Origin of the sequence: Aminobacter carboxidus, assembly GCF_014863355.1 — a bacterium.
GTDB lineage: Bacteria > Pseudomonadota > Alphaproteobacteria > Rhizobiales > Rhizobiaceae > Aminobacter > Aminobacter carboxidus.
In genome coordinates this window covers 57,672-112,357 of record NZ_JACZEP010000010.1, presented here as the reverse complement: position 1 = coordinate 112,357, position 54,686 = coordinate 57,672, and the positions used below count along the sequence as shown (strand labels likewise).

60 protein-coding genes, 2 pseudogenes and 1 riboswitch (2 of these 63 cut by a window edge) are annotated in these 54,686 nt (G+C 61.4%); of the genes and pseudogenes, 29 read left to right on the top strand and 33 right to left on the bottom strand.

All coding sequences use genetic code 11. The features are described 5' to 3' along the window. A protein-coding gene (locus IHE39_RS24295; protein ID WP_192568262.1) for a gamma-glutamylcyclotransferase crosses the window boundary here: on the bottom strand, positions 1-272 show its 5' portion. The gene continues 253 nt to the left of window position 1, outside the view; 272 of the gene's 525 nt are visible here — the first part of the coding sequence; its start codon is at positions 270-272; the stop codon falls past the left edge of the window. Between the two features lie 56 nt (positions 273-328). Here IHE39_RS24295 and IHE39_RS24290 point away from each other — a divergent pair, with 56 nt between their 5' ends. Both IHE39_RS24290 and IHE39_RS24285 read left to right on the top strand, forming a co-directional pair. Beyond that, on the top strand, positions 329-1,327 hold the full coding sequence (locus IHE39_RS24290; RefSeq protein ID WP_192568261.1) for a DUF2125 domain-containing protein: 999 nt from the start codon (positions 329-331) through the stop codon (positions 1,325-1,327). A 380-nt stretch (positions 1,328-1,707) separates the two neighbouring features. Continuing rightward, positions 1,708-2,019: an EthD family reductase gene (locus IHE39_RS24285; protein ID WP_184773962.1), complete on the top strand. Its 312-nt coding sequence runs from the start codon at positions 1,708-1,710 to the stop codon at positions 2,017-2,019. 102 nt (positions 2,020-2,121) lie between these two features. On the opposite strand, the gene IHE39_RS24280 is transcribed toward IHE39_RS24285, so the two are convergent. Further along, entirely contained in the window at positions 2,122-3,057 is a 936-nt protein-coding gene (locus IHE39_RS24280) for a prephenate/arogenate dehydrogenase family protein (protein ID WP_192568260.1), read from the bottom strand. Positions 3,058-3,060: 3 nt separating this feature from the next. Then, complete coding sequence (gene hisC, locus IHE39_RS24275) at positions 3,061-4,173, bottom strand: histidinol-phosphate transaminase (protein WP_192568259.1); 1,113 nt, start codon at positions 4,171-4,173, stop codon at positions 3,061-3,063. 153 nt (positions 4,174-4,326) lie between these two features. Next, positions 4,327-4,404, top strand: a riboswitch (SAM riboswitch). A 51-nt stretch (positions 4,405-4,455) separates the two neighbouring features. Here hisC and metA point away from each other — a divergent pair. After that, positions 4,456-5,379, top strand: coding sequence for a homoserine O-acetyltransferase MetA (metA, locus tag IHE39_RS24270; RefSeq protein ID WP_192568258.1), 924 nt, complete (start codon positions 4,456-4,458; stop codon positions 5,377-5,379). 326 nt (positions 5,380-5,705) lie between these two features. After that, a complete protein-coding gene (locus tag IHE39_RS24265; RefSeq protein WP_192568257.1) occupies positions 5,706-6,005 on the top strand; it encodes a hypothetical protein in 300 nt (99 codons plus the stop codon). 378 nt (positions 6,006-6,383) lie between these two features. Here the strand turns inward: IHE39_RS24265 and IHE39_RS24260 are convergent, their stop codons facing one another. From IHE39_RS24260 to fahA, 4 genes are all read right to left on the bottom strand, one after another. Further along, positions 6,384-7,238, bottom strand: a complete 855-nt coding sequence (locus IHE39_RS24260) for an ABC transporter permease (protein ID WP_246485613.1) — start codon at positions 7,236-7,238, stop codon at positions 6,384-6,386. Further along, positions 7,231-8,052: an ABC transporter ATP-binding protein gene (locus tag IHE39_RS24255; RefSeq protein ID WP_192568256.1), complete on the bottom strand. Its 822-nt coding sequence runs from the start codon at positions 8,050-8,052 to the stop codon at positions 7,231-7,233. The genes IHE39_RS24260 and IHE39_RS24255 overlap by 8 nt, the downstream gene beginning before the upstream one ends. Further along, complete coding sequence (locus IHE39_RS24250) at positions 8,052-9,089, bottom strand: ABC transporter substrate-binding protein (protein WP_192568255.1); 1,038 nt, start codon at positions 9,087-9,089, stop codon at positions 8,052-8,054. Before IHE39_RS24250 ends, IHE39_RS24255 begins: the two co-directional genes overlap by 1 nt. Positions 9,090-9,151: 62 nt before the next feature. Then, complete coding sequence (gene fahA / locus IHE39_RS24245; RefSeq protein ID WP_192568254.1) at positions 9,152-10,459, bottom strand: fumarylacetoacetase; 1,308 nt, start codon at positions 10,457-10,459, stop codon at positions 9,152-9,154. On the opposite strand from fahA, the gene IHE39_RS30770 reads away from it, so the two are divergent. Further along, positions 10,436-11,428 carry an FCD domain-containing protein gene (locus tag IHE39_RS30770; RefSeq protein ID WP_192568253.1) on the top strand — a complete coding sequence of 331 codons (993 nt, stop codon included), beginning with the start codon at positions 10,436-10,438 and terminating at the stop codon, positions 11,426-11,428. The two genes, fahA and IHE39_RS30770, sit on opposite strands and share 24 nt — an antisense overlap. A gap of 293 nt (positions 11,429-11,721) precedes the next feature. Here IHE39_RS30770 and IHE39_RS24235 read toward each other — a convergent pair. Together IHE39_RS24235 and IHE39_RS30765 are read right to left on the bottom strand one after the other, a co-directional pair. Further along, positions 11,722-12,141 (bottom strand): annotated as a pseudogene (locus IHE39_RS24235) (LysR substrate-binding domain-containing protein); the annotation flags it as partial. A gap of 287 nt (positions 12,142-12,428) precedes the next feature. Further along, the gene (locus tag IHE39_RS30765; RefSeq protein ID WP_246485612.1) at positions 12,429-12,725 is read right to left on the bottom strand and encodes a sunset domain-containing protein; all 297 of its coding nucleotides are present in this window, start codon (positions 12,723-12,725) and stop codon (positions 12,429-12,431) included. Between the two features lie 499 nt (positions 12,726-13,224). On the opposite strand from IHE39_RS30765, the gene IHE39_RS24230 reads away from it, so the two are divergent. Together IHE39_RS24230 and IHE39_RS24225 are read left to right on the top strand one after the other, a co-directional pair. Continuing rightward, a complete protein-coding gene (locus tag IHE39_RS24230) occupies positions 13,225-14,007 on the top strand; it encodes a hypothetical protein (protein WP_192568251.1) in 783 nt (260 codons plus the stop codon). Between the two features lie 159 nt (positions 14,008-14,166). Beyond that, a pseudogene (locus IHE39_RS24225) lies at positions 14,167-14,376 on the top strand (homoserine O-acetyltransferase/O-succinyltransferase family protein); the annotation flags it as partial. 183 nt (positions 14,377-14,559) lie between these two features. Here the strand turns inward: IHE39_RS24225 and IHE39_RS24220 are convergent. Then, a complete protein-coding gene (locus IHE39_RS24220) occupies positions 14,560-15,507 on the bottom strand; it encodes an AraC-like ligand-binding domain-containing protein (RefSeq protein WP_246471456.1) in 948 nt (315 codons plus the stop codon). A gap of 183 nt (positions 15,508-15,690) precedes the next feature. Here IHE39_RS24220 and IHE39_RS24215 point away from each other — a divergent pair, with 183 nt between their 5' ends. From IHE39_RS24215 to IHE39_RS24190, 6 genes are all read left to right on the top strand, one after another. Next, positions 15,691-16,818, top strand: a complete 1,128-nt coding sequence (locus IHE39_RS24215; protein WP_192568250.1) for a sugar ABC transporter substrate-binding protein — start codon at positions 15,691-15,693, stop codon at positions 16,816-16,818. A gap of 83 nt (positions 16,819-16,901) precedes the next feature. Next, the gene (locus IHE39_RS24210) at positions 16,902-18,416 is read left to right on the top strand and encodes a sugar ABC transporter ATP-binding protein (RefSeq protein ID WP_192568249.1); all 1,515 of its coding nucleotides are present in this window, start codon (positions 16,902-16,904) and stop codon (positions 18,414-18,416) included. Then, positions 18,413-19,411 (top strand): ABC transporter permease, encoded by a 999-nt coding sequence (locus IHE39_RS24205; RefSeq protein ID WP_192568248.1) that lies wholly within the window; start codon positions 18,413-18,415, stop codon positions 19,409-19,411. Before IHE39_RS24210 ends, IHE39_RS24205 begins: the two co-directional genes overlap by 4 nt. Before the next feature lie 65 nt (positions 19,412-19,476). Beyond that, on the top strand, positions 19,477-20,241 hold the full coding sequence (locus IHE39_RS24200) for an alpha/beta fold hydrolase (protein ID WP_192568247.1): 765 nt from the start codon (positions 19,477-19,479) through the stop codon (positions 20,239-20,241). 40 nt (positions 20,242-20,281) lie between these two features. Then, the gene (locus IHE39_RS24195; protein WP_192568246.1) at positions 20,282-21,433 is read left to right on the top strand and encodes an amidohydrolase family protein; all 1,152 of its coding nucleotides are present in this window, start codon (positions 20,282-20,284) and stop codon (positions 21,431-21,433) included. Continuing rightward, on the top strand, positions 21,430-21,780 hold the full coding sequence (locus IHE39_RS24190; RefSeq protein WP_184773926.1) for a metal-sulfur cluster assembly factor: 351 nt from the start codon (positions 21,430-21,432) through the stop codon (positions 21,778-21,780). The genes IHE39_RS24195 and IHE39_RS24190 overlap by 4 nt, the downstream gene beginning before the upstream one ends. A gap of 104 nt (positions 21,781-21,884) precedes the next feature. Here the strand turns inward: IHE39_RS24190 and IHE39_RS24185 are convergent, their stop codons facing one another. The 7 genes from IHE39_RS24185 to IHE39_RS24155 form a co-directional block, all read right to left on the bottom strand. Next, the gene (locus IHE39_RS24185) at positions 21,885-23,018 is read right to left on the bottom strand and encodes an aminomethyl transferase family protein (protein ID WP_192568245.1); all 1,134 of its coding nucleotides are present in this window, start codon (positions 23,016-23,018) and stop codon (positions 21,885-21,887) included. 204 nt (positions 23,019-23,222) lie between these two features. Next, positions 23,223-23,840: a HupE/UreJ family protein gene (locus IHE39_RS24180; RefSeq protein WP_192568244.1), complete on the bottom strand. Its 618-nt coding sequence runs from the start codon at positions 23,838-23,840 to the stop codon at positions 23,223-23,225. Between the two features lie 50 nt (positions 23,841-23,890). Next, positions 23,891-24,937 carry an arginase family protein gene (locus IHE39_RS24175; protein ID WP_192568243.1) on the bottom strand — a complete coding sequence of 349 codons (1,047 nt, stop codon included), beginning with the start codon at positions 24,935-24,937 and terminating at the stop codon, positions 23,891-23,893. Between the two features lie 25 nt (positions 24,938-24,962). After that, entirely contained in the window at positions 24,963-26,036 is a 1,074-nt protein-coding gene (locus tag IHE39_RS24170; RefSeq protein WP_192568242.1) for an agmatinase family protein, read from the bottom strand. 21 nt (positions 26,037-26,057) lie between these two features. After that, entirely contained in the window at positions 26,058-26,447 is a 390-nt protein-coding gene (hypA, locus tag IHE39_RS24165) for a hydrogenase maturation nickel metallochaperone HypA (protein WP_192568241.1), read from the bottom strand. 10 nt (positions 26,448-26,457) lie between these two features. Then, on the bottom strand, positions 26,458-27,426 hold the full coding sequence (gene hypB / locus IHE39_RS24160) for a hydrogenase nickel incorporation protein HypB (protein ID WP_192568240.1): 969 nt from the start codon (positions 27,424-27,426) through the stop codon (positions 26,458-26,460). A gap of 2 nt (positions 27,427-27,428) precedes the next feature. Next, positions 27,429-28,133 (bottom strand): TetR/AcrR family transcriptional regulator, encoded by a 705-nt coding sequence (locus IHE39_RS24155; RefSeq protein WP_192568239.1) that lies wholly within the window; start codon positions 28,131-28,133, stop codon positions 27,429-27,431. A gap of 730 nt (positions 28,134-28,863) precedes the next feature. Here IHE39_RS24155 and IHE39_RS24150 point away from each other — a divergent pair. The 3 genes from IHE39_RS24150 to IHE39_RS24140 all read left to right on the top strand — a co-directional run bounded on the left by IHE39_RS24150 (position 28,864) and on the right by IHE39_RS24140 (position 31,170). Then, on the top strand, positions 28,864-29,055 hold the full coding sequence (locus tag IHE39_RS24150) for a hypothetical protein (protein WP_192568238.1): 192 nt from the start codon (positions 28,864-28,866) through the stop codon (positions 29,053-29,055). Then, complete coding sequence (locus tag IHE39_RS24145; RefSeq protein WP_192568237.1) at positions 29,055-30,467, top strand: purine-cytosine permease family protein; 1,413 nt, start codon at positions 29,055-29,057, stop codon at positions 30,465-30,467. The genes IHE39_RS24150 and IHE39_RS24145 overlap by 1 nt, the downstream gene beginning before the upstream one ends. 88 nt (positions 30,468-30,555) lie before the next feature. Continuing rightward, positions 30,556-31,170 carry a helix-turn-helix domain-containing protein gene (locus IHE39_RS24140; RefSeq protein ID WP_192568236.1) on the top strand — a complete coding sequence of 205 codons (615 nt, stop codon included), beginning with the start codon at positions 30,556-30,558 and terminating at the stop codon, positions 31,168-31,170. A gap of 927 nt (positions 31,171-32,097) precedes the next feature. Here the strand turns inward: IHE39_RS24140 and IHE39_RS31160 are convergent. After that, complete coding sequence (locus IHE39_RS31160) at positions 32,098-32,262, bottom strand: type II toxin-antitoxin system ParD family antitoxin (protein WP_192568235.1); 165 nt, start codon at positions 32,260-32,262, stop codon at positions 32,098-32,100. After that, entirely contained in the window at positions 32,210-33,079 is an 870-nt protein-coding gene (locus tag IHE39_RS24130; RefSeq protein ID WP_192568234.1) for a LysR family transcriptional regulator, read from the bottom strand. Before IHE39_RS24130 ends, IHE39_RS31160 begins: the two co-directional genes overlap by 53 nt. A gap of 132 nt (positions 33,080-33,211) precedes the next feature. On the opposite strand from IHE39_RS24130, the gene IHE39_RS24125 reads away from it, so the two are divergent. Next, positions 33,212-34,765: an MFS transporter gene (locus IHE39_RS24125; RefSeq protein WP_192568233.1), complete on the top strand. Its 1,554-nt coding sequence runs from the start codon at positions 33,212-33,214 to the stop codon at positions 34,763-34,765. Positions 34,766-34,988: 223 nt separating this feature from the next. On the opposite strand, the gene IHE39_RS24120 is transcribed toward IHE39_RS24125, so the two are convergent. The 3 genes from IHE39_RS24120 to IHE39_RS24110 all read right to left on the bottom strand — a co-directional run bounded on the left by IHE39_RS24120 (position 34,989) and on the right by IHE39_RS24110 (position 37,707). Continuing rightward, positions 34,989-35,876 carry a lipid kinase gene (locus tag IHE39_RS24120; protein WP_192568232.1) on the bottom strand — a complete coding sequence of 296 codons (888 nt, stop codon included), beginning with the start codon at positions 35,874-35,876 and terminating at the stop codon, positions 34,989-34,991. 129 nt (positions 35,877-36,005) lie between these two features. Beyond that, entirely contained in the window at positions 36,006-36,809 is an 804-nt protein-coding gene (locus tag IHE39_RS24115; protein ID WP_192568296.1) for a DUF1194 domain-containing protein, read from the bottom strand. A gap of 127 nt (positions 36,810-36,936) precedes the next feature. Then, entirely contained in the window at positions 36,937-37,707 is a 771-nt protein-coding gene (locus tag IHE39_RS24110; protein WP_192568295.1) for a class I SAM-dependent methyltransferase, read from the bottom strand. Between the two features lie 106 nt (positions 37,708-37,813). Here IHE39_RS24110 and gloB point away from each other — a divergent pair, with 106 nt between their 5' ends. Further along, positions 37,814-38,581 carry a hydroxyacylglutathione hydrolase gene (gene gloB, locus IHE39_RS24105; protein ID WP_192568231.1) on the top strand — a complete coding sequence of 256 codons (768 nt, stop codon included), beginning with the start codon at positions 37,814-37,816 and terminating at the stop codon, positions 38,579-38,581. A 2-nt stretch (positions 38,582-38,583) separates the two neighbouring features. Continuing rightward, a complete protein-coding gene (locus IHE39_RS24100; RefSeq protein ID WP_192568230.1) occupies positions 38,584-39,015 on the top strand; it encodes a cupin domain-containing protein in 432 nt (143 codons plus the stop codon). Here IHE39_RS24100 and yddG read toward each other — a convergent pair. Together yddG and IHE39_RS24090 are read right to left on the bottom strand one after the other, a co-directional pair. Next, complete coding sequence (gene yddG, locus IHE39_RS24095) at positions 39,012-39,908, bottom strand: aromatic amino acid exporter YddG (RefSeq protein ID WP_192568229.1); 897 nt, start codon at positions 39,906-39,908, stop codon at positions 39,012-39,014. The two genes, IHE39_RS24100 and yddG, sit on opposite strands and share 4 nt — an antisense overlap. A gap of 14 nt (positions 39,909-39,922) precedes the next feature. Next, positions 39,923-40,705, bottom strand: coding sequence for a DUF3108 domain-containing protein (locus tag IHE39_RS24090; protein ID WP_192568228.1), 783 nt, complete (start codon positions 40,703-40,705; stop codon positions 39,923-39,925). Positions 40,706-40,953: 248 nt separating this feature from the next. Between IHE39_RS24090 and rpmB the strand changes: the two genes are divergently transcribed. The 5 genes from rpmB to IHE39_RS24065 all read left to right on the top strand — a co-directional run bounded on the left by rpmB (position 40,954) and on the right by IHE39_RS24065 (position 44,177). Next, positions 40,954-41,250, top strand: a complete 297-nt coding sequence (rpmB, locus tag IHE39_RS24085; RefSeq protein WP_115730660.1) for a 50S ribosomal protein L28 — start codon at positions 40,954-40,956, stop codon at positions 41,248-41,250. Between the two features lie 120 nt (positions 41,251-41,370). Further along, positions 41,371-42,048 (top strand): queuosine precursor transporter, encoded by a 678-nt coding sequence (locus IHE39_RS24080; RefSeq protein WP_192568227.1) that lies wholly within the window; start codon positions 41,371-41,373, stop codon positions 42,046-42,048. A 127-nt stretch (positions 42,049-42,175) separates the two neighbouring features. Beyond that, positions 42,176-43,066 (top strand): LysR family transcriptional regulator, encoded by an 891-nt coding sequence (locus IHE39_RS24075; protein ID WP_192568226.1) that lies wholly within the window; start codon positions 42,176-42,178, stop codon positions 43,064-43,066. Positions 43,067-43,167: 101 nt separating this feature from the next. After that, positions 43,168-43,530 (top strand): antibiotic biosynthesis monooxygenase family protein, encoded by a 363-nt coding sequence (locus IHE39_RS24070; protein ID WP_192568225.1) that lies wholly within the window; start codon positions 43,168-43,170, stop codon positions 43,528-43,530. A gap of 14 nt (positions 43,531-43,544) precedes the next feature. Beyond that, complete coding sequence (locus IHE39_RS24065) at positions 43,545-44,177, top strand: DsbA family oxidoreductase (RefSeq protein WP_192568224.1); 633 nt, start codon at positions 43,545-43,547, stop codon at positions 44,175-44,177. A 2-nt stretch (positions 44,178-44,179) separates the two neighbouring features. Here the strand turns inward: IHE39_RS24065 and IHE39_RS24060 are convergent, their stop codons facing one another. After that, positions 44,180-44,608: an Lrp/AsnC family transcriptional regulator gene (locus IHE39_RS24060; protein ID WP_192568223.1), complete on the bottom strand. Its 429-nt coding sequence runs from the start codon at positions 44,606-44,608 to the stop codon at positions 44,180-44,182. A gap of 123 nt (positions 44,609-44,731) precedes the next feature. On the opposite strand from IHE39_RS24060, the gene IHE39_RS24055 reads away from it, so the two are divergent. Then, positions 44,732-45,832 (top strand): saccharopine dehydrogenase family protein, encoded by a 1,101-nt coding sequence (locus IHE39_RS24055; RefSeq protein WP_192568222.1) that lies wholly within the window; start codon positions 44,732-44,734, stop codon positions 45,830-45,832. Between the two features lie 116 nt (positions 45,833-45,948). Here the strand turns inward: IHE39_RS24055 and IHE39_RS24050 are convergent, their stop codons facing one another. The 5 genes from IHE39_RS24050 to IHE39_RS24030 all read right to left on the bottom strand — a co-directional run bounded on the left by IHE39_RS24050 (position 45,949) and on the right by IHE39_RS24030 (position 51,025). Further along, entirely contained in the window at positions 45,949-46,320 is a 372-nt protein-coding gene (locus IHE39_RS24050; RefSeq protein ID WP_184774520.1) for a nuclear transport factor 2 family protein, read from the bottom strand. A gap of 48 nt (positions 46,321-46,368) precedes the next feature. Continuing rightward, positions 46,369-47,388 carry an esterase-like activity of phytase family protein gene (locus tag IHE39_RS24045; protein WP_192568221.1) on the bottom strand — a complete coding sequence of 340 codons (1,020 nt, stop codon included), beginning with the start codon at positions 47,386-47,388 and terminating at the stop codon, positions 46,369-46,371. Beyond that, entirely contained in the window at positions 47,385-49,283 is a 1,899-nt protein-coding gene (gene cobT, locus IHE39_RS24040; RefSeq protein WP_192568220.1) for a cobaltochelatase subunit CobT, read from the bottom strand. The genes IHE39_RS24045 and cobT overlap by 4 nt, the downstream gene beginning before the upstream one ends. Before the next feature lie 12 nt (positions 49,284-49,295). After that, on the bottom strand, positions 49,296-50,282 hold the full coding sequence (gene cobS / locus IHE39_RS24035) for a cobaltochelatase subunit CobS (RefSeq protein WP_067957584.1): 987 nt from the start codon (positions 50,280-50,282) through the stop codon (positions 49,296-49,298). 116 nt (positions 50,283-50,398) lie between these two features. Further along, positions 50,399-51,025 carry a J domain-containing protein gene (locus IHE39_RS24030; RefSeq protein WP_192568219.1) on the bottom strand — a complete coding sequence of 209 codons (627 nt, stop codon included), beginning with the start codon at positions 51,023-51,025 and terminating at the stop codon, positions 50,399-50,401. Positions 51,026-51,166: 141 nt separating this feature from the next. Between IHE39_RS24030 and IHE39_RS24025 the strand changes: the two genes are divergently transcribed. The 4 genes from IHE39_RS24025 to IHE39_RS24010 all read left to right on the top strand — a co-directional run bounded on the left by IHE39_RS24025 (position 51,167) and on the right by IHE39_RS24010 (position 53,184). Continuing rightward, positions 51,167-51,469, top strand: coding sequence for a BolA family protein (locus IHE39_RS24025; RefSeq protein ID WP_184774511.1), 303 nt, complete (start codon positions 51,167-51,169; stop codon positions 51,467-51,469). 98 nt (positions 51,470-51,567) lie between these two features. Further along, entirely contained in the window at positions 51,568-51,912 is a 345-nt protein-coding gene (locus IHE39_RS24020) for an ArsR/SmtB family transcription factor (protein ID WP_192568218.1), read from the top strand. 4 nt (positions 51,913-51,916) lie between these two features. Further along, positions 51,917-52,495: an arsenate reductase ArsC gene (locus IHE39_RS24015; RefSeq protein WP_192568217.1), complete on the top strand. Its 579-nt coding sequence runs from the start codon at positions 51,917-51,919 to the stop codon at positions 52,493-52,495. A 2-nt stretch (positions 52,496-52,497) separates the two neighbouring features. After that, positions 52,498-53,184, top strand: coding sequence for an aquaporin (locus IHE39_RS24010; RefSeq protein WP_192568294.1), 687 nt, complete (start codon positions 52,498-52,500; stop codon positions 53,182-53,184). Here IHE39_RS24010 and IHE39_RS24005 read toward each other — a convergent pair whose 3' ends face one another. From IHE39_RS24005 to IHE39_RS23995, 3 genes are all read right to left on the bottom strand, one after another. After that, positions 53,185-53,580 (bottom strand): type II toxin-antitoxin system VapC family toxin, encoded by a 396-nt coding sequence (locus IHE39_RS24005; protein WP_192568216.1) that lies wholly within the window; start codon positions 53,578-53,580, stop codon positions 53,185-53,187. Then, positions 53,577-53,810, bottom strand: a complete 234-nt coding sequence (locus IHE39_RS24000; RefSeq protein WP_192568215.1) for a type II toxin-antitoxin system Phd/YefM family antitoxin — start codon at positions 53,808-53,810, stop codon at positions 53,577-53,579. Before IHE39_RS24000 ends, IHE39_RS24005 begins: the two co-directional genes overlap by 4 nt. Positions 53,811-53,871: 61 nt before the next feature. Continuing rightward, positions 53,872-54,686: the 3' portion of an HlyC/CorC family transporter gene (locus tag IHE39_RS23995; protein ID WP_192568214.1), read on the bottom strand. 94 nt of this gene lie beyond the right edge of the window; only the last 815 of its 909 coding nucleotides appear in the window; the start codon falls outside the window, past its right edge; the stop codon is at positions 53,872-53,874.

The window sequence follows — 54,686 nt, the reverse complement described above, 5'->3', positions numbered from 1 at the left end:
AGATAGACGCTGGTGACAAGTTCGCGCGCGCGCAGATAGGCCAGCACCTCGTTCCGAAGATCACCGGGCACGCAAAAGGCGAGGCCGACGCAGGAGCCGCCACGGTCGAGGCCGAGCACCAGCCCGGGGCGCTTTTCGGTGCCGCGATGCACCCAGGAGCGGATGCACAAGGAACGGCGAAAACCCATCAGCCGGGCGCGGCGCGTCTCGATATGCGCGAAACCTGGCCGCCACATCAGCGAACCGTAGCCAAAAACCCAAAAATCGCCCATATCGCCAGCCTGTTGGTGATCGCGGTGAACATCACCGCGTTAGCGAGAGCCCGAGCATGCCGTCAAGTCAGCAACCGAAACCGAATTCCAGCCGCCGCTTCTTGTGGCTCGGGCTTTTCATCGTGCTTTTGTTCGGCGGCTACAGCGCCGGCTGGTTCTGGTTCGCCGGCAGGGCCGAGAGCGAGGTGCGCAAGGCGATTGCCGGCGTCAACCGCGACGGCGTGTCGCTCGAATGCGCCAACCCTCAAATCAAGGGTTTTCCGTTCCGCATCGGCCTGTTCTGCGACCGCCTCGACTATGAGGATTCGGGGCGCAGGCTTTCGGCCAGCGCCGGCAATTTCCGCACCGCCGCCCAGATCTACCAGCCGATGCACTCGGTGCTCGAGATCGACGGCCCGCTCAGGCTCAGCGCACCCGACCTGCCGCAATTGCAGTTCGACTGGGAGCTTTTGCGTGCCAGCGCCCGCATCGCCCGGCCCCTGCCCGAGCGGATCTCGGTCGAAACCAGGATGCTTTCCGGCAAGGCAGCGTTCATCGACGGCGTCGCCAAGCCCTTGTTCAGCGCTGACGAAACCCAGACCCATCTGCGCCCCAACGGCACCAATATCGATCTTGCCGGCACCTTCACCGGCCTCCAGATCGATCCGCAGGCGATCGGCGGCCGTACGCTGCCCAGGCTCGACGGCAGCGCCGACACCACGCTGAACAATGGCGTTGCCCTCATCGAAAGCAGGCAGCCGGCATTGCGCGGCCAGTCGGGCACCATACGCTCGCTGACGCTGACCTCGGGCGGCACATCAGGCGTGGCGCTGAGCGGCCCATGGTCGGTCGCAGCCGACGGACTGGTCGATGCCGACCTCAAGGTGACGATCCAAAACCCGCGCGAACTGTCGCGCATCCTGTCTGAGGTCATTCCCGAGCAGAAGAAGCAGTTCGAGACCGCATTCACCGGCCTCGCTCTGCTCGGCGACGCACCGACCCTGCCGCTGAAGATCGTCAAGGGCAAAGCGACACTCGGCTTCATTCCGCTCGGCATGGTGCCGGCGGTGGATTAGAGAATTTCCGCTTTTCTTCGAATCGCGGAATCTCTCTATCTTCTTGTTTTTGCACAATTCCTAGGGAAAACCGCTACGCACTTTTCCTGGAATTGCTCTAGGATACGCACTCATGAACTGCCGGCCGTAGTTGCAAGGTTCTGATTCAGGCTTCTTGACGGGAGCTGATGATGGGCCAAGCTCGCTACGAGTTGACGGATTTCGAGCGGTAGCAAACTCAAGCACCTTGGTGCCGCCGCCGCCCGCTTCGAAAGCACAGCGAAAGCTACCTTGCTCTCGTCAAACGCGCTTCAGCCAAAATCTGGATGCGCTTTACCAGCCGGTGAACTAGAAAGGCTCCTCGCACGCCCGGAAGAGGCGTTTCAGGCAGGAGTTCGACCATGATCAAGATGAGCGTCTACTATCGGGCCGATGGCGGCACCAAGTTCGATCACGACTACTACCGCACCCGCCATATGCCACTGCTCCAGCAACGGCTCGGCGATGCCTGCCTGCGCTACGAGATCGATAAGGGCCTTGCGGGTCGCGAAGCTGGAAGCGCGCCGGAGTTCGTCGCGGCGTGCCACGTCTACTCGCCTGACCTGGCGACATTCCAGGAGGCGTTGGGTCCCCACCGCGCGGAGATCGCCGCGGATGTCGCCAACTATACCGACATCGCCCCCATCGTGCAGATCAGCGAAGTCGTGGACTAAGGCAGTAGGGGATTAAGGGAGTAGGGCAGTATGTGAACAAGCACACATTGCTGCCTTACTGCCCTATGCCTTACTACCTTACTACCTTACTGCCCTAATCCCCTACCCCTTCACCGGATGCTCGATCGCCTCGCGGCCGAAGTTCGGCACGTCGACTTCCTGGCCGGCGTCGATGATCGAGCGGCGGATGGCGCGGGTGCGGGTGAACATCTCGAACAGCTTGTCGCCGTCGCCCCAGCGGATCGCGCGTTGCAGCGACGCCAGATCCTCGGAAAAGCGCGCCAGCATTTCCAGGATCGCATCCTTGTTGTGCAGGCACACGTCGCGCCACATCGTCGGATCGGAAGCGGCAAGTCGGGTGAAGTCACGGAAACCCGAGGCCGAATATTTGATCACTTCCGACTTGGTCACCGACTCCAGGTCGTCGGCGGTGCCGACGATGTTGTAGGCGATGATGTGCGGCAGATGCGAAACGATGGCGAGCGTCATGTCGTGATGCTCGGGGTCCATCGTGTCGATGTTGGAGCCGCAGCGGCGCCAGAACTCCGACAGTTTTTCAAGCGCTGCCGCATCGGTATCGGGCAGCGGCGTGAAGATGCACCAGCGGTTTTCGAACAGTTCGGCAAAGCCGGCGTCGGGGCCCGACTTTTCGGTACCGGCCAGCGGGTGGCCGGGGATGAAATGCACGCCTTCAGGGATGAAGGGCGCCATCTGGGCAATCACCGAAGCCTTGGTCGAGCCGACATCGGTGAGGATGGCGCCCGGCTTCAGTGCTGCGGCAATGTCGGCGGCAACGACACCCGACGAGCCGACCGGCACCGAAACGATGATCAGGTCGGCATCTTTCACCGCAAGCTTGGCGTCGGTCGCATAGCTGTCGCCGAGGCCAAGGTCTTCGGCACGCGCCAGCGTCGCAGCACTGCGTGTCGAAATGGCGATGTGGCGGGCCAGGCCCTCGCGCCGGATGACCCGGGCGAGCGAGGAGCCGATCAGGCCGATGCCGATCAGGGCGATCTTTTCAAACAGGGGTTCAGACATGGGTCAACTTTTCAGGAAATCGGTGAGTGCGGTTATCACGCCGCGATTGGCCTCTTCGGTGCCGATGGTCATGCGCAGCGCATTGGGAAAACCGTAGCCGGTGACCCTGCGCAGGATATAGCCGCGTGCCGAGAGATAGTCGTCGGCGGCAGCAGCCGTGTGCCTGGCCTCATCGGGGAAGTGCACCAGCAGGAAGTTGCCGACCGAAGGCGTAACGCGCAGGCCGAGCTTTTCGAACTCACCAACCAGCCACTCCGCCCATTGGGCGTTGTGCGCAACCGTGCGGTCGACATGGCCGCGATCTTCCATCGCCGCGACGCCGGCTTCGATCGCCGCGGCATTGACGTTGAAGGGACCACGCATGCGCTCGAGCACGTCGATAACGTGCGCCGGCGCATAGATCCAGCCGATGCGCATGCCGCCAAGGCCGTGGATCTTGGAGAAGGTCCGCGTCATGACGACGTTTTCATTGGCCGCGACCAGCTCGACACCCGACTCGTAGTCGTTGCGGCGGACATATTCGGCATAGGCCGCATCGAGCACCAGAAGCACGTTCTTCGGCAGGGCGGCATGCAGGCGGCGCACTTCCTCGAACGGCAGATAGGTGCCGGTCGGATTGTTCGGATTGGCGAGGAAGACGATCCTGGTCTTCGGCGTCAGCGCGGCGATGATGCTGTCGACGCTGGCCTTTTCGGCATCTTCCTTGGCAACGACCGGCGTGGCACCGGCGGCCTGGGTGTAGATCTTGTAGACCATGAAGCCGTGCTCGGTGTAGACGGCCTCGTCGCCGGGCGAGAGATAGCTCTGCGACAACAGCCCCAGCACCTCGTCGGAGCCGTTGGTGCACAGGATGTTGGCAGGGTTGAGCCCATGGGTCGTAGCGATCGCCTGCCTCAGGCGTGACGCCGACCCGTCGGGATAATACTCCATCTTATGCGACAGCCTCTGGACGGCTTCGATCGCATGCGGCGAGGCACCCAGCGGATTTTCGTTCGACGACAGCTTATGGACCTTGGCGACGCCTGCCGGAGCTGCACTCTTGCCGGGCACATAGGCTGCGATGTCCATGATGCCGGCGCGGGGTTCGGGGCGAATCTGCTCGGGTGCCTTGGTCATTTCGAAATATCCTGGATTGGCGCCTCCGGCCGGAGGCCGCAGCGGAAATACCGCCCGGTGCGTATAATGTCGAGGAAAACCGGCAGATACAGCTGTTGTGGCCGCACGATTGAGGCGGAGTTGACGCAATAGGCGCCCGGGCGTAAGAGCAGGGCATAGACCCGTGGTGATTTGGCCGGTCGGCTTGCAGCCACGTTAAACAAGTCGCTAAAGGGCCGTTTGCGATCCGTAAACCGGCTTTGCGACAGCAATGCCGGTTTTTTGTTTTTTGGAGTTCGCACAGTGCCGATCAAGATCCCGGATCAACTCCCCGCCCGCGAAGTGCTGGTCAAAGAGGGCGTGTCCGTCATGGACGAGCAGACCGCTCTTCGCCAGGACATCCGTCCGCTGCAGATCGGCCTGCTCAACCTGATGCCCAACAAGGTCAGGACCGAAACGCAGATCGCACGGCTGATCGGCGCAAGTCCGCTGCAGGTCGAGCTGACCCTGGTGCGCATCGGCACCCACAAGGCCAAGAATACGTCAGAGGATCACCTCATCGCCTTCTACCAGACCTGGGAAGAGGTCAGGCATCGCAAGTTCGACGGCTTCATCATCACCGGCGCGCCGATCGAGCTTCTGCCCTTCGAAGAGGTCACCTATTGGGACGAACTCAAGCAGATCATGGACTGGACGACGACCAACGTGCACTCGCCGTTCTTCATCTGCTGGGGCGCGATGGCAGCGGCCTGGCATTTCCACCGCGTGCCCAAGCACACGCTGGAACAAAAGGCGTTCGGCGTCTACCGCCACAACAACAACGCACCGGCCTCGCCTTACCTTGCCGGCTTCTCCGACGATTTCGCCATTCCGGTGTCGCGCTGGACGGAAGTCCGCGCCGCAGACATCCCCAAGGATTCCGGTCTCGAACTTTTGATGGAATCGGAAGACACCGGGCCGAGCCTTTTGTCTGAGGAAACCGGCAACCGGCTCTACATGTTCAACCACATCGAATACGACTCGACCTCGCTCAAGGAAGAGTACGACCGCGACGTCGCGGCAGGGGTGACCATCGCCGTGCCGCACGAATATTACCCCGACGACGACCCGCAGCGTAAGCCGCTCAACCGCTGGCGCTCACACGCCCATCTGTTGTTCGGCAACTGGATCAACCGGGTCTACCAGACCACCGAGTATGATCTGGAAACAATCGGCGAGGGTCGCTAGCCTCCCCGAACAGGACCGCGCTCGACGCCGGGCGCGGTCCTTTGATGCCCTGCTGGTCCTGGAAACCCTTCGTCTGCAGCCGGCGATGGACGCGAACTTGCCGTCATCGATATCGCTATGGCCGTCGAGAACGCGCACAACATCGGCAAGCAAACGGAAGACGCTTGATCCGATCGAGCACGCGCTGGCGGTGAAAGCCTGACGCTTGGTACCCGACGCCTAGGTCCCCGCGAATGTCAGCTTTTCCAGCTCCGGTTCCCTAGACTGAATTCGGCCCCAGAACAGATATCTTCGGTGACGTACCGCCAATCACTGGCGCGCTGCCGATGCTAAGCCCCAAAACCTCACTGAATGTCTGGATCAAGGGGCACCCGTTATGCGGGCGTGATGACGTTGCCGAGTGTCGCTATTATGTCTTGCTTGGCACCATGATAGAAAGCCGCGAGTTCATTTCCAGGATTATTGGCGTGATAGTTGCCGTAGCCACCGTGGTTATAACCATCGGCTGGCTTTTGGGACCTATAGGTTGGTTTCTGGTCGTGTGCTTTGCTTGCACCATCTGGTCGCCATCACGGCGCTGGCAAGAGATCGGCATCGGCAATATCATATTGTACGCGGCCTTCTGAAACGCTCGTTTGACTCATAAGCTTGAGGACGCAGGCTCAAATCTTGCCCCTGCAACCAGATCGAGGCGGACGGACGAGGCAAAGGCCCGTGAGGGCAAGGCTACGTGGCTACAAGTCGCCGTCCTCCCTCCGACACCCAGCGGGCCAGGCTGCCGTTGAGGTGCTGCATCGCGCGGGCTAAGTCTGCAGGCTTCACGCCTATGAGGAGCAGCTTGACCGCGAAGACCCCAATTGGAGAGGACAGCCAGGCCCTCGGCTACCTGGGAAACATCCAGGGCAAGATACATCTCTAGAGGCGGCAGGCATTTCGAACGCTTGTCTGTAAGCGCCCGAAATGCCGCAGCTAAAGAGGGTTCGAAATTCGATTCCTGATTCAACTCAATGGTTATCGCGTTGTTTCCATTTGGTGAAATAGGCTTCGACCAACGACACTAGGCTGAACAGTGACAAGCCGATCATGCTAAGAAGCAGGATTTGGGCAAAGACGCGGCCCACGCGTAGCTGGCTTGCGGCGATGCGCACCAACTCCCCGATGCCCTCGCCACCGCCCATGTATTCACCCACTACAACGCCGATGACACTCCACACCGCCGCCAGCTTTAAGCCTGCAAAGATGTAGGGAAGTGCGAAGGGAAGCTGCAGCTTCAAAAGGGTCTGCCATCGCTTGGCCTCGAGCGATCGGAACAACATGAGAAGGTCGCCACTCGTCGCTCCAAGGCCCGCAGCAGTGTTTATGGTGACTGGGAAGAAGGAAATGAACGCAGCCATCATGATTTTTGATTCAACGCCGAACCCAAACCAGGCGACAAACAGTGGCGCAAAGGCGACCTTTGGCATCGTGTTGACGGCGACCACGTAAGGCATGATTGCTTTTCGCCCGATCTCGGTCGCACCGATGATGGCTCCCAGGGTTAGGCCAATGACGCATGCCAGGGAGAAACCGAAGATAACTTCAACGACGGTGACAATAGTGGCATCAAGAACATAGCCTCCGCTGAAGAGGTTCGTCACTGTGAAGATGAGATCCTGCAAAACCTCATATGGTCCGGGGAGCACGAGTGGAGATACACCCGACAAATCGACCGCTGCCTGCCAGAAAGTGACCAGAATTACACCGAAGGCAAGCACCAGGACCCATTGAGGCGTCCTTTCCACGAAGGATCGATGAGCGTCATCCTCTTCGATCAACATTCCGGCCTGTTCGCTTGATGGGATTACTGAGGTTTCAGCCATGATTGGCCTCGCTGTTCCGCACGAAGAGGCAGTGGTGAATTTCGCGCACGTATTCGTTGAAGGCAGAACTGGTGACCATGTCAGGAGTTCTCGGTCGAGGGAGGTCAATGTCGATCCGCTTGGAAATGCGGCCAGGCCGAGGCGACATCACAAACACGACGTCAGATAAGAAGACGGCCTCTTGAATGGAGTGCGTTACGACAATTGCCGTTGCTTTCCGCGCCGAGCAGATGCGTTGGAATTCGACATTCATTTGTTCGCGCGTGAATTCATCGAGCGCGCCAAAGGGCTCATCCAGGAGCAGAAGGTCGGGCTCGTTGACGAGCATCCGGCAAACGGCAGCACGTTGCGCCATGCCGCCCGACAGTTCGCCAGGCAGCGCTTCTTCAAATCCGGTCAAACCAGCCATGTGAATGAGCGACTTGGCTCGTTCAGCGGCAAGTTTTGCAGCCGCTTTGCCCTGTCTGATCTCAATCGGCAACAAGACGTTGTCGGTCACCGTCCGCCATGGCAACAGGGTAGGCTGCTGGAACATGATGCCGACGCCCTTGTCGGGTCCAGTCAACCTCCTGCCGTCCAGATGAATCTCACCGCTGGAAGGCCGAAGCAAACCAGCGATCATCTTGAGAACCGTGGATTTGCCACAGCCGCTGGCTCCGACGAGAGAGGCCGTTTGGCCCCTCTCTAACTCGAAGGAAACATCCTTTGCGGCGTGAACCGGTTCACGTGCGCCTCGGTAATGCTTGTTGATGCGAGTGAGGGAAAGAAAGGGCTTGGCTGGGGTGTTACCAGCCACATTTGGCTGCTGGTTCATCACTCGCTTTCCAGCTTCTCGACAAATTCGTTTGTGTAGATTGCGGACAAATCCGCAATCGGCTTGTCGAGTTCTTTGGTCGCAAGAAGGCTCTCGTGCCAAGCTTGCCAACCGTCTTCCGGCAGGAAGCCCAACGCGTTCCCCTCAAAAGGCTTGTACTGCTCGATCACGCTGGCGAGAAGTGCCCTGGCATATTCCCGACGTTCGATTTCCTGCGGATTGTACGTCTCGCCATCATCGAGAACGCCTTCAGAGTTTTTCTGCCCCCAAAGGGACGCCTTGTGGATTGCCCGGGTGAAGGCGGCGACCATCTCAGGATTGTCGCGATAGATGCTTCCGCGAACAGCCAGACCATTGCCAAAAAGCTTCAGGCCCGGAGGTGTGAGGTCCACAATGTCGACGCCGCGGTCCTTCAGCACCGCAATTCCGGTGAATGAAGCAGCAAAGGCGTGGATTGTGTCGCGCTGGAACGCCGTAACTGCCATGCCCTCCTGCCCGATCGTGACAAATTTGTAGTCTTCGGGCTTCACGCCAACCGAGGCCAACGCCGAACGCGTAAAGGAGACCTCCGCACCGTCTGACGTGGAGACGCCGATCTGTTTCCCCTTCAGGTCGCCGGCACCCCCGAGATTGTCGCCGCGCTCCCCTGCCAGCACGAAGAGACCGCGGGAGAACAGATTGTAAAAATACTTGATATCTGCGCCACGAGCGTGTGCGTTGAGGGCTGGCCCAGGCCCAGGTGCGCCGAATTCGGCACGTCCTGCTTCCATCGCCTGAATGACGGCACCCGAACCGTCGAGGCTTTGGATTGAGACATTCAAGCCTTCCTCGGCAAAGAAGCCCTGCTGTTTGGCAACAATCATCGGGTACCAGGCAAGCGCCGAGGATCCCGGCAAGACAACCGTTACATCCTTGGTCTGAGCCTGAGCACCGGTCAGCCCCACCGCAAGGACTGTCGCCCCGATAGCTGCACCGAACAAAGTTCGGCGCGTCAAACGACTGCCCAGCAGCTTAATATTCCGAATGCTGAATTCCATGTCTTCCTCCCTTGGTGTGAACGAAAAAAGATGTTCGAGGTGCCTAGCACCGGACGATGCGATCAGATGCGAGCGGGCATGATGACGCCAACGCTTTCCCCAAATCCGATGGAGCGTGCGCCGGGGGCGTGGCACCTCCCTCGCAAGATCACTGTGTCGCCGTCCTGCAGGAATCTTCGCCGCTCACCGCTCAATTGCAGCTCTTGCGCACCCCGCCCAGTGATTTCCAGCAAGCTTCCCTGGGTACCGGGCTCTGATCCCGAAATCGTGCCGCTGCCCAGAAGATCACCCGTCTGCATAGGACAGCCATTCGAGCTGTGATGCGTAATCATCTGCGCAAATGTCCAATACAGCCCCCGCGCGTTGACGCTTGAAACGGGCTGGGCCTCGACACTTGCGGACCGCATGGCAACTGTTTGGATAAACGCTTCCACCTCGATGTTGAGGCCTGCTGACGACAGAGCCGCTCCATCGAGATAGGGCAACAGTTTCGGGTCGTCGGCGGCGCGATGAGCGGCAGGCACGCGGAAGGGAGCCAAGGCCTCCAACGTGACAACCCAACCAGAGATCGAGGTGGCAAAACTCTTCGACAAGAAAGGCCCCAGCGGCCGATATTCCCAAGCCTGGATATCGCGAGCACTCCAGTCATTGAGTAGGCAGATGCCGAAAAGATGGCTATGGGCTTCCTCCAGGCAGATCGTGTCTCCCAAAGCGGTGGGACCGCCCAAGAACGCACCAAGTTCGACCTCGTAATCCAGCATCGAGGTGGGGCCGAATACGATAGTCCCAGCCTCAAGCCGCTGGCCCTTTGGCCTTGTAACCGGAGTGCCGCTGATAACGATCGATGAGGAGCGACCATGATATGCTATTGGCAGGTTCTTGAAATTCGGGAGTAACGGCTCGTCCGGGCGAAAAATCTTGCCGACGTTGGTCGCGTGTTCGATCGAGCAGTAGAAATCCGTGTAATCGGGAATATCCACCGGAACGCTCAGATTGACGGCTGATCGCGAAATCAAGTGGGGTTCAAGCTCTGCTTGGAGAGCTGAACCTTCGCGGAGCGCCAAGCTCAGCCAGTTTCTCAATGTAGACCAGAACTTCGGCCCCTCGTTCATCAATGGGTTCAAGACCCGTGCCTCAAACACGCTCTCTTTGGACCCGTCCAGGGAACGAAGCAGGCCAGCTCGGTAACAAGACCGCAAATCCAGTGCGAAGTTTCCGATCGCCACCGCAATCCGTGGGTCAGGGTCTGATTCACCAATCGAACAAACGACGCCGAATGGCAGATTTTGAATCGGAAAATCCGCATGGTGATCGGCCGATGCCACCCAGCTTCGGAGAAGAGGATCGTGGGTGCTGTTGGCTATTTGCATGAAAGTCCCAATGGGTATGCGATTGTTAGCGTTCGTATTGCATGCAAACTTGCATGCGAATTTACATCCGTCAAGGAGTTCAACGCGGCCAAATTGTGTGCGATGGTTTGTCGAAGCGAACTCCGACGAAAGAAGATATTATTGATGGACGCGCCTGGGATGACGGAAGTCGACAAAGACTGGGTGATCCAAGGGGACGATAGATCTCTCGCCCCCCACAACACGCCTTGCACACGACCAGCCTGGATCGACACTCTTGAACGGGCTTTGATTTCGGGAGCTGACTTTTGGGAGACTATTCCGGCTATTGCCAAGGTTGCCGTCGAAGGTCGATCCAGCCAGGCATTCGCTGATGCTGCCTATCGTTGCCTGCATCTTGGCATTTCGATTGGATCGCTCGGAACTGGCATGCCGTTGATCGAGAATGACATCGCAGACGTCATGGGCGTCAGTCGGACACCGGTGCGCGAAGCGCTTCAAAGGCTTGTATCGGACGGTCTGTTGTCCCGTCGCAAGCGCGGTTGGGAAGTAAGGCGTCTCGACAGGGATCAATTGAGGGAAAGTTATGAGGTTCGGATGGCACTTGAAAGCTTTGCAACCGCGCAGGCTGCCATCCGAGCCACCGATGAAGACATCCGGGCCATTGTCGATGCAAACTCGCTAAGATCGGAAATCCAACACGGAGACGTCCTCGCCCGCCTGACGTCCAATCGCGACTTCCACAATCGGATATTCAAGGCGTCGTACAACGCCCGGCTGGTCTCGATGATACGAAAGCATACGCAGTATTATTTCTCTTACAAGTTCGCTCACCTGATTTCGGTTTCGGAGTCGACGCTGTTTCAGACAGAACATGATTATATCACCGCTGCCATTCAAAGCCGCGCCCCGTTGCTGGCTGAAAAGCACGCCAGAGCGCACATCGCCTCGACTTACGATGTTTACAGCAGGTTCTACTCGCTGCTTTGACAGGCCAGTTCGCATCAACAGCCGGTCTTCCGCATAAGCGTAAGAACCACGGCTTCTCATCTGAACGACGAGCGCATGAAAAGGCGGTTCCAGAATGACCGCTTGTTGGCCAGCTCATCCCGTAACCGGACGGTCAGGAACCGGCCCCGATGCAGCCGGAAATTTGACTGAGACGGTCCGCTCTTAGACTGGCTCTCGAATGAGCGGTCGCTTGAATCCTACGGCAGTTCGACAGCAACGCGATCCAATCGCGGTCTTGGCGGAAAATCCGACCCGCCAAAGTCAGGAATCCGCTACTTCTGCCTCAGAGCATCAACGACAATCCGGAATGCCGGCAGGTTCTGGTGACGGCTTGGGTAATAGAGGAAATAGCCGTCGAAGAAGGGCGACCAGTCATCGAGCAGAAGCACTAGTTCGCCCGATGCTACCAGCTGATCGGCCAGGCTGTTCGGCACGAAGGCGATGCCCAGCCCGTTCAACACCGCATCCATCATTGGCTCCGATTTGTTGAAGGTCAGCTGGCCATTCACGCGCACACGCAGTTCCTGGCCGTCCTTCTCGAACTCCCACGCATAGAGCCCGCCACGCGTCTCGTGGCGCATGTTGATGCAGTTGTGTCCAATCAGCTCCTGCGGGTGCTGCGGCGCGCCGTGCGCGGCGACATAGCCTGGCGCGGCGACGGCCACCATTCGCCAATCCGGCCCAATGCGGACGGTACCTCACGGCGCGCTACGGCAGCATCGGCGAAGGCAAGGCCATGCTTGGCGATCTCAACTTCATCAAGGACGCGTATAAGACGATGCAGGCGCGGCTGTACGCTAGGTAGCCGAACGTCTTCTATCCGCGTTGCTAGCGCAGGAGCCGACAGTCCGGTTTCGGCCCCAGAACAGATATTTTCGGTGACGTACGCCAATCACTGGCGGCCAGCCGATGCCAAGCCCCGGCATCTCCCTAGACTTCTAGTTCGAAGGGCATCCGTTAAGCGGGCGGGGTGATTTGTTCAGGACTTGGACTTTCGCCAACCTGCCGAGCGGGCTTCGCTTTCCGAGCAGAACCATCTCTCACCGAACTCAGGCCGGATGATTGTCTCGTCGTAATATTCTTGGCCGGGCACGTGAAATATACGCTCACCAGTGTCTATGCTTACGTTTCCATTGATATCGCAGTTGCGGGATAACCTAGTTGGCGCCGTCGCGAAGCTCGGAATGGAGATTTCGTCAATGAAGTATCCGACGCCGGCCGAGCCCAGGAGCGCCAAAGTGAACGGTACGCTGATCTGATGTCGTGAGCGTCTCATGGGCGCACCGTAGCGCGGCCTTGCTGACATATCGGCAAATACGGGTCGAGCAATTTTAACGATGGTGTAAGCTAGGGTGGGACGGCATGGTAGCCCGCTGCTCGATCCGTCCCATGCGGCCTTTCGCATATATCCGAAACCGCTGCCCGACAAGGCGGCATTACCCCAAAAGGGTGGGCATCCCGGTTCTCACCAAACGGCGTTTTCGAGCCTCCGTTTACAGTGCCGGAAGAAGCCTGCAATCGACGTGGAAGTGGCCAGCTGCCCATGGCCGAAAGGCTCTTGCCCAAGCTCATGGTGAGCCTGCCTGGCGGGGCTGTCAACGCTGCGATGAGAGTGGGTCAGCGGGCCTGAGCTATACGCGATTTCCGAATCGGCCATGGACGTTTCTGAATAAATTTCAGAATATCTGGATTATATGGAAGAAACTGGAATTTCTATTTTGTCTGACCAGCAGATCAGGTCGCGATCGACGCGACAGTACTCGTCAAGAATCGGCGTGATCAAGGCAATGCGGTTCGGCCTATTCGCGGTAATCAGCCTCGTTGTCCCGAACTTGGGATTTGCTGCTGACAGTGCCGATTGCTCCATTTTCGAGGATGCAGGATCGCCGATAGAAGTAATCATAGAGGATGAGGGTCCAAGGACTTCGCCCCCAGCATCGTCGGATCCCGCCTATAGCGTTCGACTTGTTTACCCCGGCGACTACCGCACCTTCCCAAGATCCGAAGGTGCTGGGAAAGCGGTCTTGTACCAAGATGGTGAGAACTTTTTGATGCGCTTGGATGGTGGGCCGCTGCCACTGTCCATGAGGCACACTTTGTCAGGCAAGCCAATCAAGCCACGTGACCTTCCCCCAACGGTCCGCTTTTTGCTTCATGACAGGTATAGCCTGGAAAAGCTGCTTGCAATCAGGGTGCGCATTGTCACAGGCCAAGTTTGGTCGTTCGAGATGGTCCCCATCACTACACAAGCTACCGCAATAGACGGGCTTGTTGAGATAACGAACAAGAAGATTTCTACATACGATAATAAGTATCTATTCTTTTCGGAATCTAATGGAAAGGTTACCGACATAATTGAGTGTCGAAAGCCAGATCCTGGCATATCTCCCCAATGCGAGCATTCTTTTGACCACAGAAATTTGGACGTAGACGTGTCCTATGACGCCGGTCTTGCGGGACGTTGGCGCGACATAAAAAATATGGTTCTGAAATTTACATCCTGTGCTTACGCGGAAGACATTCTTGAAAAAAAGGAAGGAAGTACAAGGTGGGACTGAGTTCAAATTAGCTGGGCTGACGAATGGCGGCTTACCACGAAATTCGTCTAAAAACCTGACTGTCCGTTGTCGGCCCCGACCAAGCCGGACGGCATCGTGCGCCAAATGGCAGTTTTTAGGAGTTCGCATTCTGGCCGGGAACGGCCGGAACGAGGTCGGGTCAGGCATCGCAAGTTCGACGGCTTCATCATCACCGGCGCGCCGATCGAGCTGCTGCCCTTCGAAGAGGTCACCTATTGGGACGAACTCAAGCAGATCATGGACTGGACGACGACCAACGTGCACTCGCCATTCTTCATCTGCTGGCGCGCGATGGCAGCGGCGTGGCATTTCCACCGCGTGCCCAAGCACACGCTGGTGGTGAAAGCCTGACGCCTGGTAGCCGACGCTTAGGGCAGGTCAGGAGTGGGTAGCGGCTGTCGGCTTTTGGAAGAGTCTCCAGGAAAAGCAGACATTGTGGGTTAGCGAATTAGGGGCCGAAATCGGACCGCGGTTTCTGGAGATTGTATTCAAGAAAGCAGAACAAGCGCGAGTTTCTGGCCGAACAAGCAGCTAAAGCGCCTTCATTCGCACCTGACGCGGACTCTTCCCATATTTGCGGGTAAAGCGATGACTGAAGTAGCCGGGATCGTTGAAACCGTTCGCGAATGCTATGTCCTGTATCGTCTGGCTGCGCTGATTTAGGCGTTGGAGCGCGCGGTAGCAGCGATCGAGACGCTCGTTTTCGATCCATTTATGAAGTGACGTTCCTGTGGCGCTGAAAAGCTTGTGCAGGTAGCGAACAGAAATACCCGCCTTTGCCGCAACCAAAGAAACCGAAAGCTCCGGATCCGAGAGGTTGACCAGCACGATGCTGCGAATGCGGCGGATGAGATGATCGTGGGATTGCGTGAGGTCATTGCCGCGCGATGAACCGTCATTGGGCTCGGAATCGGCTATGAGGTCGAGAATGGCGGCGGCCAGCGAGTATCCGGCCTGCGGGCCGACACCTGCGGGATCGGCAGCGAGCGAGCCAAGTATCTGGGAGGCTAGGCCGCTGGCACCGCTTTGCCCACGGAATACATGTCCGCACAGCCTGTCGGTACTCAGCCCCCGGTGGACGAACTCGTTGCGCGGAAACCGGACGACGATCCGCCGAACTGGACCGTCGAACTCGACAGAATAGGGCAGAGTGGCGTCAACGATGGTGAAGTCCCCGGGCGTCAGCCGGACATCGCGGCCTATGTGGCGGGTTACACCGCTCCCGTCTATCTGCAATGCCAGCAGATAATCCTTGCCATTGTCCCGCCCGATATTGGCAAGGCTTCGTTCGATCACGACGGATTCGCAGTCGACGAACGAACAGTCGAGGAAACCAACCCGGCTCTTTCGAATCTTGGCGTGGTAGGCGTCGGTTTCGGACCGATGCGCCGACAAATCAGCGATCTGGCAGATTGCCTGCTGGAAGCTCGTAAATCGGGCGGTCGGATCGACCGCATCGGTGGATAAGACAGTAATCATCGGCACCAACAACCCTGGATACGTTACCGCAGCGATTGGTCTCTCACAAGCCCGCAACGCTACCCATGGGAGTGCACAAACGCAGCATTTGTCGTGCACGATTGCACCACGACATTTGTCCGCGCCGACGCTTTACTAAGGCCAAGCAGTGGTGATCACAACCACGCATTGGGGAACAACGGGATGAACGGTACTTCACGGAAAATGACAGGAGTCGCGCTGATTGCGTTCGCATTGGCCGCGACCACCGCCTTGCCGGCCTCGGCCGTAGATCAGGGCGCCATCGATTTCGCCAGGAAGGTGGTCGATCAGGCCACCAACACGGTGATGTCGCGCGACCCGCTCGGTGCGGGCTCGTCGCGCTGGACCGGCGCCGAGACTTCACCGAAACCCGTGAAGGACGCGACGATCGCGGTTGTTCCATGTCCTCTCGCACTCTCGGTCTGCCAGACCGCTCTTGCCGACGCCACAGCCGCCGCCGAAGCCATAGGGTGGAAAGTCATACCAATAGATTCGAAAGGCGATCCCGCCGTCGCTCAAAAAGCCGTCGAGGCGGCAATCAACCGCGATGTGAGTTGCGTGCTTACCATCGGCTCACCTTCGCGAGATATCCGCGCCCAGATCCAGCGCGGGAAGGAAAAGGGGATTGCCTTCGTGACGGGCTTCGCCGACGACCCGAGGGAGTTTGGCGGCGACATCGGCTTCGGCATCGATCAGACCGCAGCGGGCAAGCTTCTTGCGGCTTATGTGGTTGCCAATGGTGGCGGCAACGTCGTCATGTTTACCGCCTCCGCCTTTCCGCAACTCGGGCAGCGTCTCCAGGGGTTCAAGGATTATCTCGCAGAACATGGCGGCGACGTCGCCAAGGTCGTGGAAGACGTGGAGTTCAATGTAGGCGCGGGCGCTTCCGACCTGATCACCAAGACACAGGCGCTGCTGACTAAGCATCCAAAGGATAGCATCCAGTGGGTGCTGGGACCGTATGACGAAGCGCTCGTTCCGGTGCTCGCAACCGCGCGGCAACGTGACCGGACCGAGATCAAGGCGTTGGGCTTCGACGGCGAACCTGTCGCGCTGGACTCGATCGTTTCCGGCGGCGGTCAGGTCGCGACGATCAGCTGGGGCCTGGAATGGGTGGCCTGGGCCGGTATCGACGAATGCAATCGCGCCATCAACAAGGCCGAGGTCGGCGTGAACAAGGACTTCCCGCTTCAACTGACCATCCAGTCGAATGCCGCGCCGGGCAAGCGCTACGATCCGGGCTTCGATTTCAAGGCGAAGTTCCGTGAGAGCTGGGCGGCGGCTGAGTAGCCTGCGGAACAGACGCGTCAGGGCCGTCGCGGCGGACATGCAGTCCGCCGCCGGCTTCATTCGCTCGCGGAGCAAGCATCGATATGTCCCTTCTCCAGTTCTCCAATATCTCGAAGACCTTCGGTGAGACCCGTGCACTGAAGGGAGTGGATTTCGATGTGCGCGAGGGCGAAATCCACGCGCTGGTCGGTGAGAATGGCGCGGGGAAATCGACTCTCATCCGCATACTCGCGGGAGATTTCCTACCTGATACGGGTTCCATGATGCTGGCCGGAAGTCCGCTGCGGCTCCTGCATCCCAGCGATGCGCTGGCTGCAGGGATCGGCTTTGTCCATCAGAGGCCGCCCTTCATTGCCGATCTTTCAATTACCGAGAACTTTCTCCTCGGCCTTCCATATCAACATCGTCGGGCCGGCCTGATCGACTGGAAAGCCCAGCATCGCGAGTGTGAGGCAAGCCTGGCGTCGCTGGGACTGTCCGTCGATCCGCGGACGCCTCTCGCCTCGCTGAGCGCGCATCAACGCCAGATGGTGGCATTGGCAAGGGCGTTGCTCCGCAAGCCCAGACTCCTGGTGCTCGACGAGATCACGGCGTCCCTGTCCGAACCGGAGGTCCGCACCCTCCTCGACACCATCCACAAACTGAGGCAGCGGGGCGTCAGCGTCATCTATGTCAGCCATCGCCTTGAAGAGGTCTTCCGGATCGCCGATCGCGTGACCGTGTTGCGCGACGGTCGGCGCATATCGACCACGCGGCTGGACGAGATGACCGAGGCCGGACTGGTGCGCGACATCGTCGGCTCCGACATGCAGGACCTGTTTGCGCGCGAAGACGGACCGGTCGGCCAGAAACGGGAAACGCTGGTTTCAGTTCAGGGGCTCAGCGACAACAGACTTACCGACATAAGCTTCGACATTGCCAAGGGCGAGATCGTCGGGATAGCCGGCCTTGGAGGCTCGGGCCGGTCGCGCATACTGCGGATGATTGCGGGCGCATCGCCGCGAACTGCCGGCGATGTCCTTGTTGAAGGCAGGCCTGCCGCAATCGGCTCGGTGCGGCAGGCGTTGCAGGAGGGCATCGCCCTCGTGACGGAAGAGCGCAGCCATGACGGTTTCGTCGAAACGCTGCCTATCTGGCAGAACGTATCGCTGCCTTGGGGAAGCCGTTTTAAAACAAGGGGCTTTTTGAACCTTCGCGTCGAGCAGCGCAAAACCGAGGAAGCGACGCGACGGTTCTCCGTACGGATGCCCTCGATGAACGCCTCGATGCTGGCGCTATCCGGGGGAAACCAACAAAAGGTGATCTTCTCGCGCTGGGTGCTGGGTCCGGTTCGCCTGCTCCTGCTCGACGAGCCGACGCATGGCGTCGATATCGGCTCGAAGACCCAGATCTATGGCGCCATTCGCGAGCTTGCCCATGAAGGGCGCGGCATTCTGGTGGTGTCTTCCGAACTGGAGGAACTGCAAGCCCTGTGCGATCGAGTCCTTCTGCTGAAGGACGGGACGATCATCGACGAACTCAGGGGCGCCGATATTTCCAAGGATGCGATGCTGCATCGCCTCCTGTCTTCCTCTGACAGCACAAAGGTCGCCGTATGACGATTCCCGAAATCACCGACACACCGCCCAAAACATCGGCGCGCTCGTCATGGATTGGCAGTTTTGACACCGCATCCGCGGCACCCGTAATTTTCCTCGTGCTGCTGATCGTCGGCTTTTCGATCGCCGAACCTGCCTATTTTCCCACGCGCGAAAATTTCGTGACGATCCTCAACGACGGAGCGCTGCTCGCCCTGCTTGCGTGCGGCCTGACGTTGGTCCTGATCGTCGGCGAATTCGATCTTTCCATCGCTGCGACCGCATCCTTGGCGGGCGCGCTTGCAACTGTCCTGATTACGCAGCTCGGATGGCCGGTCCCGACAGCGTTCCTTGTGGTTCTCGCCAGCGCGCTGATCATTGGAGCCTTCAACGGCATCCTCGTAACGGTGCTCGAAATCCCGGCCCTGGTTGCGACAATCGGCACGGCAAGCCTGCTTGACGGCGCGACCCTCTGGGTGACCGGTAATTCGGTTATTTTCATGGGCTTCACCGACGCATTCATATGGTACGGTTCCTGGCGCATCGCCGGGTTGCAGGCGCCCTTCTTCTATCTCCTGGCTTTGGCGATACTGATCGCCATAGCGCTGCGCTATACGGTGACAGGGCGTCATCTATACGCGACAGGCGGCAATCGGGCGGCCAGCCGTATGGCCGGAATTCGGGTCAACCGAAACGTACTTCTCGCCTTCGTTGCCTGCGCCGTCCTGGCGAGCATCACCGGCTTCATGTACACCGCCAGGCAGGGTTCGCTTACCCCTTTGTTCGGCACGTCGATGATGCTCCCGGCCTATGCCGCGGCATTCCTTGGATACGTGACCCTTGCCAACCGGCGCTTCCACATCCTCGGCACGGTAATCGGCGTTTATATCATCGGGACCGGAACGCTCGGCCTGCTTCTGATCGGCGCTCCGGCCTATTCGCAGCAACTGTTCGCGGGAGCCGTGCTTATCGCTGCGACCGGTGGCTCACGCGTCCGCCACCTGCTGCGCAAGTGAAGTCTGTCATGCCTGGTCTCGCTACAATCGAAACGAGTTTCGTCGGGTCATCGCCCCGGATAGCGGTGGAGAGCGTCGGCAAGGGAGAGCTTGTCGTCTTCATGCACGGCATCGGCGGCAACCGGCGGAACTGGCGTGACAATCTGCCGGTTTTCGGAGAGCATTTCCGCGCCGTCGCCTGGGACGCCAGGGGTTATGGCGACAGCGACGACTACGAAGCGGCGTTGCGGTTCAGGGATTTTGCCGACGACCTGGCCAGAGTCCTCGATCATTTTGGCGAGGAGCGCGCGCATATCATCGGGCTGTCGATGGGGGGGCGCATCGCTATGGATTTCGCTCATGCCTACCCTCACAGGCTTAGTACGATTACCTTGTGCGCGACCAACACTGGTTTTTCCCGCTTCACGCCGCAGGCCCGAGCGGAGTTCATCCGGTCCCGCAAAGAACCGCTGATGAGTGGCAAGGAACCAGCTGACATCGCCGAACCCGTAGCGCGATCGCTGATGGGCCCGAAGGCGTCCGAGGCGGCGTTGGCGCAACTCGTAGACAGCATGTCGAGACTGCACAAGCACAGCTACATCAAGAGCATCGAGGCGCTGGTGAATCTCGACACTCATGCGGGCCTCGACCACATGAGCGTGCCCGTCCATGTGATGTGCGGGGCGGACGATCCGCTCACCCCGCTCTCCATGTCCAAGGAGATCGCGCAGCTCATTGCGCATGCGACGCTGACCGTGGTGCCGGATGCCGGCCATCTTCTCAACATCGAGAATCCGGCAGCTTTCAACAATGCCGCGCTGAACTTCCTGCTTCGCCACAAGCAGACATAAAGGTCGGCCAGATCCACGCCAGAGAGCCAGGGGAAAAACGATGCCAGAACAAACAGCGAAATTCGGCGGGAAGACCGGAATCGACCCGAAGATCGCCGCCCGGATATCCGACGGAAAAGCCTGGGAACCGCTTCCCGACGACATCTTCGTCATAGATGGGGTAGCGCATACCTACAATCATGCGCCCGACAACCTGATACCCGGCTCATATGCCCCCATGATGACGCAGATGTTGTGGGGGATCCACGAGTTCTACACGCCGCGCGACACGCCCAAATGGCTTGTCCCGCAACAGCATCGGATCATGCAGGATGCCGATCTGATCGGCCATTCGCTCTTCGGCGAGAGCCAGGTCGATGCCTGCGTCTATCACCACCTGCCGATCTTCAACCTGTTCAAGGATGGCGGCGGTCCGCTCTATGTCGGCAAGGAGATGCGCGAGCGGTGGCCCGGACGCGTCGTCATCTATGGCGGTATCAGCCCCTATCACGACAACGTGCTGGATGAGATCGACCGCTTCCTGGACGAGGACAAAGTGTCGGGCTTCAAGTTCTACCCGCTTGATCTCGTGGGCGGCACGGTGCGCGGCACCAGGATGGACGACGAGAAACTGATGTTTCCGCTTTACGAGCGGATGCTCAAGCGCGGCATCAAGACCGTTGCCATGCACAAGGCAATCCCGTTCGGTAACGTCGGCCACGAGTATTTCATGGTCGACGATGTCAACGATGCCGCGACCAGTTTCCCGGAGATGAACTTCGAAATCTTCCACGGTGGCTTTGCCTTCCTCGAAGATACCGTGCTGAAGGCGACCTACAATTCCAACGTGACGATCAACCTTGAGGGCACAAGCGCCCTGATCTTCTACGCCCCGGAACGGCTGGCCCACATACTGGGGTCTCTGGTTCAGGCGGGCGCTGCGGATCGCATCGTTTGGGGAACCGGCGTGCCGGTCATCCATCCCCAGCCGTTCTTGGAGGCTTTCTGGAATTTCCAGATCCCGCTCAGCATGCAGGAAGGTTATGCCTATCCAGCGCTGACTCCCGAGATCAAGCGCATGATGCTTGGAGGGACACAGGCGCGTATCCTCAACCTCGACGTGGAAAATCTAAAGCGGGTTGCCGCAACCGACGAGTTTGCGAAACGCGACCGGCTCGCCGAACCGTGGACAAGCGGCAGGGGGACGAAATGATGGATATGCGTAGCGCGGTCGAGGACGCCCTGGATCAGATCATCGATCCCTGCAGCGCCGGCATCGGCAAGCCGGTCGGGCTTGTCAGGATGGGGCTGATCAAGGAACTCGATCTTGCGATGGAGGGCGACGCTGTAGCAGTAAGATTGCAGCTGCGCGTGACGTCGCCCTGCTGCATGATGGGCCCCAGCTTCACGGCGCAAGCCAAGGACAGGCTCATGAGCCTGCCCGGCATCTGTTCGGTCGAGGTGACCATCTCCCCGGAGATCGACTGGACCCCGGGCCACATGGCCCCGTCCTATCGCGCGACCCTCAGCGGTCCGCGGATTGGCTACCCGGAGGCATAGCAAGGTGCACTTCGAGGTCGACGTGCCTGTTTCGCTATCAGACCACGCCACGATCAACCCGGTGATCGTGTCAGCGCAGCGATCACAGCATCATGTATGGCGCATCAGCCCTTTGCGGTGCGCTTTTTCTTTTCCGGGTCGTCGAAGGTCAGCGTGTGGGCGATGGCACTGGCCTTGAGCGACTTGCCGCGCACCTCGAGCTTCACGCCTTGCCTGGCGTAGGGCACGTCGAGTCGGGCTATCGCCATCGAACGCTTGGTCAGCTTCGAATAGGACGGGCAGGTGATGACGCCGACCTTCTTTCCATCGGCCCAGACCTCGTCGCCGAGATCGGCCATCTTGTCGCCTTCGATCAGCATGCCGAAGATCTTGAAGCGCTCGTTGTCCTTCTGGCGGTAATGTTCCTCGGCACCGCGGAAGCCGGTCTTGCCAGGCGAAACTGTGAAGTCGAGGCCGAGTTCCCACAGGCTGTCGCCGGCCGGCTGACCGGGAAGCGGGTACATCTGCGAGTTGTCATAGGGGAAAAACAGCAGGTAGCTCTCGACGCGCAGCAGGTCGAGCGTGCTGAAGCAGCACGGAATGATGCCCATCTCCTTGCCCTCGGACAAGATGGTGTCCCAGACAAGGCGTGCATCCTGGCCGCGTACGAAGATTTCGTAGCCGCGTTCGCCAGTGTAGCCGGTCCGCGAAATCGTCACTGGAGCACCAAACAGCGTGGTGTGTATGTGGTTGAAATAGTTGAGGTCGCGAATGCCCGGCACGTGCTTGGCAAGGAAATCGACCGCCACCGGCCCTTGCAGCGAAAGATCGTGCAGATCGTCGTCGAACAGCACGGCGCAGTTGCGGCCTGCCGCCTGCTTGATGATCTCTTCATGCGCGGTGCCGGTGCCGGAGACCAGCATCCATGAGTTGGGGCCGTTGCGATAGATCACGCAATCGTCGATCAGATGGCCGCGCTCGTTGAGCATCGCGGCATAGACCGAACGACCCGGCTGGATCTTTGCGACGCTGCGCGTCGTGACGTATTCAAGAACCGCGATCGCATGCGGGCCAATCAAGTGCATCTTGCGCAAGCCCGACACGTCCATCAGGCCGGCCTTGGTACGGATCGCAACATGTTGGTCGAACGGGTCGGCATCGTAGGTCCACGCGGTGCCCATGCCGCTCCAATCCTCGAGATTGGAACCCAGCGCGCGATGGCGGTCGCCGAGGGCTGTAAAGCGCCAGCTCAAAGTCATTGTATCCTCCGGTAATTTTGCCAAACAGATTTCGTGCCGGCGCGGCAGACATGCGCCAGAACTTTCGTCCGTCGCTCCCCATGAGTATGGCCAGCGACAGAATTTCAGGGTTTTTTGTGGAGGCGATGGGCCTGAGCGCCCTCCAACGCTCAGGCCAGGCGGAGCGCGGCCGCGCCGGCTCCGCCGATCACCTGTTTCGACCGATCAGCCAGCCAAGCCGGCGGCCAGGGCAACGCCCGCTGCGGCGATGCCGCCACCGCCCACCTTGAGCGCGGAGCGCCAGGACAACCGAGCAATGAAGGACGCAAGCGAGAAGCCCATCGCATGCAGAACCACGGTCGAAGCGACAAAGCCCAGCCCATAGAGGAATGCATTGCTTGCGATAGGCAGCTCCTGACCATGGGCAAAGCCATGCAGGCTGCCAAAGACAACAGTTATCGCAAAGGCCGCGGCGAACGGCACTCGGCTGCCCAGTGCAACGATTGCCCCAAGCAGGACGACCGACCCGGCAATGCCCAGCTCGACGAAGGGAAGCGAGAGACCGGTCATGCCAAACACCGCGCCAACAATCATGCCGATGACGAAGCCAAGCGGCAGCCAACGGAATACCGGCTCGTTTTCGGCGTTCTGCCCGGCCCAGATGCCGACCCCGGCCATGGCAAGGATATGGTCGAGCCCGGACAGCGGGTGAGACAGTCCCGCTCCAAGGCCGCCGGCCTCGGGCAGAAAATGCGCGTAGCTCGGCATCGTCGATGCGACATAGGCAACAGCAACCGCTGCAGCGAACCGCGTCATCTTCTTCGTGTTAGTTGTCGTGTTCACCATCAACTCCTGTGGCCGGCCGCAGCCGGCCTTATCCAAGTGGTTGTCTGTTACTCTGCGGCGACAAGATCAGTGCGGCGCAGGTTGGCGTCGATCACGTCGCCATTTTGTGCCGCCAACGACGCCATCAACCGCATGATGACGCACGCCGCGAGCCGTGCCGCCGTGCCGCTGATGTCGAAGATCGGGCAAAGCTCGGTGAGATCGATGACGCTGACACTGCCTCGCTTGGCGATCATGTCGGCGATGCGCATCATCTCCCGCGACTCGATGCCGCCTGGTTCCGTCGAGGTGACGCCGGGTGCTGCCGACGAATCCATGACGTTGAAATTGAAGCTGAGATATTGCGCGTCGGTATCGCCCCAGACCCGCTCGATCGAGCGCTCGACCAACGGGTAGATGCCCCCATCGAACAGGTCGAACATCGAGTCGAACTCGAGGCCTCTCTCCTTCGACAGGTCGATATGGTCCTTCGGGTTCATGGCGTTGCGAGCACCCAGATGCGCGACATTCTTGATGTCGAGATTGGGCAGCTCTGTGATGCGGGCCATGGCGCAAGGGGCGAGATTGCGCTCGCCGGCCCAGCTGTCGGCCATGTCGAGCTGGGCGCTGAAATGCATGTAGCCCATCTTCTTGTTTGCGCCGATATGGTCGGAAAGCGCGCGCGCCGCGGCGATCGAGATCGAGCGGTCGCCACCGCAGATGATCGGTGTCAGGCCGGACTTCAGCACTTCGCGGACCGCACGATAGATGCGCTCGTGCGCCACTTCGGGGCTGACCTTCGGCATCGAAACGTCGCCGCAATCGACAGCCGCGCCGTGCAGGTCGACATTGTATTCGAACCAGTAGGAGAAGTATTCCTGCGAGACGAGGCGGAATTCGCGCGGGCCGTCCTCCGACCCCGGCTTGCCGACATTGCCTTCGTCGAAGGGCACGCCGACGAAGGCATATTTGGCGCCGCAGGCTTTCAGCGCTTCGGCGTTCAGCGGCACGTGGGCCGAACGCAGAAATGTGATCAGGCCGGGTGCCCGGTAGTTATCGCCGGCGTCGCCGCCGAGCGGCGAGAATAGATGGGCGTAGGATTTTGCTGGGTTCATGACTGTATCTCCTCCCTGAGAATTCTTACGGTTGCTTGCCCTGCTGGCGCAGGGTCTGAGCACGTGAGCCGAGATAGTGGTAGATCATGTTGACCGTCATCTTGGCGCTGATCTGGCTCGAGTCGAAGTAGGGGCAGAGCTCGACGACATCGAGAATGTCGCAGCCGTGGCGGCCGGCGATGCGCGCGAACTGGATCGCCTCCCGCCCCTTCAGGCCGTAGCATTCCGGCGAAGTCGAGCCGGGCATGCAGCTCATGTCGATCGAGTCGGTGTCCCAGGTGAAGTAGAGCGTGTCAGCGTCCTTCTTCACCCGTTCGAAGATCTCGTTGGCGCACACTTCAAGCCCGCGCTCGATCATCTCGGGCATGGTGACGACGCGGATTTCGTTGTCGACATAGAAATCCCACCAATCCTTGGGATTGAGGCCGTTGCGCGAGCCCATATGCGCCATGTTCCTGGCATTGCAGTTGGGCAGGTCGAGTGCGCGCGGCGCGCCGGAACAGTTGGTGATCAGATTGCCTGCCCAGTCGGGTCCGGCGTCGAGATGGCTGTCGACATGCAGATACCCCATCTTGCCAGCGCCGGTGAAACGCGACAGCGCCTTGGCGCCGGGGATCGGCAGTGAGTGATCGCCGCCGAACAGGATCACCTTGGCGCCACCTTCGAGGCATTCGGTGACGTAGTCGGTGGTATATTCCTGCGACTTGACGTTGTTGCCGGGCACTGTCGGCACATCTCCGCAGTCGACGATGCGGAAATAGCTCAGCAGGTCGACGTCGTATTCGAACATATAGGGGAAGTACTGCGTCGTTGCCTCACGCAGACCTGAAGCACCCTGCGAAGCGCCGGCGCGCACGATCTGGCCTTGATCCCAAGGCACGGCCAGAAAGCAGATCTTCGCGCCCATTTCGCGGATCTTGTGGCGGTCCGGCGGACAGTAGGGGGCGCCCATGAAGGTAGCGAGACCACGGGATTTGAACGAGCCGTTATGCAGCTTCGGGGAATAGATGTGGTCGTTCTCGCCGAACTGCTCGGCAGGGCCACGATGTTGATGTGGCGTGAACTGCCACTTCGCTATGTCTGCTTTTCGATCAAGCATGCTGTTCCTCCCAACAGGTAACTACTGAAGTGTTTGCCCAAGCGGGGCCAACGCCGGAATTGGAGCTTCTTCCTCAAGCTCGATGTGAGTCAGTTCCATCTCGCGCCCCGACAGCACCTTGCGTGAAGGCCTCCCGCAGTCGGGACAGCGAAGATTGGAAAGAGAGATCGGCGAGCGCGCCTCGGCGCAGTGCTCGCAGAATATTGTCAGCGGCACCTCTTCGATGTGCAGCTTGGCGCCTTCGCAAAGCGTGCCGCGCGTCGCCGGGCCAAAGCAGAAATAGAGCGAGCGGGCGATGCCGCACATGACGCCAAGGCGCACATGCATTCCGGTGACCCGCGCGCTGCCGTTGCGCGATGCGTGATCGCTGGCGAGATCGATCATGCTTGAGGCGATAGTGAGTTCGTGCATGACGCCAATCTCACGCGTGCAATGTGTTACGGATGGATGCGACCCGTGCCTGCAGGTCTCGCGCGAGGTCCTGCAATTGCTGTTGGCGGGCGCGGACAATCCAGTCGAGCCATTCCGTCATTCCCGTGCCGTCACGCGCCGAAACGACGATGGTTTCGATCAACGGGTTGACTTCACGAGCGCGAGCGATGCAGGCCTCGATGTCGAAATCGCAGTAAGGCGCCAGATCCGATTTCGAGATGACCAAAAGGTCGGCCGCGGCGAACGCCTCCGGATATTTGACCGGTTTGTCGTCGCCTTCGGTCACCGACAAGATGACCACCTTGTGCGCTTCGCCAAGATCGAAGCCGGCTGGGCACGCCAGATTGCCGACGTTTTCGATGAACAGTACTCCGCCCTGCTGCAGCGAAAGCGATGCAAGCGCGCGCTGGATCATGTCGGCGTCGAGATGGCAGCCCTTGCCGGTGTTGATCTGCACCGCCTGGGTGTCGGTGGCGCGAATGCGGTCGGCGTCGTTGGAGGTTTCCTGATCGCCCTCGATCACCCAGGTCGGGAACGTGCCTTTCAAGCGCTGCAGCGTTTCGACCAGCAAGGTGGTCTTGCCCGCTCCGGGGCTGGCGATCAGATTGAGCCCAAGCACGGCTTGGCCACAGAGTTCGCCTCGGACGGCGTCGGCAAACATGCCGTTCTTGGCCAGAATCTCCTGCTCGATCTGCACCAGCCGCTTCTGGCTCATGCCCGGCACGTGGGTCTTGGCAGCGTCCTTGCCGAAATGCAGGTCGCTGTGGCGCGGATTTTCGACTGGGCGGTGATCATGGTCGTGATGATGATCGCCATCATGACCATGATGATGGGAATGACCGTGGTCGTGCCCATCATGATGATGGTGATGCTGGTGCTCATGGCTTCCATCGAGCTCGACATCGCCCTTGCCATCGATGCGAATGTTCTCAGGCCCGCAGCCGCATACCTGGCACATGGCTATCTCCCGTTTTTGTTTGTGGACGAGCTTTTGGCGGAGGGATCGCCGGCATAGTGCAGCAGCCCCCAAGTCACCTCCTTGAGGTAGCGCATCGCCGCAGGGATCGGCGCTCCATGTGGCATGAAGCTGCCGAAGTAGATGCCGTCGATATTGCGCGAGATGAATGCAGCCATCTCGTCGGGATCCGGGCAGGCGAACATGCCGACCTCGACGCCCTTGCGGATGCAATCGGCGAGAACCCTCTTTTCGGACTCATAGAAGTCCTCGACGAAGCTATCGATGAACCTGGGGCCGGCGTCCTTGGCACCACCGGCATTGACGAACATGATGCGCACGAGGCTGCGCAGCGTCTCCGACATCTCGACATTGAGGTCCAGATAGGCGCTAAGCAGTTCGGCTGGGCTTTCATGCCGCGCGACGACTTCGCCATAGTTGGTCATCAGGCGGTCGAGCGCGTGAAGCACGGAGGACTGGTACAGCGAGTCTTTGTTCTTGAAGTAATAATAGATAAGAGAATGAGCAACACCCAGTCTCTTGGCGATAAGTGGGATCGTGACGCTCTCGTAATCTTCCTCGGCGAAGCATTCGAGCGCTGCTTCCAGCAGAGACTCCGCCCGAACGCCAGGATTGCGGAAGAAGCGCGTCTTGGCCCGTTTGACCGATTTCACGCGATCTTCAAGATGGATGAGAGCGGCGAATTCCATTGATGACTTCCTGACTTTGAGCATTGCCTGAAAGGCTCGACGCAGCAGCGTCGTTCAGCATCTGAAAGAAGGCCAAGTTGCCGCTTCAGATGTCGAGGTTGTGGGACAGTTGTTTGCTCTTTCGACCTTGACGCTACGTAGCTTTGACATCTGTGTCAACAGTCGTTTTTAGCCGTTTCGACGCTTCCAGGCGAAAACGGACCAACTGCATTCTGTCTGCTTTCGTCCTTTCGGGATCGGCAGAACATAGGCCGAAGATTTTCAAGTTATTGAAAATTCACGATTTAATGCCAAACTCGATCAGCTCCAGGCACACTGATCTCGCCATGCCATCCCCGTTCTCAGCTGCAATTTTCGTGGCCCCGATCAGATGCGCAGCGCCATCTATGTGCGTACCTGCTAATGTTTTTACAGCCATGTCAGGAAAAATGTTTGACACCGAAATCAAACTGCCGCACCGTAATGACCTGATGGGAGACTGCCTCGAATGAGGTGACGAGAGGCGTGCCGCACATCCAAAATCTGCCGGAACATGGGGTCGTTCAGATAGGAGAACCCCGCTTGCGAGTTCCCAACGGATCAGCTGCAAACTTCGGGCGGGTCCACTCACGCCCTAACGGGCGCCTGCGATTCCGATCTGCCTGGCACATAAGACTACCCCGAGCCCAAGCGTCGAAGTCACTTCGGCGCGAAAGCATCGGTATTCATTTAATCTTTGGAGGAGGATGAAATGACTATAGCTTCAACAAGCCCCGACAATGAAATGCGTCGGGAGTTGAACCGACGACTGAGCATCATTGCCGATCCGAAATATGATGATCCTGCGCGAGCCGACATATCGGGCCGCGAGATCGGCATCTGGTTTGCGGTCACATTAGCCATCCTGACGATCACGATCGCCATGTGGATCGGAGGCAACTGATGGCCTCCCCACCCAAATTTACCGGTGCAAGTGCTGCCTTCGGCACTCTTCCCGTACTGAAGGAAGAACGCGAACTCGGCTTCCTCGACCACTCCTGGATCAATATTGGCCTCGCTATCGCTACCTGGGCATTCTTGCTCGGTGGCAGCACAGCACTGGTCGTGGGTGCCCGCGACGGCATCTACGCGATCATCATCGGCAACGTGATCGGCGTGTCGATCATGGCCGTCAGCGTTTGCATCTCAACTGGAAAGTTCGGGATCGAACAATTTACCTTGATGCGCAGCGTCTTCGGGCCGATCGGCATTCTGATCCTGGTCGGGTTTTTCCTGGCCATCTATGGTGTTGGTTGGTCCGCCATATTGTCGATCATGTTTGGGCGAGCGATCAGCGGCGTCATGAACCAGGTCGGCAGCACGCATATCGGCGAAAACGACCTCGGGGTCACGCTGTTCGCGATCCTCGCGATCGCGATCTCGTGGCTCTTGCTGTGGAAGGGCCCAACCGCCGTCAAATGGCTCAACCGCTTTGTCGGCCCCGGCAAGCTCATCTTATGCTTCGGCATCCTGTTTCTCATCTTCAGCCACAAGAGCTGGAGCGACATCGCCAACGCCGCGCCTCTTGCCCCGTTTGATGACAAGCGGATCAACTTCATGATCGCGGTCGAATTCAATCTGGCCGCCGGTTTTGGCTGGTGGCCGGTGCTGGGCAACATCTCGCGCTTCACGCGCACGCCCCGTGCAGCACTTTGGCCCAATCTGATCGGCATCTTCGCCGCTGCCGTGCTCGGCGAACTGGTTGGATTGTTTGCCGCCCTCAGCCTGGGATCGCATGACCCGACCGCCTGGATGATCCCGCTCGGTGGAGCTTTCGTTGGGGTAACGGCACTGCTGTTTGTCGGACTGGCAAACATCACCGCCATCGTCAGTATCTTCTATGGCATGTGCCTGGCGATGCGGCAGGCTGGCGGACGCTACTTCGAAGGACTGCCATGGGGATTGTTGACCGGTGCGCTGTTTGTGCCGGTGATCGTCATCGCCTTCTTCCCGGGCCAGATCTACGACAACTTCTTCAAGTTCCTGGCCTGGACAGCACTCGGATTTGCTCCGCTTTCCGGCGTAACCGCAGTGGATTATCTGATCCTGCGCCGTGGTCGAATCAAACAATGCGACGTCTTCAACGACGGGGCCGATTCAGACTACGCTTTCTGGCGCGGCATCAACCCAGCCGCGTTCCTGGCACTGGCAGGCGGTGGGCTTGTCTACTACGGCTTGTTCGATCCACAGTCACTTGCCGCGCATGGTCCGTTCATTTGGATCAGTGCATCCGTTCCCGCCTGCCTGGTGGCGGCGCTCCTACACTATGTACTGACAAAGTCAGTTGTGATGCCGGCGAAGCTCGGCGGATATTGATCTTTACATGGGATGATCCGTCCGAGCTGACGGATCATCCCAGTTCGTTCTACCGCGGCGCGAGTGCGTATTTGCCTTCGCGGCCACAATGACCGTGATCCCCCAACCTCATCAAACTGCGACAGCCGTGAAAAAAGCCAGAGAACCATTGCTGCACAACGCAATTGGTCGGGAGGTCCGCGCCTTTCGAACGCGGCACGGCATGAAGGTCAGCGACCTGGCCGCGGCGACAAACCTGTCGGTTGGAATGCTGTCGAAGATCGAAAACGGCGGCATTTCGCCGTCATTGACAACCTTGCAGGCAATATCGCGCGGCCTTGCCGTGCCAATTACCTGGTTGGTGAGCCGCTTCGAAGCTGAGCGCACTGCCGTATTCGTCAGGGCTGGTGGACACAACGCTTCGGCCAGCCAGCGGCACAAGCATCTGGGCCACGGCGACATCAACGCCGGTGGCCTTCAGATCGAGCCCTGTTTGATCACCCTTACCCGTTGCACGGACGTCTTCCCGGCAGTCAGCAGTCAAGGCATGGTTTTCCTTTACATGCTGCAAGGTGAATTCGCGTACCGCCACGGCGACAGCCTCTATCGGATCACACCGGGAGACAGCCTGTTCTTCGACGCCGCGACCCAGCATGGTGTCGACGAACTGACCGAACTACCTATCCGCTGCTTGTCCATTATGACCTGCGGTCAAGGCAGATGATGCAAATAGGCGGGTAGCCCATCACTGGCAGCTTCGGCTTTCGTCAGACACGTTTTGGGGGCCGCGCTGCTTGGCCATTCTGCCTACACTATCACCGGCCGCTAAGTTCTCTTGGAGCCTCGCGATCCGAGGGTCACGCGTTATGGCCCGATAATCCGCTCGCAGGGCTGCTCGCCGCGCTACGCTAGACTAGCTGGGTTTGGAGCATTCGAGTGGCGACGAATGGGCGGATTTCGTCGGGATCAGAGAATAGGGGGTCTAACGCAGTTTTCCTTTTACCATGCTAAGCATGGTGCTCTCGAAGTAGTGTAGCGTCGTTCCACGTGTCCGTTAGCCAGGCGAACAAAAACCTTGGAAACATGAGTTTCCCAGAAGGAACGAATGGCCGCAAGAATCCAAGGGTGGGGCGGGACGTACAACGGCCCAGGGCAGGCAACACAGATTCCGAAAACCGTGCGGTCAAATGGAGCAACCTTGGCCGACACGTTTGCGAGTGCCAGGGCAGCACCGGATGCGTTGCGGCGTGCCCTCATCATGTCCTCACTTAGCAAGCAAGCGTTCGCGGATGCCTTTGCTGCGATATAGACTTGGCAAAGACCGAGCCATACCTTCGTTCAGTTGCACTGGCTCCTGCAATCTTTCTTCTCGGCTTGCACCGAGGTTGGCGCTACCGGTTCCGTAGTTTGCCAACCGTAGAGGTTTGCCAAAGCAAGCTGGCGAGATCAGTGGCCGTCCGCTTTGGGCGAGGAAGCCGCCATTGCTGGAGCGATGCGCTGACGGCTGAAATGGGGTCGGCTGCCGGATGGCGGGTTATTGCGAGAATTCGCCAAAACCGGACTGACCGCAAACGGCCAAGATGAGGTCGGATCTTGCCGGTCATCGCGGATCTGCCTGAGGTCAGATCGGGCTTTCGGCGCAAGGCGGAGCCTACGCGCCACGTTTGCCCGAGCCACAGCCAAGCTCGTTCATCAATGACTGGAAATCGAACGGCTCGGGCGCTCCGCTTTCGATGCCCTCGCGGATCGCCTGGCGCAGCGCCTCAAGAGAGGCCCTGGCCCGCCTTTGCCCGGTGCTCGTGGAAGGCGCAGGCAAGGATGCGCAGGGCTTCGCGCGAGCGCCGGTCGGTCAGCGTCGAGTGCAGCACGATCTCGGTTGACGGCACGTCGGGCAGGCCAAACTTGCGGCTGACCTCGACCGTGCCGGGCGGCGCCAGGCGGCTGGGGAAGACCGCGGTGGCAAGCCCGGCCGAGACGGCCGCGGTGACCAGCGACGAGCCGCCGCCGACAAACACCTCGACCCAGGCAATATTGGCATCGTCGAGCGCGCGCGTGGCGAGGTCGCGCACGCCGCACAGCCGCGACAGCGTTGCCAGCCGGATCGGCTCGCCGGGGCGATGATCGAATTCGGGTGTCGCAAACCAGCCGAAATGCTCCGGTCCCAGCACCTCGCCGTCGCGGCGGTCATCCTCGCGCCGGACGATCGCCGCATCGAGCTTGCCGCGGTCGAAGGCGTCGAGCAGCAAGGTCGAATTGTCGACCTGGACCTCGATGGTCAGGGCCGGGTCATGCTGGCTGAGGCGGGCGAGCAGCGTCGTCACCTCCGGTCCGGCGACATGGCCGGCAATGCCGAGCGTGAAGCGCCGCGCCGAACATGACAGGCCGGCGACCGCATTGTCATGCGCGGTCAGGAAGGCGCGCGCCGATTCGATGAACAGCGCGCCGTCGGCCGACAGCCTGACACGGCGCGGGGTGCGCTCGATCAGCTTGCGCCCGACCCGCTCCTCCAGCCGCTTGAGCTTGACCGAGACCGCCGCCTGGGTCGAGCCCATGGCGTCGGCGGCACGGGTGAAACTCTTGAGCTCCGCCACCATGACGAAGTTGCGGACGGCCTCGGCGTCGAGCCACAGCATTTCATCTATCCCAATTTGTTATCACTGATATAGGTTTGCATGGCATTTATGCATGAACAAGCTTCATCTATCTCAGCTGTTTCCAGATAACCAGTGGCACCGCTCACCGATGCCGCCAGCCGGAGACACGGGATGAAGTTGACGATGAGAGACAGTCTGGCGCTGGGGGCGATCTGCCTGTCGGCGCTGATGTTCGGCCTCGAGATCTCGAGCGTGCCGGTGATCCTGCCGACGCTCGAACATGTGCTGCAGGCCGACTTCAAGGACATGCAGTGGATCATGAACGCCTACACCATCGCCTGCACCACGGTGCTGATGGCGACGGGAACGCTTGCCGACCGCTATGGCCGCCGGCTGGTCTTTGCCATCACGGTTGGAGCCTTCGGTCTGACCTCGCTGATGTGCGGCCTCGCCCCCAACACCACCGTGCTGATCATCAGCCGCTTCCTGCAAGGCATGGCCGGCGGCGCGATGTTCATCTGCTCGATCGCCATTCTGTCGCACCAGTTCCAGGACGCCAAAGCGCGCAGCAGCGCCTTTGCCATCTGGGGCGTCATCTCGGGCATTGGCCTGGGTTTCGGGCCGCTCATCGGCGGCCTGATCGTCTCGCTGTCGACCTGGCAATGGGTGTTTTTGGTCCATGCGCCGCTCGCCGTGCTGTGCCTTGTCCTGACCTATGGCAGCGTCAGCGAATCGCGCGATCCGCAGGCACGGAAGCTTGATATCGCCGGCATCGTCATCTTGAGCGCATCGGTGTTCGGCCTGACCTATTACATCACCGGCGGCGCCGACCTCGGCTTCCTCAGCCCGGCCGCACTGGCCATCGCAGCAGCTACCATCGCCGGCCTGATCGCCTTCGTTGCCGCCGAGCGGCGGCATCCGCATCCGATGTTCGACTTTTCGGTGTTTGCGGTCCGCGATTTCTCCGGCGCCATCATCGGCTGCATCGGCATGAACTTCAGCTACTGGCCGCTGATGATCTACCTGCCGATCTATTTCACCGTCGGCCTCGGTTATGACAGCGCAACGACCGGGCTGGCGCTTTTAGCCTACACCGTGCCTTTCCTGGTGATGTCGCCTGTCGCCCAGTATCTCTTGTTGCGCTCCAGCGCCCGCACCATCATCCCGCTCGGCCTGTTCACCATCGGCCTCGGCTTCATCGTGATGTGGTTCGGCAGCACGCTCGGGCAGGCAGCTGGAGCGACGGTGCTGGCCGGCGCCCTGGTCTCGGGCATCGGACTTGGCCTGACGACGACGCCCGCCACCAACATGACCACAGGCGCGGTGCCGGCCAGCCGTGCCGGCATGGCCTCGGGCATCGACGCCAGCGCCAGGCTGATCGCCCTTGCCGTCAACATCGCGGTGATGGGCCTGGTGCTTGTCGAAGGCATTCTCCACACGCTGCGCCAGGCGCTGCCTGAAGCAACTGACGCGGCGCAGTTGCGCGGGCTGGCCGAGCGCATCGCCGCCGGCGGTGCTGCGACACCGCATGCGCTTTCAGGCCAAACGACGCTGGAGGTGCCAGCGGCGGTGGCGCACGCCGCACTCGTCGATGGCTTCGGCTGGACGCTGCTTTATGGCGGTGTCGGCGTCTGGGTCCTGGCCGCGCTCAGCTTCGTCATCTTCGGGCCGGCCAGGACAGTGAGCGGCGAGCCGCGACCGAAAACCGAGTCGCAGGTGATCTGACCTGTCAGAGCCGGGTCCGCATCGTGCAGGACCCACCACTGGCGATGAAACAGCCTTGCATTTTTGGCCCCGCGTTTCTTCCCGCCCCCCTCTGTCCTGCCGGACAGAGCGGGACGGGACGGAGTGCGTCGGTGCAGGAAGCGGGCATGGTTCTGAACCCCGGCCGCAGCCATTCGGTGATCAGGTCGAGCGTCAGCCCCTCGCGCAGCTTGAGCCTGCAGTGTCAGCCCTTCGGCACGAACACGTTGACCGATTTGGGCCTGATGCGGAAATGCGCCGGCGTCCATGTCACCAGCTCGCCGTCGGTGTTGACGGGGCGCGGCTGCTTGGTGCGGATCGTCACTTCAGTGGTCTTGAAGGCGCGGACGTCGTCCCACTGGCCGTGCGTGCCCTTACGCAAGCTGGGCAGAAGCCTGAGCAGCCGCCACCAGTGGTCAACCTCGAGGCTGTAGAGATCGAGCCAGCCATCGTCGGCGGTCGCGGTTTCCGCAACCGTCATGCCGCCGCCATAGTGGCGGCCATTGCCCACCGAGACCTGCATGGTGCGGATCTTTTCGGTGGTGTCGTCATGATCGACATAACAGGTGAACAGGCGCGAGCGCATCAACAGCCGGGCCGCGACGATGCCATAACCGAGCGTACCCCAGCGCTTCTTGGCATGTTCGGTCAGCTCGGCGGCCATGTCGGCGCTGAAGCCGATGCTGGCGACGTTGAAGAACAGATGGCCGTTGACCTCGCCGAGATCGACAGCCGTCTGGTGGCCGGCGGCGATCACTTCCGCCGCCTTGATCGGGTCCGGCGATATGCCCATGGTGCGGGCGAAATCATTGGCGGTACCAAGCGGCAGCACGCCAAGCGTCAGGCCGGTATGGGCAAGCCCGGCTGCCGCGTTGTTGAGCGTGCCGTCGCCGCCGCCGACGATGGCGATGTCGAAATGATCGGCGTTGCGCGAGATCAGCTCGGAGGCGTTTTCGTCCTTGCTGGTCGCCATCTCCTCAATCTGGAGGCCGGCATCGACGAGCACCTGGCGCGCGGCATCGATCGACCCGCCGCCGCGGCGGGCGCGCGGATTGACGATCAGCATCGCGCGCTTGCCTTTGGACTGCTGCACGGCGCGCTTTTGGTGGATAACGTCGGTCAGGAGGAAAATCCCTGTGATGTAAAACGGGTTGTTGCCCGCGTCATCTAGGGTGCAATCGGCACTATTTTAAGATGCGCCAGCAAACACAAGCTACAAAACCTACCTGTCGAGCTCGGGAAAATAAGGGTCGGAGTATCTCAGCCGGTCGCGCTCGCCGGCCATGCAGTCGACCGCGGCCCCAGTGTCGATCCTGATCACCGGCACGGCATCGGTGTCGCCGCTGACTTCGAGCACCAGCTTGCGCCGGATCGCGGTGGCGAACTCCGACGCCGCCTTGATCGGCAACACGAACGAGCCGGGGCCGCCGGTGACGCATTCGGCGTAATAACGGTCGAGCGAAGCTGCGGTTCGCGACGGCCTGATCAGGATCGGCAGGCCGTTGATGACGATGCCCTGGGCCAAGGCGGCATCACGCGCCGGGATCACCGGATTGCCGAAATTGTTTGGTCCGTCGCCTGAAATGTCGATGACGCGGCGAAAATCATCGGCATCGTTGTCGTCGAACAGGGACGCACCATAGGTGACCGCACCGGAGATCGAGGTGCCGCGATAGCCGCTGAACGGCCGCGTCTCGAGCCGGGCGGCAAAGGCTGCGGCACTTTGTGGCCCGTCGATGATCTGCCACGGCACCACCGATTCCGCGCGCACCGTGCCGGCCCATTCGAAATAGGTGATGGCGATGCGGCCATGCCGGCCCGACAGCACCGCATCGACGAAATCGCTGTGGCGCAGTGCCTCGACATAACCGGCGCGCTGCAGGGTGAATTCTTCCAGGTCCATCGACCTGGACACGTCGACCGCCAGCACCAGCTCGACATCGACCATGACACCGGCCACCGGCATGGCGACCGGGCCGGGCAGCTCGCAACCCAGACATGAGATAATGGCCAGCACGCCCAGCATCGGCAGGCTCTCCGCTCGGATCAGCCAGTGTCGCGGCCCAGTGTCACGGCCCAGTGTCACGGCCCAGTGTCGTCGCAATAGCGGCGGAATGGAAGTGGCGCCCCTTCACCCCTTCGTGAGGTCGGGCTCAGCCGCCGCTTTCGCCATTGCCGCGCCGCAGCGCCGGAAAGCCGCGCGAAGCGCCGCTCGGCGACAGCACCGGCACGAAGACGCGGCGCGAGGCGCGCTGCGCCACCGGAATGCCCTGGTAGACACGCTTTTGCGCCTCAACGACGATGACGCCGGAAAAGATCGGCCAGAAGCGGCGGCCGGCACGCTCGAACAGATGGTCGAACTTCATCATCCATTTGCGCCGCGACGGCGGGAAATGCAGCGCATCCGACCATGCCGAGACGGTGAAATTCGCCTCGCGCAACAGTTCGTTGAGCTGGCCCGACGAAAACGGTCGCCCGGTGCCGAACGGCGTATGCTCGAAACGCGCCCACACGCCGCGCCGGTTGGGCACGACGATGACGATGCGCCCGGCCGGCGACAGCACGCGCCAGATCTCCTTCAGCGTCTCGCGCGGGCTTTCGGCATGTTCGAGCGAATGGACGAGCAGCACCCGGTCGATCGACGAATCGACAAGCGGCAGTTCCTCGTCGAAGACAAGTGCCGTCGAGGACGGCCCGTTGGCCGGCCACACCACGGCTCCTTGCGTCGCCGGCATGAAGGCAAAGACACGCTCGGCATCGCTGCCGAAGCGGTCGAGCCAGGGCAAGGTGTAGCCGAGCCCGACAAGCCGTTCATTGGGCAGGCCGGCCCACACCGACGACAGCGCCATAGTGATCGACTGCTCGGCGAGGCGGCCAAGCGGCGTCGAGTAGAAGGAGCGAAGGTCGACGATGTCGGAATTCATCCGCAAAAGGTAGACGCGGCCGAGGCCGACTTCAACGACCCCGGCCCATTTGGCGTGACAGCCTTGGCGGCGCGCCCTATCGTTCCCGGCAAAATGGAGTCCTGTCATGGCTGTCGAGATCAAGCTTTTCATGTGCCGCACCGACAATTTCGGCGCCCTGCTGCACGACCGTGAAACCGGCGAGACGGCGATCATCGATGCGCCCGAGGAAGGCCCGATCCTGGCGGCGATCGAACAGAGCGGCTGGACGCCGTCGATGATCCTGACGACGCATCACCATGCCGACCATGTCGAGGCCAATGTCGCGCTCAAGCAGCGTTTCAAGCTGCGCATCGTCGGGCCCGAGGCCGAGCGCGACAAGATCCCCGGCATCGACGACACCGTCGAGCAGGGCTCGGTGGTTCCCTTCGGCAATGAGACCATCGAGGTCATCGAGACCCCCGGCCACACCGCCGGCCATGTCTGCTATTACCTGCCGAAATCGAAAGTGGCGTTCACCGCCGACACGCTGTTTGCGCTCGGCTGCGGCCGGCTGTTCGAGCGCCCGGCACCTGTGATGTTCGAATCGCTGCGCAAGCTCGCCGCCTTGCCGCCTGAGACGGTGGTCTATTGCGGCCATGAATACACGCTGTCCAATGCGCGTTTTGCGCTGACCATCGACCCCGACAATGCAGCCCTGCGCGCCCGCGCTGCAAAGATCGAGGCATTGCGCACCGAAGGCAAGCCGACGCTGCCCACCACCATCGGCGAGGAGCTCGCCACCAACCCGTTCCTGCGCTGGGCCGATCCTGGTGTCCGCAGGCACCTCGGCATGGAACAGGCGGCTGATGTCGACGTCTTTGCTGAAATCCGCAAGCGCAAGGACAATTTCTGACCATGAGGGCTCAACAGATCGTCGCCACGCTCGGCATGCAGCGCCACCCCGAGGGCGGCTGGTATGTCGAGACCTTTCGCGACAGCGCTGAAGGCGGGCCGCATGGTCGGCGCGGCAACCAGACGGCGATCTATTTCCTGCTCGAGCACGGCGACGTCTCGCACTGGCACCGTGTCAGGGATGCCGCCGAGATCTGGCTTTTCCATGCCGGGGCGCCGATCGAGCTCAGGCTGTTCCATGACGGCGGCGACATCGTCGCCCACACGCTCGGCATCGACATCACAGCCGGCCAGCGGCCGCAATGCGTGGTGCCGGCAGGCTGGTGGCAGACGGCACGCAGCCTCGGCGACTGGACGCTTGTCGGCTGCACCGTCTCGCCCGGCTTCGAGTTCGCCCAGTTCGAGCTGGCCGAGCCGGGCTGGGAGCCGGGTTAGGCCCCTGCCCGGTCAGTTGCCGCAGCCTTGCGGCCGCCAAAGATCAGCGACTTGGCCGCCAGCACCGCCCCCCCGGTGATCAGCACGCAGGCTGCGAGGATGCGCAAGCTCGGTTCAGCGAAACCGGCTGATATCAGCACCAGAGTCGACAGCAGCGGCGCGGCATAACTTGCGGCGCCGAGCACCTGGATGTTGCCGCGCTTGACGCCGATATCCCAGGCATAAAAGGCCGCACCGACGGGCATCAGGCCAAGGCCGAGCACGGCGAGCCACTGGCCGGCATTGGCCGGCAGCACCGTCTCCTCGAGCGCCAGATGGCAGGCAAGCGACAGGATCGACGTCGCCAGGCAGAACCAGGTGACAACAGTCGTCGGCACCGAGGGAAAGCGGCGCGACAACAGCGAATAGCCCGCCCACAAGAAGGCGCAGGCAAAGGCCATGGCGTAGCCGAAGGCATAACGCGGCTCGAAGGCCAGCCCGCCGCCCTTGGTGACGATCAGGAAGGTGCCGGCAAGGCCAAGCAAGGCGCCGGCGATGTGGTTCCAGCGCAGCCTTTCGCCCGGCATCAGTGCGGAGCCGAGCACGATGAACAGCGGCCACAGATAAGCGATCAGGCTGGCTTCGACCGCCGGCGCGTTGCGCAGCGCGGTGAAGTAGAAGAAGTGGTAGCCGAACAGCCCGACGATGCCGATGACCCAGACCTCGGCCGGGATCTTTGCAGTCGTCTCGGGTTTCGGCATGAACAGGCGGGCAACCAGGCCGACGCCGGTGCCGATGGCAAAGGTGATCGCCGACATCAGGAACGGCGGCACCGTGCCGGAGGCGTCGGTGAGCAGCGCCAGCAGCGCCCACATGGCGACAGCCGAAAACCCAATCAAAGTCGCGCGCCCCACACACCCCTCCCGGTTTAGTCGATCGCTTCGAAACGCCGGGCCTTGACGGTGATCGTGCCGATCTGCGTGCTGACCGTGGCATAGATGGGGGCATATATGCCGGTTTTGCCGAGCGGCGCAAACGTCACCATGATGCGGGAGCGGTCGCGCAGGAAGGTCAGCGCCTTCTTGTCGGTGCGGTAGCCCGAAACCGGCTGGAAGCCCATGCGGCAGGTGACCATCTCGCCGGCAAAGCCCTTGACCGCCATCGTCTTGCGCGACACCTCGGTCAGCTTGAGGTCGGCGCGCAATTCGCCGTCATACATCCTGATGGTGCGGCCGCAGACCTTGTCGAGGCTTGGCGCGCGGATGACGGTGGCGGCGATCGGATCGGCGACGCCGCTGAGGTCGTTGGCACCAAGCGGGATCCAGGTCGCGCCGCGCTTCCTGGGCGCCGGCACGACCTGGGTGCGGCTGACGCGATCGCCGGAAAAGCGGATGTCGACAAGCGAGCTGACCTTGCCCGAGACATAGTCGGCGCGGAAGGCGCGCGGTTGGCTGCGGCCGTCGCCAAAGCTGCCGCGCGACGAGATCGTGCCGCGCGTGTCGTCGAAGAAGGCAGCCAGGCCGGCACTGGAGACCTTGCCGTTAACGACGTAGGTGTCGCCCTCATAGCTGCTGTCGAAGGTTGCCTTGGCGACGGGAATGCCGAGGAACGACAGCGAATAGTCGCCACTGAAGGATTTTTTGGCGGCGAGCAGCGGCGATGGCAACAGGGCCAGGGCGGCGGCGAGCAGAACAGGTGAAAGGCGGGGCATTGCGGCAACACCTCATCGTCAGCGGAAGCTGACTTCGCGCTGTTCGTGTCCCTTGCGATCGGTTATAGAACCAATTCCGGCCATTCTGTGGAGTTGGGGACAACGCCCGGAAACCACCACGACGCTTGACGCGTCCGTGAAATGCAACTATGGAACGCCAACTTTTTCCATGAGGCCGCCTGACTGAGACCGCGCGCCATATCGGTGCGTTATCGTCGCTTGGTCCGCCAGAACTGAAGGTAAGTAACATGTCCCGCGCTTGCGAACTCACCGGCAAAGCCGTCATGACCGGCAACAATGTGAGCCACGCCAACAACAAGACCCGTCGGCGCTTCCTGCCGAACCTGGTCAATGTCACGCTCATCTCCGAGACGCTGAACCAGAACGTGCGCCTGCGCATTTCGGCCAACGCCTTGCGTACGGTCGAGCATCGCGGTGGCCTCGACGCCTTCCTGGTCAAGGCAGATGCCGAAGAGCTGTCGCAGCGTGCGCGCCTGCTCAAGAAGCAGATCGCCAAGAAGAACGCCGAGCAGGCCGCAGCCTAATCGTCAATTCAGGCGGGGGACACCGCCTGGAGCCTCCGACGGCCGCAAGGACGATGGAGGCTCCGCCCAATCCGCCCGGGCACTGCCCGTAAAGCTGGTTCCATTACCCAGGATAAAAAAATGAACTCCGGTTCAAAGTACCTGCCTTTCGTGGCGGCCATGGCGCTTGTCGTCGTCGCTTCCAACATTCTCGTCCAGTTCCCGATGCAGGGACAGGTCGGATCTCTGGCGCTCGCCGATGTCCTGACCTGGGGCGCCTTCACCTACCCCTTCTCATTTTTGGTCACCGACCTTGCCAACCGCCGCTACGGGCCAAGGCTGGCGCGGCGCATCGTCTTTGTCGGCTTCATGGCCGCCGTGGTCTGCTCGATCGTCGTCCCGCCGCTGCTGTTCCGCTACGGCCTGGTGCCCTTCGACACCGCTGCTGATCGCCTGGCGCGCATTGCCGTTGCCTCCGGTGCCGCCTTCCTGACCGCGCAGCTGCTCGACATCACCGTGTTCAACTGGCTGCGCCGGCAGAGCTGGTGGCGCGCGCCGATCTTCGGCACGCTTGTCGGTTCGGTGTTCGACACCGCGATCTTCTTCGGCGTCGCCTTTGCCGCCGCCTTCGTCTTCCTCGGCCCCGAGGACGCCTTTGCGCTGGAAGCAGCCCCGCTGTTCGGCGTGCTGTCGATGGAAGCGCCGCGCTGGGTCTCCTGGGCGCTGGGCGACCTCACGGTAAAGCTGTTGATCGCGCTGTTTGCGCTCATCCCCTACCGCCTGATCGCCGCGCGCTGGACACAACAGGCGCTGGCCTGACCCACACACAGATAGACAGCCCCACACAGATACGACAGCCGTCCCAGGAGCAGCCGACCGGCTGCTCTTGCATGTCGGGCGCCGCCGAATAGGCTGCCGGCTCGCGCCACGGCATGACAGGCAGATAATGGCTCTCGATTCGGTTGATCTTTTTCTCGAGGTCGTTCGCACCGGAAGCTTTTCCGGTGCCGCTAGAGCCACCGGCATCCCCGTCTCCACCGTCAGCCAGCGCATCGCAGCACTGGAAGCGCGCCTGGGCGCCACCTTGCTCAAGCGCACGACACGACGCCTCGCATTGACCGAAGCCGGTGCTGGCTATCACGCGGTCGCTGCGCGCGCGCTTGCTGAACTGCGCGGCTTCGAGGCCGAGCTGACCGACACGGCAGCGGGGCTGAGCGGCAAGCTCAAGGTGGCGAGCACGATTGCCATGGACGATGTGCTGGCGCCTGTCTTGAGCGGCTATCTCGAGGCCTATCCCAATATGGCGCTGGAGCTGCATTTGAGCGGCCGCAACACCGACCTGTTTACCGACGGCATCGACGTCGCCATCCGCGTCGGCGCCCTGCGCGACGATTCGGGCCTGGTTGCCCGTTCGCTCGGCGCTGCTGCGCTTAAGCTTGTCGCCTCGCCTGACTATCTCAAGGCGCATCCGCCGATCGACCATCCCAACGACATCGAGGCGCAACAGCTGATGTCTTTTGCCGGGTATGGCACAGCACAGCTCCACCATGCCAAGGGCGAGGCCTGCGAGGTCGACGTCTCGGGCCGTTTCGCCGGAAACCAGCTGTCGTCATTGCGGCATCAGGCCGTTGCCGGTCATGGCATCGCCTTGGTGCCGGCGGCATTCCTGGCGCGCGAGCTGGCCAGCGGCGAACTTGTCACGGTGCTTGACGACTGGCGCGGCGAGACGCAGCCGATCCACATCGTCTATCTCGCCCAGCGCATCGTCTCGAAGCGCCTGCGCACCTTCATCGACCATGTCGTTGCGCATTTTCCGCGCCGGCTTTTCGCCGACTGATCTTCCGTACCGCCGGAAGCTGCATCTGGAAATCCCCGGCTAATCCTGTCGTGCGCCCGTCCTTACCTTCGGCTCATCAAACCGGACAAAGGACAGCAAAGATGCAAGACACCAGGGGTTTCTACTCGATCATCGACTACACGGTGGATGGTCCGCAAACGCAGCTCGAGCTGATCGAGGCCTTTGCCGGCCTGCAGGAAAAATGGGTGCGGTTTTATCCCGGCTACAAGTCGGCGCATCTGTTTGCCAGCACCGACGGCAGCCGCGTCTACAACATCATCCACTGGGACAGCGAAGAAGCGCACCGCGAATTCGAGCGCGTTTCAGACAATGCCGCCCGCATCGCCGCGATCCAGGGCGCGATCGACAGCCTCAAGGGCAAGGCCGAGCCGAGGATGAGCGGTCCGCCACGCTACAGGCTGGTTCGCGAGGTGGCGCCCGGCCCGCGCCCGACAGACGCCTGAGCCGGGAGGATGTCATGCTGATCGAAATCCATGCCGACGTGCTGTGCCCATGGAGCTACATCGCCAAGCGCCGCCTCGAAGCGGCAATGGCAGTCCTTGGCGACACGCGGATCGGAATTGTCTGGCGCAGCTTCGAGCTTTCGCCTGAAGGCGGCGCGATGCCGGGCGAAAGTGCTGCCGACATGATCCGGCAGTGGCGTGGCGATGCGGCTGCGGCACGGATCGCCGAGATCATGGCGCTTGGGGCTGCCGAAGGCATCAGGCTCGATCTGGAAAATGCCCGCCCGGTCAACAGCTTCGACGCGCACCGGCTGATCCATCTCGGCGCGGCAAGCGGCAAGGCCGATGCCATGATGGAACGCCTGCTGCGCGCCTATCACAGCGAGGCACAAAACATCGCCGACGCAGGCGTGCTCGAGCGGCTTGGCCGCGAGGCCGGACTGGCGCCAAGTTCTGTAGCCGCGTTGCTCGCCGGCGAGGCCTTTGCCGACGCGGTGCACGCTGACAGGCGGCTTGCCGTCGAACGGGGCATATCGGGCGTGCCTGTCATGGTGCTGGCCGGGCAAGCCCCGACATCGGCGGTCAAGCCGGTCGCGGAGCTCGTCGGCCTGCTGCAACGGGCGGCGGCGAGCCAGCCGGGCGGCTGAGCCTATCTGTCGATGCGCGTCGACAGGATGATCGACGACAAGGTGCGCTCGACGCCTTCGAGCGCACCGATGCGGTCGATCAGCGCGTCGAGGTCGCGCACCGACGGTGCCTCGACAACGACGATCATGTCGAAATTGCCGCTGACCGAATGCAGCGTGCGCACCTCGGGAATGCGCTTCAGCACCGCCTCCACCGCCGCCGAGACCTTGGGCAAGGCGGTGACCAGGATGTGGGCGCGAACCAGGTTCTTCTCATAGTCGGGCGACAGCCTGACGCTGTAGCCCGCGATAACGCCACGCTGCTCCAGCCGCTCGATGCGGCTTTGCACCGTCGTTCTCGACACGCCGAGCTTGCGTGCCAGCTCGGCGGTCGAGGCGCGCGCGTTGTCGCGCAGCAAGGCGAGCAGGGCGCGGTCAGGGTCTGTCGTCATTTCGTCAATACCATACGTCGTTTTGCTCAAAACATATCGGCTTTTCGGCAATATCGATACTGCCTTTCGACGAGGCGCGGACATAGAATCCGCAGCGAAATTCCAGTTGAAGGGGACATGACCATGAAACAGATCGTTGTCGTAGGCGCAGGCAAGATCGGCTCGACGATCGCCGACATGCTGGCTGAAACGGGCGACTACCAGGTGACAGTGGTCGACCGCTCGCAGGCGGCACTTGATTCGCTCGAAACCGGCAACCCGGTCGAGACGCTGAAGGTCGAGATATCGGAAGCCGGCGCGCTCGACGCCGTGCTGGCCGGCAAGTTCGCCGTGCTTTCGGCTGCCCCGTTCCACCTGACCACGCGCATCGCCGAGGCTGCCGCCAAGGCCGGCGTGCATTATCTCGATCTGACCGAGGATGTCGCTTCGACCCGCATCGTCAAGGAATTGGCAACAACCGCCAGGAGCGCCTTCATTCCACAGTGCGGTCTTGCGCCGGGCTTCATCTCGATCGTTGCCAACGACCTTGCCAAGCGTTTCGACACGCTGGAAAGCGTGCGCATGCGCGTCGGCGCGCTGCCGCAGTACCCGTCCAACGCGCTCAACTACAATCTGACCTGGAGCACCGACGGCGTCATCAACGAATATTGCGAGCCCTGCGAGGCGATCGTCGAAGGTTCGCTGGTCGAGGTGCCGCCGCTCGAAGAACGCGAGGAGTTCTCGCTCGACGGCATCACCTATGAGGCGTTCAACACCTCGGGCGGGCTTGGCACGCTGTGCGAGACCTACAAGGGCAAGGTGCGCACGCTGAACTACCGCACCATCCGTTATCCCGGCCATGCCGCGATCATGAAGGCGCTGCTCAACGACCTCGGCCTGCGCCACCGCCGCGAAGTGCTCAAGGACATCCTGGAGAATTCGCTGCCGGCAACCATGCAGGACGTTGTGGTGATCTTCGTCACCGTCAGCGGCCGCAAGGGTGGGCGCCTGCTGCAGGAAAGCTACGCCAACAAGATCTACAGCCGCCAGATGGGCAAGATGGTGCGCAGCGCCATCCAGATCACCACCGCTTCCGGCATCTGCTCGGTGCTCGACATGCTGGCCTCCGGCGCGCTGCCGCAGCAGGGCTTCATCCGCCAGGAAGACATCGCGCTCGACGCCTTCCTCGCCAACCGCTTCGGCCACAACTACGCCCAGGCCGCGGCAAGCCATCTGGCAGCCTGATCACCCAACACCTTACGGGGAGGATACCCCGGAGGTCCGACTTTGCAGCGAGGGGTTGGGGGACCCCTCGCTTTCTTTTTGCCTGAATGGCTGTTGTATCTACCGTTTCAAGTCGATCAGATCGCCGTCATTGGCCCGAAGAAGCCGATGATGCGCGCGATGCGCTCCCCCTCAGGCGCCAGTTCGACAAAGTCTATGCCGTCGGGCAGCCGCGTGCCGTCGGCCTCGATGACGCACCAGCCGAACCGGGCAACGCCGTGATGAAGGTCGACCGCTGTGGTGCGAACGATTTTCGCGCCGGGGCGGCTGGCCCGGATCCTTGCGATATGCGCCAAAAGCTCGTCCGCACCGACAGTATCCGCACGCGGGTCGGTGTAGCGTGCCTGCTCGGCCCAGACGGCTTCCAGCAGCGCCTTGCGCTGCTCCTGGTCGTCTTCGTTCCAGACCGCGCAGTAGCGGTCGATGACAGCTGTGACATCGCACGACATGGCCGGGCTCCCGCATCGCAAGCGGCGAGCATAGCGGAAAATCGCCGCTCAATCGCCGTGCAGGATGAATTCCAGATAGAGATTGCGCTGCAGGATCGAGTGGTTGTCGTCGGAGACCAGCGACACCATCAGCGCGCCGTCGGCACGCTGCCAGACGTCGAGCCCTTCCATATTGTCGATCTGGTAGCCCATATTGGCTTCGAGCAGCACCGGACCGTCGGCGACCTGGCCCTTGGCGATGGTTTGCGAAGCGATGCGCCGAAGCCGCATCTTCACCCCTGACGCCATCGAAAAGCTGCGTTCGAGCAGCAGCAGGTCGCCATCGGGCAGGAAAGCGCCGTCGGTGATGTCGAACTCGCCATTGCGCTTGACCGTGAAGACGCCCTTGCCGGGACCCTCGAGCACCGCGGCGAAGATGTTGCCTGATGTGTCGAGGCTCTTTTCCGACACCACCACCAGCCCGCCTTTTTCAGCGGAATAGGCGACGGTCTCGAACCCGCGATTGGTCCGCAGCTCGTTGCGCGGCACCAGGAAATCGAGCTCGCGCAGCGGGCCCGCCATGTTGTCGGGATCGATCCTGTATTGGGCGACGCGGTGGGTGCGCTCGAAGCCGACGGTGGCGATGCCGTCCCTGACGGCGAGGCCTTCGGCATCGGCCTGCCATTTCTTTTCGATGCCATTACCGGAGCCGTCGCGCATCTGGACCATGCGGAAATTCTCGACGCCGGTCGGGCGCAAGGCGGAATCGCGGGCGATGCGGCCGAAATACCAGAAGCCGGTGTCGGCGACGCCGATGAAATCCGAGCCCGGCTTGAGGAAGCGGAACGCCGACAGCGCGCCCAGATTGCGCGACGGCGAGGTCATTTCGAGGCCGCCGACAAATTCGAGCGGGCCGAAGATCTTCTGCTCGAGGCCGATCTGGAAGCGCGCGATCGACCGGGCCGAGACCTCGATGCGCTCGATGTCAGGCTGCTCGGCCCGCGACGAGGCGCTGAGCGACGCCGAAAGCGCAAGCGCTGCCGTTGCAGCGCAAGCCAACTGCCGCAGTCGGGATAGAGACAAGATCATCCGGCGCGCCGGAAGCCGCCGCGGCGGGTCTCACGCGCGCTCTCTTCGCCAAACAGCGAAGCCAGCTGCTCGGTCATAGCACCGGCCAGTTCTTCGGCATCGACGATGGTGACGGCGCGGCGATAATAACGCGTGACGTCGTGACCGATGCCGATGGCCAAAAGCTCGACCGGCGAGCGTGTCTCGATCAGGTCGATGACGGCGCGCAGGTGGCGCTCGAGATAATTGCCCGGATTGACCGACAGCGTCGAGTCGTCGACCGGGGCGCCATCCGAGATCATCATCAGGATCTTGCGCTGCTCGGGCCGCGCGATCAGGCGCTGGTGCGCCCACAGCAACGCTTCGCCGTCGATGTTTTCCTTGAGCAGGCCTTCGCGCATCATCAGGCCGAGATTGCGGCGCGAACGCCGCCACGGCGCGTCGGCACTCTTGTAGATGATGTGCCTGAGGTCGTTGAGGCGGCCGGGATTCGCAGGCTTGCCGTCCTTCAGCCACTTCTCGCGCGCCTGCCCGCCCTTCCACGCACGGGTGGTGAAGCCGAGGATCTCGACCGAGACGCCGCAGCGCTCCAGCGTGCGCGCAAGGATATCGGCGCAGGTGGCGGCAACGGTGATCGGGCGGCCGCGCATCGAGCCGGAATTGTCGAGCACCAGCGTCACCACGGTGTCGCGGAACTTGGTGTCGCGCTCCTGCTTGAACGACAGCGGCTGCATCGGGTCAATGACGACACGCACAAGGCGCGCCGGATCGAGATAACCCTCTTCGAGGTCGAAATCCCAGGAGCGGTTCTGCTGCGCCATCAGGCGGCGCTGCAGCCGGTTGGCGAGGCGACCGACGACGCCAGACAGATTGGCAAGCTGCTTGTCGAGGAAGGCGCGCAGGCGGTCGAGTTCGTCCTCGTCGCACAGCTCCTCGGCGCCCACAGTCTCGTCGAAGGCGGTGGTGAAGACCTTGTAGTCGATTTCCCGCGGCAGGTTGGCGAACGGGTTGTCCTGGCGCCGGGCTTCGCCCGGCGTCTCCGAATCGACGTCATCGTCGTCGGACATCTCGTCGGAGGTCGCATCCGACGCTTCCATCTCGCCGGACTGCTCGTCCTCGGCGGCGGATTCGGCATCTTCGGACTGCGACTGGTCGGAGCCGGCATCGTCCTCGCCGCCCTCCTCGCTCTGTTCCTCGCCTTGCGGCTGGTCGTCGTCCTGGTCGTCGTTGTCTTCGGTTTCCTGGTCGTCGCCATATTCCTCGGCCATCTCGAGCGAGGCCAGCATGTGGCGGACGACGCGGGCGAAGGCCTGCTGGTCCTCGAGGCTGCCGATAAGCCCTTCGAGATCGCCGCCGGCCTTCTGGTCGACCCATTCGCGCCAGAGCGCGACCATGCGCTCGCCGCTCTTGGGCACCGGCTGGCCGGTCAGCTTCTCGCGCACCATCAGCGCCAGCGCTTCTTCGAGCGGCGCTTCCGACTGTTCGGTGACGTCGGCGAGATTGGCCTTGGCGTATTTGTCCTCGAGCATCGAGCTGATGTTTTGGGCAACGCCTGACATGGCGCGGCTGCCGATGGCCTCGACGCGGGCCTGCTCGACGGCGTCGAACACGGCACGCGCCTGCTTGCCCTCGGGCGCCAGGCGGGTGTGGATGCGCGCATCGTGGCAGGCGCGCTTCAGCGCCATCGAATCGCCAAGGCCACGGGTGACGGCAATGTCACTGGGCGAGGCCTTCTTGGGCAGTTCAGGCAGGCGGGCGCGATTGCCGGCAAGTGCCGGCCGCTCCTTGGCGAAGGCCACTTCAAGCCCGTTGTCGCCCGAAATGGCACGCATGCAAACGGTCATGGCGCGCTTGAAGCTGTCGGCTTCCGAGCCCGTCTTCGACTTGTTGCGTGTGTTGTCGCCCGGCCCCGCCATCTGAGACCGTTCTTATCCCAAAACGACGTTGGCGGCGGATTCCGGCAGGTCTTCGCCGAAGGCGCGCTGGTAGAACTCGGCCACCACGGAACGTTCGAGCTCGTCGCACTTGTTGAGGAAGGTCAGCCGGAACGCCATGCCGACATCGCCGAAGATCTCGGCGTTTTCGGCCCAGGTGATGACGGTACGCGGGCTCATGACCGTCGACAGGTCGCCATTGATGAAGGCCGAACGCGTCATGTCGGCGACGCGGACCATCTTGTTGACGATCTCCTTGCCCTTGGCGTCGCGGTAATGCTTGGCCTTGGCAATGACGATGTTCACTTCATTGTCGTGCGGCAGATAGTTCAGCGTCGTCACGATCGACCAGCGGTCCATCTGTGCCTGGTTGATCTGCTGGGTGCCGTGATAAAGCCCTGTGGTGTCGCCAAGGCCAACCGTGTTGGCGGTGGCAAACAGGCGGAAGGCCGGGTGCGGACGGATGACGCGGCTCTGGTCGAGCAGGGTCAGGCGGCCCGAGGATTCGAGCACGCGCTGGATGACGAACATCACGTCGGGGCGGCCGGCATCATATTCGTCGAAGCACAAGGCGACATTGTGCTGGTAGGCCCAGGGCAGGATGCCGTCCTTGAATTCGGTGACCTGCATGCCTTCCTTGACGACGATCGCGTCCTTGCCGACGAGATCGATACGGCTGACATGGCTGTCGAGGTTGACGCGGACCATCGGCCAGTTGAGGCGGGCGGCGACCTGCTCGATATGGGTCGACTTGCCGGTGCCGTGATAACCCGACACCATGACGCGGCGGTTGTAGGCAAAGCCGGCGAGGATCGCCATGGTCGTTGCCTTGTCGAACAGATAGTCCGGATCGATGTCGGGCACATGCTCCGACGAGGCCGAATAGGCCGGCACGACCATCTTCGAATCGAAGCCGAAGGTGTCTTTCACCGACACCGTGGTATCAGGCAGATTGGTGATGTCGCGATCGACCTTGTTCATAGCGTCTCCACGCGCGTGGCTTCAGGCCACGCCGGCAATCGAATTTTCTTCGGGGGCGGTCTTAAAGCCTTTTTTGACCAGATGAAAGTTGGAAAAAGGCCGCGGCCGCGGCTGGCTCAACACAATCCCGCTTGCTTGAGCACGCGATAGGCCTGGAGCACGTCCCTGAAGCGGTCCTCAGACCCCCGGTCGCCGCCATTGGCGTCGGGGTGGTGGCGTTTGACCAGTTCCTTGTAGCGCGTCTTGATGTCGGTCGCAGTCGCCCTGGTATCGAGCCCCAGCGTCTCCAGCGCCTTGGCTTCCAGCGGCTTGGCCTTGCGCTGGCGCGGTGCGCCCTGCCCGCCGAACACGTTGCTGGCGTCGCGCATGCGATTGTAGTAGCCGGCGCGGCCCGAGCGCTGCTGGGCAAAATCCGGTGCCGAGCGCGCCGCGCCGTTGGAAGCTGCGGACGCATTGGAACCGATGGTCCAGGTCGGCCGGTGGCCGGTCAGCGCTTCCTTCTGGAAGCGCGCGATGTCGCCGTCGGCGAGGCCGGAGAAATAATTGAAGCCCTTGTTGTACTCGCGCACGTGGTCGAAACAGAAGCGGAAGTACTCGCCTTCCTTCATCCGGCCGACAGGCGCCTTGTGCGTTCCCGGCTGCTTGCAGCCGTCCCACTGGCAGGCCGGGGCGTGCGACTTCACCTCCGCTTCCGGATCGGGCCGGACGCGGATCTTGTCGAAATATTTCGGATACGACTTCATCTGATTGTATTTACCGCCTCTTGGCGCGGCGAAACAAGAATTGACATTTCAAGGATGTTGGCCCTAACGCCTGATTTGCGGCCCAATTTTGCCCGAAGGCACGATTTGCCGCGGCGACACATGTGGTGAAAGGCGAGAGCGATGTCCATACAGGCGACCATCGAAACAAAGCTGAACCAGGCATTTTCGCCGGAACGGCTTGCCGTCCTCAACGAAAGCCACCTCCATGCCGGCCATCACCACGTCGATGGCGGCCACCATGCAACATTCGACGGCTCAGGCGAAACCCATTTCCGCATCCGTATCGTCGCACCCGCTTTTGCCGGCATGAGCCGCATCGATCGCCACCGCGCCGTCAACGAGGCACTTGCAGCCGAGCTCAAGGCCGGCCTGCACGCGCTCGCCATCGAACCGGCAGCGCCTGGCGAAAAGACGCGCTGGTAGCAGACCCTCGACGCCCGCTTTGAACGCCAGCGTTTGAATGATCGCGGCTAGGGCTGTGCCGTCATGTGGCTGTCACATATATCCATTACTCCGGATATATGGATGCAAATGACACGATCGACGCGCTCGCCGCTTTGGCGCAGCCGACCCGGATGGAAGCCTTTCGCCGGCTTGCCGCCGCCGAACCCGAAGGCATCGCCGCCGGCGAGCTGGCGCGCCGGCTCGACATTCCGCAAAACACCCTGTCGGCGCATCTGGCCGTGCTTGTCCGTGCCGGCCTCGCCGCCGGCGACCGCCACGGCCGCTCGATCATCTACCGCGCCGACCTTACTGCCTTGCGCAACGTCGTGCTGTTTTTGCTGCAGGATTGCTGCGACGGCCGGCCGGAAATCTGCGCCCCTCTGATTGCCGAACTGTCCCCTTGCTGCGTTCCACAGGAGTGATGCCATGACGCACAGGCCCTTCAACGTGCTGTTCCTCTGCACCGGCAACAGCGCCCGCTCGATCCTTGCCGAGAGCATCCTGCGCAAGGACGGCGCTGCCAACTTCAACGCCTTTTCCGCCGGCAGCCAGCCCAAGGGCAGCGTCAATCCGTTCGCGCTGAAGGTGCTCGAAAGCTACGACTATCCGATCGACGGCTTCCGCTCGAAAACCTGGGACGAATTTGCCGTTGCAGGCGCGCCGGAGATGGATTTCATCTTCACCGTCTGCGACGATGCCGCCGGCGAAGCCTGCCCGGTCTGGCTCGGCCATCCGGCCAATGCCCATTGGGGCATCGAGGACCCGAGCCACGTCTTGGGCAGCGACCTCGAAAAGGAAGCCGCCTTCGTCACCGCCTTCAAATACATGCGCAACCGCATCGCGGCATTCGTTGCCTTGCCGATATCAAGCCTCGACCGCATGGCGCTGACCTCGCATCTCCACGACATCGGCAAGATGGAAGGCGCAAGCGCCAAGGCCAGCGACACGAATACCGGCAGCGGCATTGATCCCAGCGGCAAAAGCATCGGCGACTCGGGCAAATGAGCATGCCGCTGGCACGACGCCTGTTTGCCGAATGTCTCGGCACCGCCTTCCTGCTCGCCACCGTCATTGGCTCCGGCATCATGGCAACGCAGCTTGCGGGCGGCAACGTCGCGCTCGCTTTGCTCTGTAACGCTGTGGCGACCGGTGCCATGCTGGTCGTGCTGATCACCATATTGGGGCCGGTTTCCGGCGCGCAATTGAACCCGGCGGTCAGCCTGGTCATGGCGCTCGACCGGCGCCTGGCATGGTCGCAGGTTGTGCCCTACATCGCCGCACAGCTCGCCGGGGCGATCCTCGGCGTATGGCTGGCGCATGCGATGTTCGATCTGCCGCTGCTGCAGCTTTCGACAACCATCCGCACCGGCCCGGGCCAATGGCTCGGCGAAGCCATCGCGACATTTGGCCTGGTGCTGACCATCCTCGGCTGCATGGCCCAGGCGCCGAAAACGACGCCGGTCGCTGTCGGCCTCTACATTCTCGCGGCCTACTGGTTCACCTCGTCGACGTCGTTTGCCAATCCTGCCGTGACCATCGCACGCGCGCTGAGCGACACATTTGCCGGCATAGCACCGACCGACGCGCCGGCGTTCATCGCAGCGCAGCTGGTTGGAGCCCTGCTCGGTCTGGCGGCGGCAAGACTGTTGTGGCCCGCCCCTCGATCCGCAGAGGAGGCCGCCACGGCGCGATGACTACCAGATGCTCTTCACGTGAGGGTAGCGCGAGATCCTGGTGTCTGCGCTAACCAGCGGCGCGCCCAGTTCTCTCGCCAACGCGACAATCATCCGGTCCGCCGGGTCGGCATGGAATTTGCCCGGTAGCGTCACACTCCGCACCGCCACCACATTGTCGACGGGAATGAAACGAAAGCCCTCGATTTCGCCGGCAAGATCGAGCCAATGCGAGACGTCCATTGAAATTTCCAGCTTGCCTTTCGCAACCAGCATGGCGATCTCCCAGGCTGAGATCGACGACGCGACGACGCCATCGCCACGCAGTCCGCTTTCGATCGCCTGCAGCGCAGCCTTGGACAGGCTGGAACTGCCATTGACCCACCAGACGAGGGCGTGGGTATCCAGGACGATCATTTCAGGACTTCCCAGTCCCCCTCGCCGACCGGCGCGAACGGATCGTCATAGCGCAGCACTGACCCCTTCAGCCTATCAAGCGGGTTGTGGGGCTTTTGAGCGATCCGCCTGATCTCCAGCTTCGGCTGGCCATGATCAGTGACAATAAGCGGCTCGCCGGTCGCTTCGATTTCACGAAACAACTCCAGCGCTTTTGCCTTGAACTGGGATTTCGAAACGCGCGCAACCATCGGTCGCACCTCCTGCATCTTCCGAAGATAGTGCAAAAATGACTATGGTCAATGACCATGGTCAGCGCGGCGATGGCGGCTCCACCACCAATGCCGGCCGGATCCTGATTCGCGCCAGCCGGTTCTTGTCGCGCTTCATGACGATGAAGCGCTTGCCGTGGAAGGTGAAGGCCTGCTTTTCCTCGGGGATCGACTGGGTCTCGTGGATGACCAGGCCAGCGATGGTCGTTGCCTCGTCGTCGGGCAGATGCCAGTCGAGCGCGCGGTTGAGGTCGCGGATCGGCACGGTGCCGTCGACGACCACCGAGCCGTCGGCCTCCTGCTTGACGCCCTGGACGTCGATGTCGTGCTCGTCGGCGATCTCGCCGACGATCTCTTCGATGATGTCTTCGAGCGTCACCAGCCCTTCGACCTCGCCATATTCGTCGACGACGATGGCGAAATGCGCCTTGCGCCGCAAAAAGGCGTTGAGCTGTTCCTGCAGCGTCGTCGTGTCGGGCACGAACCACGGCTTGGAGGCGACCTTTGGCACATCGACCCTGGAATAGTCGCCCTCGACGTCGTTGAGCGCGCGCAACAGGTCCTTGGCGTGGACGACGCCGACGATGTTGTCGATCGAGCCGCGCCACAACGGCATGCGTGTATAGGGGCTTTGCAGGATCTCGCGGACCAGCGCTTCAGAGGCGATGTCGGCATTGACCGAACGCATCGCCGTGCGGTGGACCATGACGTCGGAGACTTCGAGCTCGTGCAGGTCGAGCAGGCCACCGACCTGGTCGCGGTCCTGCTTGACGACATGGCCGTCGCGGTGGAAATCGTCGACCGCGCCGCGCAGCTCGTCATGGGCCGAGCGCTGCGGCGTCAGCTCAAAAAGCT

Bases quoted from the DNA above. Each gene is read 5' to 3' on its own strand.
- IHE39_RS24290 (WP_192568261.1), top strand. From the start codon at position 329: ATGCCGTCAAGTCAGCAACCGAAACCGAATTCCAGCCGCCGCTTCTTG.
- IHE39_RS24285 (WP_184773962.1), top strand. From the start codon at position 1,708: ATGATCAAGATGAGCGTCTACTATCGGGCCGATGGCGGCACCAAGTTC.
- IHE39_RS24280 (WP_192568260.1), bottom strand. From the start codon at position 3,057: ATGTCTGAACCCCTGTTTGAAAAGATCGCCCTGATCGGCATCGGCCTG.
- hisC (WP_192568259.1), bottom strand. From the start codon at position 4,173: ATGACCAAGGCACCCGAGCAGATTCGCCCCGAACCCCGCGCCGGCATC.
- IHE39_RS24265 (WP_192568257.1), top strand. From the start codon at position 5,706: ATGCTAAGCCCCAAAACCTCACTGAATGTCTGGATCAAGGGGCACCCG.
- IHE39_RS24260 (WP_246485613.1), bottom strand. From the start codon at position 7,238: ATGGCTGAAACCTCAGTAATCCCATCAAGCGAACAGGCCGGAATGTTG.
- IHE39_RS24255 (WP_192568256.1), bottom strand. From the start codon at position 8,052: ATGAACCAGCAGCCAAATGTGGCTGGTAACACCCCAGCCAAGCCCTTT.
- IHE39_RS24250 (WP_192568255.1), bottom strand. From the start codon at position 9,089: ATGGAATTCAGCATTCGGAATATTAAGCTGCTGGGCAGTCGTTTGACG.
- fahA (WP_192568254.1), bottom strand. From the start codon at position 10,459: ATGCAAATAGCCAACAGCACCCACGATCCTCTTCTCCGAAGCTGGGTG.
- IHE39_RS30765 (WP_246485612.1), bottom strand. From the start codon at position 12,725: ATGAGACGCTCACGACATCAGATCAGCGTACCGTTCACTTTGGCGCTC.
- IHE39_RS24220 (WP_246471456.1), bottom strand. From the start codon at position 15,507: ATGATTACTGTCTTATCCACCGATGCGGTCGATCCGACCGCCCGATTT.
- IHE39_RS24215 (WP_192568250.1), top strand. From the start codon at position 15,691: ATGAACGGTACTTCACGGAAAATGACAGGAGTCGCGCTGATTGCGTTC.
- IHE39_RS24210 (WP_192568249.1), top strand. From the start codon at position 16,902: ATGTCCCTTCTCCAGTTCTCCAATATCTCGAAGACCTTCGGTGAGACC.
- IHE39_RS24205 (WP_192568248.1), top strand. From the start codon at position 18,413: ATGACGATTCCCGAAATCACCGACACACCGCCCAAAACATCGGCGCGC.
- IHE39_RS24195 (WP_192568246.1), top strand. From the start codon at position 20,282: ATGCCAGAACAAACAGCGAAATTCGGCGGGAAGACCGGAATCGACCCG.
- IHE39_RS24190 (WP_184773926.1), top strand. From the start codon at position 21,430: ATGATGGATATGCGTAGCGCGGTCGAGGACGCCCTGGATCAGATCATC.
- IHE39_RS24185 (WP_192568245.1), bottom strand. From the start codon at position 23,018: ATGACTTTGAGCTGGCGCTTTACAGCCCTCGGCGACCGCCATCGCGCG.
- IHE39_RS24175 (WP_192568243.1), bottom strand. From the start codon at position 24,937: ATGAACCCAGCAAAATCCTACGCCCATCTATTCTCGCCGCTCGGCGGC.
- IHE39_RS24170 (WP_192568242.1), bottom strand. From the start codon at position 26,036: ATGCTTGATCGAAAAGCAGACATAGCGAAGTGGCAGTTCACGCCACAT.
- hypA (WP_192568241.1), bottom strand. From the start codon at position 26,447: ATGCACGAACTCACTATCGCCTCAAGCATGATCGATCTCGCCAGCGAT.
- hypB (WP_192568240.1), bottom strand. From the start codon at position 27,426: ATGTGCCAGGTATGCGGCTGCGGGCCTGAGAACATTCGCATCGATGGC.
- IHE39_RS24155 (WP_192568239.1), bottom strand. From the start codon at position 28,133: ATGGAATTCGCCGCTCTCATCCATCTTGAAGATCGCGTGAAATCGGTC.
- IHE39_RS24150 (WP_192568238.1), top strand. From the start codon at position 28,864: ATGACTATAGCTTCAACAAGCCCCGACAATGAAATGCGTCGGGAGTTG.
- IHE39_RS24145 (WP_192568237.1), top strand. From the start codon at position 29,055: ATGGCCTCCCCACCCAAATTTACCGGTGCAAGTGCTGCCTTCGGCACT.
- IHE39_RS24140 (WP_192568236.1), top strand. From the start codon at position 30,556: ATGACCGTGATCCCCCAACCTCATCAAACTGCGACAGCCGTGAAAAAA.
- IHE39_RS24130 (WP_192568234.1), bottom strand. From the start codon at position 33,079: ATGCTGTGGCTCGACGCCGAGGCCGTCCGCAACTTCGTCATGGTGGCG.
- IHE39_RS24125 (WP_192568233.1), top strand. From the start codon at position 33,212: ATGAAGTTGACGATGAGAGACAGTCTGGCGCTGGGGGCGATCTGCCTG.
- IHE39_RS24115 (WP_192568296.1), bottom strand. From the start codon at position 36,809: ATGCTGGGCGTGCTGGCCATTATCTCATGTCTGGGTTGCGAGCTGCCC.
- IHE39_RS24110 (WP_192568295.1), bottom strand. From the start codon at position 37,707: ATGAATTCCGACATCGTCGACCTTCGCTCCTTCTACTCGACGCCGCTT.
- gloB (WP_192568231.1), top strand. From the start codon at position 37,814: ATGGCTGTCGAGATCAAGCTTTTCATGTGCCGCACCGACAATTTCGGC.
- IHE39_RS24100 (WP_192568230.1), top strand. From the start codon at position 38,584: ATGAGGGCTCAACAGATCGTCGCCACGCTCGGCATGCAGCGCCACCCC.
- IHE39_RS24090 (WP_192568228.1), bottom strand. From the start codon at position 40,705: ATGCCCCGCCTTTCACCTGTTCTGCTCGCCGCCGCCCTGGCCCTGTTG.
- rpmB (WP_115730660.1), top strand. From the start codon at position 40,954: ATGTCCCGCGCTTGCGAACTCACCGGCAAAGCCGTCATGACCGGCAAC.
- IHE39_RS24080 (WP_192568227.1), top strand. From the start codon at position 41,371: ATGAACTCCGGTTCAAAGTACCTGCCTTTCGTGGCGGCCATGGCGCTT.
- IHE39_RS24075 (WP_192568226.1), top strand. From the start codon at position 42,176: ATGGCTCTCGATTCGGTTGATCTTTTTCTCGAGGTCGTTCGCACCGGA.
- IHE39_RS24070 (WP_192568225.1), top strand. From the start codon at position 43,168: ATGCAAGACACCAGGGGTTTCTACTCGATCATCGACTACACGGTGGAT.
- IHE39_RS24065 (WP_192568224.1), top strand. From the start codon at position 43,545: ATGCTGATCGAAATCCATGCCGACGTGCTGTGCCCATGGAGCTACATC.
- IHE39_RS24060 (WP_192568223.1), bottom strand. From the start codon at position 44,608: ATGACGACAGACCCTGACCGCGCCCTGCTCGCCTTGCTGCGCGACAAC.
- IHE39_RS24055 (WP_192568222.1), top strand. From the start codon at position 44,732: ATGAAACAGATCGTTGTCGTAGGCGCAGGCAAGATCGGCTCGACGATC.
- IHE39_RS24050 (WP_184774520.1), bottom strand. From the start codon at position 46,320: ATGTCGTGCGATGTCACAGCTGTCATCGACCGCTACTGCGCGGTCTGG.
- IHE39_RS24045 (WP_192568221.1), bottom strand. From the start codon at position 47,388: ATGATCTTGTCTCTATCCCGACTGCGGCAGTTGGCTTGCGCTGCAACG.
- cobT (WP_192568220.1), bottom strand. From the start codon at position 49,283: ATGGCGGGGCCGGGCGACAACACACGCAACAAGTCGAAGACGGGCTCG.
- cobS (WP_067957584.1), bottom strand. From the start codon at position 50,282: ATGAACAAGGTCGATCGCGACATCACCAATCTGCCTGATACCACGGTG.
- IHE39_RS24030 (WP_192568219.1), bottom strand. From the start codon at position 51,025: ATGAAGTCGTATCCGAAATATTTCGACAAGATCCGCGTCCGGCCCGAT.
- IHE39_RS24025 (WP_184774511.1), top strand. From the start codon at position 51,167: ATGTCCATACAGGCGACCATCGAAACAAAGCTGAACCAGGCATTTTCG.
- IHE39_RS24020 (WP_192568218.1), top strand. From the start codon at position 51,568: ATGGATGCAAATGACACGATCGACGCGCTCGCCGCTTTGGCGCAGCCG.
- IHE39_RS24015 (WP_192568217.1), top strand. From the start codon at position 51,917: ATGACGCACAGGCCCTTCAACGTGCTGTTCCTCTGCACCGGCAACAGC.
- IHE39_RS24010 (WP_192568294.1), top strand. From the start codon at position 52,498: ATGCCGCTGGCACGACGCCTGTTTGCCGAATGTCTCGGCACCGCCTTC.
- IHE39_RS24005 (WP_192568216.1), bottom strand. From the start codon at position 53,580: ATGATCGTCCTGGATACCCACGCCCTCGTCTGGTGGGTCAATGGCAGT.
- IHE39_RS24000 (WP_192568215.1), bottom strand. From the start codon at position 53,810: ATGGTTGCGCGCGTTTCGAAATCCCAGTTCAAGGCAAAAGCGCTGGAG.